Source organism: uncultured Methylibium sp. (assembly GCF_902826655.1).
Classification (GTDB): Bacteria; Pseudomonadota; Gammaproteobacteria; order Burkholderiales; family Burkholderiaceae_C; genus Methylibium.
The window spans coordinates 55,175-108,307 of sequence record NZ_CADEFR010000005.1; the positions used below are offsets into that span (position 1 = coordinate 55,175).

The 53,133-nt window shown below is 70.6% G+C and carries 61 protein-coding genes and 6 tRNA genes (1 of these 67 running past the window's edge); 35 read left to right on the top strand and 32 right to left on the bottom strand.

What is annotated here, in order from left to right; translation table 11 throughout:
* Positions 1-37: 37 nt before the first annotated feature.
* Both QZV97_RS03985 and QZV97_RS03990 read left to right on the top strand, forming a co-directional pair.
* The gene (locus QZV97_RS03985; RefSeq protein ID WP_295638788.1) at positions 38-1,087 is read left to right on the top strand and encodes an SPFH domain-containing protein; all 1,050 of its coding nucleotides are present in this window, start codon (positions 38-40) and stop codon (positions 1,085-1,087) included.
* Between the two features lie 16 nt (positions 1,088-1,103).
* Positions 1,104-2,036 carry a sugar kinase gene (locus QZV97_RS03990; protein WP_295638791.1) on the top strand — a complete coding sequence of 311 codons (933 nt, stop codon included), beginning with the start codon at positions 1,104-1,106 and terminating at the stop codon, positions 2,034-2,036.
* On the opposite strand, the gene QZV97_RS03995 is transcribed toward QZV97_RS03990, so the two are convergent.
* Genes QZV97_RS03995 through QZV97_RS04020 form a run of 6 tightly spaced genes read right to left on the bottom strand, consistent with a single transcriptional unit; the run spans position 1,975 to position 7,379 of the window.
* A complete protein-coding gene (locus tag QZV97_RS03995) occupies positions 1,975-2,943 on the bottom strand; it encodes an MxaL protein (RefSeq protein WP_295638794.1) in 969 nt (322 codons plus the stop codon). The two genes, QZV97_RS03990 and QZV97_RS03995, sit on opposite strands and share 62 nt — an antisense overlap.
* The gene (locus QZV97_RS04000; protein WP_295638797.1) at positions 2,940-3,494 is read right to left on the bottom strand and encodes an MxaK protein; all 555 of its coding nucleotides are present in this window, start codon (positions 3,492-3,494) and stop codon (positions 2,940-2,942) included. Before QZV97_RS04000 ends, QZV97_RS03995 begins: the two co-directional genes overlap by 4 nt.
* Positions 3,491-4,522: a vWA domain-containing protein gene (locus QZV97_RS04005; protein ID WP_295638801.1), complete on the bottom strand. Its 1,032-nt coding sequence runs from the start codon at positions 4,520-4,522 to the stop codon at positions 3,491-3,493. The genes QZV97_RS04000 and QZV97_RS04005 overlap by 4 nt, the downstream gene beginning before the upstream one ends.
* 3 nt (positions 4,523-4,525) lie before the next feature.
* Complete coding sequence (locus QZV97_RS04010) at positions 4,526-5,446, bottom strand: calcium incorporation protein MxaA (protein WP_295638804.1); 921 nt, start codon at positions 5,444-5,446, stop codon at positions 4,526-4,528.
* Positions 5,443-6,363 carry a VWA domain-containing protein gene (locus QZV97_RS04015; RefSeq protein WP_295638807.1) on the bottom strand — a complete coding sequence of 307 codons (921 nt, stop codon included), beginning with the start codon at positions 6,361-6,363 and terminating at the stop codon, positions 5,443-5,445. The genes QZV97_RS04010 and QZV97_RS04015 overlap by 4 nt, the downstream gene beginning before the upstream one ends.
* Positions 6,360-7,379 (bottom strand): MoxR family ATPase, encoded by a 1,020-nt coding sequence (locus QZV97_RS04020; RefSeq protein WP_295638810.1) that lies wholly within the window; start codon positions 7,377-7,379, stop codon positions 6,360-6,362. The genes QZV97_RS04015 and QZV97_RS04020 overlap by 4 nt, the downstream gene beginning before the upstream one ends.
* 132 nt (positions 7,380-7,511) lie before the next feature.
* On the opposite strand from QZV97_RS04020, the gene QZV97_RS04025 reads away from it, so the two are divergent.
* Together QZV97_RS04025 and QZV97_RS04030 are read left to right on the top strand one after the other, a co-directional pair.
* Complete coding sequence (locus QZV97_RS04025) at positions 7,512-8,486, top strand: helix-turn-helix domain-containing protein (RefSeq protein WP_295638813.1); 975 nt, start codon at positions 7,512-7,514, stop codon at positions 8,484-8,486.
* Positions 8,487-8,502: 16 nt separating this feature from the next.
* Complete coding sequence (locus QZV97_RS04030) at positions 8,503-9,402, top strand: SDR family oxidoreductase (RefSeq protein WP_295638816.1); 900 nt, start codon at positions 8,503-8,505, stop codon at positions 9,400-9,402.
* 18 nt (positions 9,403-9,420) lie between these two features.
* Here QZV97_RS04030 and QZV97_RS04035 read toward each other — a convergent pair whose 3' ends face one another.
* Complete coding sequence (locus QZV97_RS04035; protein ID WP_295638819.1) at positions 9,421-9,792, bottom strand: hypothetical protein; 372 nt, start codon at positions 9,790-9,792, stop codon at positions 9,421-9,423.
* A 492-nt stretch (positions 9,793-10,284) separates the two neighbouring features.
* On the opposite strand from QZV97_RS04035, the gene QZV97_RS04040 reads away from it, so the two are divergent.
* The 6 genes from QZV97_RS04040 to QZV97_RS04065 all read left to right on the top strand — a co-directional run bounded on the left by QZV97_RS04040 (position 10,285) and on the right by QZV97_RS04065 (position 13,345).
* Positions 10,285-10,370 (top strand) — tRNA-Thr (locus QZV97_RS04040).
* A 157-nt stretch (positions 10,371-10,527) separates the two neighbouring features.
* A tRNA-Glu gene (locus QZV97_RS04045) sits at positions 10,528-10,603 on the top strand.
* A gap of 93 nt (positions 10,604-10,696) precedes the next feature.
* Positions 10,697-10,772: transfer RNA gene (locus QZV97_RS04050), tRNA-Arg, on the top strand.
* 8 nt (positions 10,773-10,780) lie between these two features.
* Positions 10,781-10,856, top strand: a tRNA-Pro gene (locus tag QZV97_RS04055).
* A gap of 34 nt (positions 10,857-10,890) precedes the next feature.
* Positions 10,891-12,039 (top strand): PcfJ domain-containing protein, encoded by a 1,149-nt coding sequence (locus QZV97_RS04060; RefSeq protein ID WP_295638822.1) that lies wholly within the window; start codon positions 10,891-10,893, stop codon positions 12,037-12,039.
* Positions 12,040-12,127: 88 nt separating this feature from the next.
* Complete coding sequence (locus QZV97_RS04065; protein WP_295638825.1) at positions 12,128-13,345, top strand: RtcB family protein; 1,218 nt, start codon at positions 12,128-12,130, stop codon at positions 13,343-13,345.
* Between the two features lie 57 nt (positions 13,346-13,402).
* Here the strand turns inward: QZV97_RS04065 and glmS are convergent, their stop codons facing one another.
* The gene (gene glmS / locus QZV97_RS04070) at positions 13,403-15,262 is read right to left on the bottom strand and encodes a glutamine--fructose-6-phosphate transaminase (isomerizing) (RefSeq protein ID WP_295638828.1); all 1,860 of its coding nucleotides are present in this window, start codon (positions 15,260-15,262) and stop codon (positions 13,403-13,405) included.
* A 156-nt stretch (positions 15,263-15,418) separates the two neighbouring features.
* On the opposite strand from glmS, the gene QZV97_RS04075 reads away from it, so the two are divergent.
* Positions 15,419-15,907, top strand: a complete 489-nt coding sequence (locus QZV97_RS04075; protein WP_295638831.1) for an Lrp/AsnC family transcriptional regulator — start codon at positions 15,419-15,421, stop codon at positions 15,905-15,907.
* Positions 15,908-15,928: 21 nt separating this feature from the next.
* On the opposite strand, the gene QZV97_RS04080 is transcribed toward QZV97_RS04075, so the two are convergent.
* A complete protein-coding gene (locus tag QZV97_RS04080) occupies positions 15,929-16,462 on the bottom strand; it encodes a J domain-containing protein (RefSeq protein WP_295638834.1) in 534 nt (177 codons plus the stop codon).
* An 89-nt stretch (positions 16,463-16,551) separates the two neighbouring features.
* Positions 16,552-17,934, bottom strand: coding sequence for a bifunctional UDP-N-acetylglucosamine diphosphorylase/glucosamine-1-phosphate N-acetyltransferase GlmU (glmU, locus tag QZV97_RS04085; RefSeq protein ID WP_295638837.1), 1,383 nt, complete (start codon positions 17,932-17,934; stop codon positions 16,552-16,554).
* On the opposite strand from glmU, the gene QZV97_RS04090 reads away from it, so the two are divergent.
* Positions 17,933-18,808 (top strand): DUF6279 family lipoprotein, encoded by an 876-nt coding sequence (locus QZV97_RS04090; protein WP_295638840.1) that lies wholly within the window; start codon positions 17,933-17,935, stop codon positions 18,806-18,808. The two genes, glmU and QZV97_RS04090, sit on opposite strands and share 2 nt — an antisense overlap.
* 19 nt (positions 18,809-18,827) lie before the next feature.
* Here the strand turns inward: QZV97_RS04090 and QZV97_RS04095 are convergent, their stop codons facing one another.
* From QZV97_RS04095 to QZV97_RS04110, 4 genes are read right to left on the bottom strand one after another with little or no spacing between them, the layout of a single operon-like run.
* Positions 18,828-19,442 (bottom strand): DUF4136 domain-containing protein, encoded by a 615-nt coding sequence (locus QZV97_RS04095; RefSeq protein WP_295638843.1) that lies wholly within the window; start codon positions 19,440-19,442, stop codon positions 18,828-18,830.
* A gap of 20 nt (positions 19,443-19,462) precedes the next feature.
* Positions 19,463-20,386: a tRNA 2-thiocytidine(32) synthetase TtcA gene (gene ttcA, locus QZV97_RS04100; protein ID WP_295638847.1), complete on the bottom strand. Its 924-nt coding sequence runs from the start codon at positions 20,384-20,386 to the stop codon at positions 19,463-19,465.
* Positions 20,383-20,784 carry a dihydroneopterin aldolase gene (locus QZV97_RS04105; RefSeq protein WP_295638850.1) on the bottom strand — a complete coding sequence of 134 codons (402 nt, stop codon included), beginning with the start codon at positions 20,782-20,784 and terminating at the stop codon, positions 20,383-20,385. The genes ttcA and QZV97_RS04105 overlap by 4 nt, the downstream gene beginning before the upstream one ends.
* 1 nt (position 20,785) lies before the next feature.
* A complete protein-coding gene (locus tag QZV97_RS04110) occupies positions 20,786-21,565 on the bottom strand; it encodes an SDR family oxidoreductase (protein ID WP_295638852.1) in 780 nt (259 codons plus the stop codon).
* A 77-nt stretch (positions 21,566-21,642) separates the two neighbouring features.
* Here QZV97_RS04110 and QZV97_RS04115 point away from each other — a divergent pair, with 77 nt between their 5' ends.
* On the top strand, positions 21,643-22,731 hold the full coding sequence (locus QZV97_RS04115; protein ID WP_295639047.1) for an SAM-dependent methyltransferase: 1,089 nt from the start codon (positions 21,643-21,645) through the stop codon (positions 22,729-22,731).
* Between the two features lie 3 nt (positions 22,732-22,734).
* Positions 22,735-22,929 (top strand): DUF2905 domain-containing protein, encoded by a 195-nt coding sequence (locus QZV97_RS04120; RefSeq protein ID WP_295638855.1) that lies wholly within the window; start codon positions 22,735-22,737, stop codon positions 22,927-22,929.
* A gap of 9 nt (positions 22,930-22,938) precedes the next feature.
* Here QZV97_RS04120 and QZV97_RS04125 read toward each other — a convergent pair whose 3' ends face one another.
* Complete coding sequence (locus tag QZV97_RS04125) at positions 22,939-23,337, bottom strand: hypothetical protein (RefSeq protein ID WP_295638858.1); 399 nt, start codon at positions 23,335-23,337, stop codon at positions 22,939-22,941.
* A gap of 89 nt (positions 23,338-23,426) precedes the next feature.
* On the opposite strand from QZV97_RS04125, the gene QZV97_RS04130 reads away from it, so the two are divergent.
* The 3 genes from QZV97_RS04130 (at position 23,427) to QZV97_RS04140 (ending at position 24,249) form a co-directional block, all read left to right on the top strand.
* A tRNA-Met gene (locus QZV97_RS04130) sits at positions 23,427-23,503 on the top strand.
* 133 nt (positions 23,504-23,636) lie between these two features.
* Positions 23,637-23,885 (top strand): hypothetical protein, encoded by a 249-nt coding sequence (locus tag QZV97_RS04135; protein WP_295638863.1) that lies wholly within the window; start codon positions 23,637-23,639, stop codon positions 23,883-23,885.
* Positions 23,886-23,997: 112 nt separating this feature from the next.
* Entirely contained in the window at positions 23,998-24,249 is a 252-nt protein-coding gene (locus QZV97_RS04140) for a hypothetical protein (protein WP_295638866.1), read from the top strand.
* Between the two features lie 21 nt (positions 24,250-24,270).
* On the opposite strand, the gene QZV97_RS04145 is transcribed toward QZV97_RS04140, so the two are convergent.
* Positions 24,271-24,780 (bottom strand): hypothetical protein, encoded by a 510-nt coding sequence (locus tag QZV97_RS04145; RefSeq protein WP_295638869.1) that lies wholly within the window; start codon positions 24,778-24,780, stop codon positions 24,271-24,273.
* A 167-nt stretch (positions 24,781-24,947) separates the two neighbouring features.
* Here QZV97_RS04145 and QZV97_RS04150 point away from each other — a divergent pair, with 167 nt between their 5' ends.
* Genes QZV97_RS04150 through miaB form a run of 3 tightly spaced genes read left to right on the top strand, consistent with a single transcriptional unit; the run spans position 24,948 to position 27,882 of the window.
* Positions 24,948-26,087 (top strand): CaiB/BaiF CoA-transferase family protein, encoded by a 1,140-nt coding sequence (locus QZV97_RS04150; RefSeq protein WP_295638872.1) that lies wholly within the window; start codon positions 24,948-24,950, stop codon positions 26,085-26,087.
* 56 nt (positions 26,088-26,143) lie between these two features.
* Positions 26,144-26,518 (top strand): hypothetical protein, encoded by a 375-nt coding sequence (locus QZV97_RS04155; RefSeq protein ID WP_295638875.1) that lies wholly within the window; start codon positions 26,144-26,146, stop codon positions 26,516-26,518.
* Positions 26,515-27,882: a tRNA (N6-isopentenyl adenosine(37)-C2)-methylthiotransferase MiaB gene (gene miaB, locus QZV97_RS04160; protein WP_295638878.1), complete on the top strand. Its 1,368-nt coding sequence runs from the start codon at positions 26,515-26,517 to the stop codon at positions 27,880-27,882. Before QZV97_RS04155 ends, miaB begins: the two co-directional genes overlap by 4 nt.
* Here the strand turns inward: miaB and QZV97_RS04165 are convergent.
* From QZV97_RS04165 to QZV97_RS04195, 7 genes are all read right to left on the bottom strand, one after another.
* Positions 27,879-28,532 (bottom strand): hemolysin III family protein, encoded by a 654-nt coding sequence (locus QZV97_RS04165; RefSeq protein ID WP_295638881.1) that lies wholly within the window; start codon positions 28,530-28,532, stop codon positions 27,879-27,881. The two genes, miaB and QZV97_RS04165, sit on opposite strands and share 4 nt — an antisense overlap.
* A 104-nt stretch (positions 28,533-28,636) precedes the next feature.
* Entirely contained in the window at positions 28,637-29,839 is a 1,203-nt protein-coding gene (gene bioF, locus QZV97_RS04170) for an 8-amino-7-oxononanoate synthase (RefSeq protein ID WP_295638885.1), read from the bottom strand.
* A gap of 4 nt (positions 29,840-29,843) precedes the next feature.
* Entirely contained in the window at positions 29,844-30,500 is a 657-nt protein-coding gene (gene bioD / locus QZV97_RS04175; RefSeq protein WP_295638888.1) for a dethiobiotin synthase, read from the bottom strand.
* Positions 30,497-31,747, bottom strand: a complete 1,251-nt coding sequence (gene bioA / locus QZV97_RS04180) for an adenosylmethionine--8-amino-7-oxononanoate transaminase (protein WP_295639050.1) — start codon at positions 31,745-31,747, stop codon at positions 30,497-30,499. Before bioA ends, bioD begins: the two co-directional genes overlap by 4 nt.
* A gap of 62 nt (positions 31,748-31,809) precedes the next feature.
* Positions 31,810-32,178 (bottom strand): 6-carboxytetrahydropterin synthase, encoded by a 369-nt coding sequence (locus QZV97_RS04185; protein ID WP_295638893.1) that lies wholly within the window; start codon positions 32,176-32,178, stop codon positions 31,810-31,812.
* An 8-nt stretch (positions 32,179-32,186) separates the two neighbouring features.
* The gene (queE, locus tag QZV97_RS04190; protein ID WP_295638896.1) at positions 32,187-32,825 is read right to left on the bottom strand and encodes a 7-carboxy-7-deazaguanine synthase; all 639 of its coding nucleotides are present in this window, start codon (positions 32,823-32,825) and stop codon (positions 32,187-32,189) included.
* On the bottom strand, positions 32,822-33,103 hold the full coding sequence (locus QZV97_RS04195) for a hypothetical protein (RefSeq protein WP_295638900.1): 282 nt from the start codon (positions 33,101-33,103) through the stop codon (positions 32,822-32,824). The genes queE and QZV97_RS04195 overlap by 4 nt, the downstream gene beginning before the upstream one ends.
* A gap of 90 nt (positions 33,104-33,193) precedes the next feature.
* On the opposite strand from QZV97_RS04195, the gene hemA reads away from it, so the two are divergent.
* From hemA to QZV97_RS04225, 6 genes are all read left to right on the top strand, one after another.
* Positions 33,194-34,513, top strand: coding sequence for a glutamyl-tRNA reductase (gene hemA, locus QZV97_RS04200; RefSeq protein WP_295638903.1), 1,320 nt, complete (start codon positions 33,194-33,196; stop codon positions 34,511-34,513).
* 67 nt (positions 34,514-34,580) lie between these two features.
* A complete protein-coding gene (gene prfA, locus QZV97_RS04205; RefSeq protein ID WP_295638906.1) occupies positions 34,581-35,666 on the top strand; it encodes a peptide chain release factor 1 in 1,086 nt (361 codons plus the stop codon).
* Positions 35,663-36,496 (top strand): peptide chain release factor N(5)-glutamine methyltransferase, encoded by an 834-nt coding sequence (gene prmC / locus QZV97_RS04210; RefSeq protein ID WP_295638909.1) that lies wholly within the window; start codon positions 35,663-35,665, stop codon positions 36,494-36,496. The genes prfA and prmC overlap by 4 nt, the downstream gene beginning before the upstream one ends.
* A gap of 154 nt (positions 36,497-36,650) precedes the next feature.
* Positions 36,651-37,286, top strand: coding sequence for a hypothetical protein (locus QZV97_RS04215; protein ID WP_295638913.1), 636 nt, complete (start codon positions 36,651-36,653; stop codon positions 37,284-37,286).
* A gap of 88 nt (positions 37,287-37,374) precedes the next feature.
* Positions 37,375-37,698, top strand: coding sequence for a Grx4 family monothiol glutaredoxin (gene grxD / locus QZV97_RS04220; RefSeq protein WP_295638916.1), 324 nt, complete (start codon positions 37,375-37,377; stop codon positions 37,696-37,698).
* Between the two features lie 6 nt (positions 37,699-37,704).
* Positions 37,705-38,268, top strand: coding sequence for a UbiX family flavin prenyltransferase (locus QZV97_RS04225; protein ID WP_295638919.1), 564 nt, complete (start codon positions 37,705-37,707; stop codon positions 38,266-38,268).
* Positions 38,269-38,274: 6 nt separating this feature from the next.
* Here the strand turns inward: QZV97_RS04225 and QZV97_RS04230 are convergent, their stop codons facing one another.
* On the bottom strand, positions 38,275-38,898 hold the full coding sequence (locus tag QZV97_RS04230; protein ID WP_295638922.1) for a lytic transglycosylase domain-containing protein: 624 nt from the start codon (positions 38,896-38,898) through the stop codon (positions 38,275-38,277).
* Positions 38,898-40,643: a proline--tRNA ligase gene (locus QZV97_RS04235; protein WP_295638925.1), complete on the bottom strand. Its 1,746-nt coding sequence runs from the start codon at positions 40,641-40,643 to the stop codon at positions 38,898-38,900. Before QZV97_RS04235 ends, QZV97_RS04230 begins: the two co-directional genes overlap by 1 nt.
* A gap of 140 nt (positions 40,644-40,783) precedes the next feature.
* Here QZV97_RS04235 and QZV97_RS04240 point away from each other — a divergent pair, with 140 nt between their 5' ends.
* Positions 40,784-41,368 (top strand): RNA pyrophosphohydrolase, encoded by a 585-nt coding sequence (locus tag QZV97_RS04240; RefSeq protein ID WP_295638928.1) that lies wholly within the window; start codon positions 40,784-40,786, stop codon positions 41,366-41,368.
* Between the two features lie 4 nt (positions 41,369-41,372).
* Here QZV97_RS04240 and QZV97_RS04245 read toward each other — a convergent pair whose 3' ends face one another.
* The 5 genes from QZV97_RS04245 to rplU form a co-directional block, all read right to left on the bottom strand.
* A complete protein-coding gene (locus QZV97_RS04245; RefSeq protein ID WP_295638932.1) occupies positions 41,373-42,287 on the bottom strand; it encodes a DMT family transporter in 915 nt (304 codons plus the stop codon).
* Between the two features lie 12 nt (positions 42,288-42,299).
* Complete coding sequence (proB, locus tag QZV97_RS04250) at positions 42,300-43,418, bottom strand: glutamate 5-kinase (RefSeq protein WP_295638935.1); 1,119 nt, start codon at positions 43,416-43,418, stop codon at positions 42,300-42,302.
* Positions 43,419-43,426: 8 nt separating this feature from the next.
* Complete coding sequence (gene cgtA, locus QZV97_RS04255) at positions 43,427-44,527, bottom strand: Obg family GTPase CgtA (RefSeq protein WP_295638938.1); 1,101 nt, start codon at positions 44,525-44,527, stop codon at positions 43,427-43,429.
* A gap of 83 nt (positions 44,528-44,610) precedes the next feature.
* On the bottom strand, positions 44,611-44,868 hold the full coding sequence (gene rpmA, locus QZV97_RS04260; RefSeq protein WP_295638942.1) for a 50S ribosomal protein L27: 258 nt from the start codon (positions 44,866-44,868) through the stop codon (positions 44,611-44,613).
* 25 nt (positions 44,869-44,893) lie between these two features.
* Positions 44,894-45,205 (bottom strand): 50S ribosomal protein L21, encoded by a 312-nt coding sequence (gene rplU / locus QZV97_RS04265; protein ID WP_295638945.1) that lies wholly within the window; start codon positions 45,203-45,205, stop codon positions 44,894-44,896.
* A 271-nt stretch (positions 45,206-45,476) separates the two neighbouring features.
* On the opposite strand from rplU, the gene QZV97_RS04270 reads away from it, so the two are divergent.
* The 8 genes from QZV97_RS04270 to QZV97_RS04305 all read left to right on the top strand — a co-directional run bounded on the left by QZV97_RS04270 (position 45,477) and on the right by QZV97_RS04305 (position 52,179).
* A complete protein-coding gene (locus QZV97_RS04270; protein ID WP_295639053.1) occupies positions 45,477-46,406 on the top strand; it encodes a polyprenyl synthetase family protein in 930 nt (309 codons plus the stop codon).
* A gap of 38 nt (positions 46,407-46,444) precedes the next feature.
* A tRNA-Pro gene (locus tag QZV97_RS04275) sits at positions 46,445-46,521 on the top strand.
* A gap of 153 nt (positions 46,522-46,674) precedes the next feature.
* Complete coding sequence (pilB, locus tag QZV97_RS04280; protein WP_295638948.1) at positions 46,675-48,393, top strand: type IV-A pilus assembly ATPase PilB; 1,719 nt, start codon at positions 46,675-46,677, stop codon at positions 48,391-48,393.
* A 31-nt stretch (positions 48,394-48,424) separates the two neighbouring features.
* Positions 48,425-49,651 (top strand): type II secretion system F family protein, encoded by a 1,227-nt coding sequence (locus QZV97_RS04285; RefSeq protein ID WP_295638952.1) that lies wholly within the window; start codon positions 48,425-48,427, stop codon positions 49,649-49,651.
* An 18-nt stretch (positions 49,652-49,669) separates the two neighbouring features.
* The gene (locus tag QZV97_RS04290) at positions 49,670-50,521 is read left to right on the top strand and encodes an A24 family peptidase (RefSeq protein ID WP_295638955.1); all 852 of its coding nucleotides are present in this window, start codon (positions 49,670-49,672) and stop codon (positions 50,519-50,521) included.
* Positions 50,522-50,535: 14 nt separating this feature from the next.
* Positions 50,536-51,147, top strand: coding sequence for a dephospho-CoA kinase (gene coaE / locus QZV97_RS04295; protein WP_295638958.1), 612 nt, complete (start codon positions 50,536-50,538; stop codon positions 51,145-51,147).
* Between the two features lie 70 nt (positions 51,148-51,217).
* Complete coding sequence (gene zapD / locus QZV97_RS04300; RefSeq protein ID WP_295638961.1) at positions 51,218-51,973, top strand: cell division protein ZapD; 756 nt, start codon at positions 51,218-51,220, stop codon at positions 51,971-51,973.
* Positions 51,970-52,179: a DNA gyrase inhibitor YacG gene (locus tag QZV97_RS04305; protein ID WP_295638965.1), complete on the top strand. Its 210-nt coding sequence runs from the start codon at positions 51,970-51,972 to the stop codon at positions 52,177-52,179. The genes zapD and QZV97_RS04305 overlap by 4 nt, the downstream gene beginning before the upstream one ends.
* 12 nt (positions 52,180-52,191) lie before the next feature.
* Here the strand turns inward: QZV97_RS04305 and QZV97_RS04310 are convergent, their stop codons facing one another.
* Together QZV97_RS04310 and QZV97_RS04315 are read right to left on the bottom strand one after the other, a co-directional pair.
* Positions 52,192-52,632, bottom strand: coding sequence for an NUDIX domain-containing protein (locus QZV97_RS04310; protein WP_295638968.1), 441 nt, complete (start codon positions 52,630-52,632; stop codon positions 52,192-52,194).
* On the bottom strand, positions 52,622-53,133 hold the 3' portion of the coding sequence (locus QZV97_RS04315) for an ATP-binding protein (RefSeq protein ID WP_295638971.1). The gene runs 382 nt beyond the window's last position; the window shows 512 of its 894 coding nt (coding positions 383-894); the start codon falls outside the window, past its right edge; the stop codon is at positions 52,622-52,624. The genes QZV97_RS04310 and QZV97_RS04315 overlap by 11 nt, the downstream gene beginning before the upstream one ends.

Here is a 53,133-nt window from a genome sequence, read left to right on the forward strand (position 1 = left end):
TGGCCTGATCCCACTATCAACCCGAAAGGAGCTCCCCATGCTCGGCCTCCAGTACATCAAGACCCCGCCCACCACCTACCTGATGCAGTTCCGCGGCGGGCGGCTGGTGCGCGAGGGCGCAGGCCTGTCGCTCTTCGTCTACGCGCCGGCCAGCACCCTGGTCGCGGTGCCGGTGGCGAGCCGCCGCGACGACTTCATCGAGCCCTACACCACGGCCGACTTCCAGACGCTCACCGTGCAGGGCCAGGTCACCTGGCGCATCCGCGAGCCGCGCAAGACGGCGGCGATGCTCGACTACTCGCTCGCGCCCAGCGGCAAGGCCTACGTCTCCGACGGCCCCGAGAAGCTGCCCGAGCGCGTGCTGAGCCTGCTGCGCGTGCTGATCCAGCAGGGCATGAAGCGCCGCCCGCTGAAGGCCGCGCTGCAGGCCGGCGACGAACTGGGCGCCGAGGCGCTGCGCGCGCTGGCCGTGCACCCCGAGATCGCCGCGCTGGGCCTGGAGGTGCTGGGCCTGGCCGTCGAGGCGGTGCGCCCGACGCCGGAGACCGCGCGCGCCCTGGAGGCCGAGGCGCGCGAGTCGATCCTCAAGTCCGCCGACGAGGCCATCTTCCTGCGCCGCAACGCCGCGGTCGAGAACGAGCGCCAGATCCGCGAGAGCGAGCTCGAGACCGAGATCGCCGTCGAGCGCAAGAAGCGCACGATCCGCGAGACCGAGGTCGAGACCGAGGCCAGCATCCAGGACAAGCGCGCGCAGCTGGCGCAGGCCGACATGCGCTCGAACATCGCGCTGGAGGACGAGCGCAGGCAGCTGGTCACCAGCCAGGCCGCCAACACGCGCGCGCTGGCCGAGGCCGAGGCCCACCGCGTCGGTGCGCTGATGCAGGCGCTGGAGAAGGCCGACCCCAAGGTGATCCAGGCCTTCGCCTCGGTGGGCATGGAGCCGGGGCAGCTGATCGCGCAGGCCTTCGGCGGCCTGGCCGAGCGGGCCGACAAGATCGGCGAACTCAACATCTCGCCGGACCTGCTGCGCTCGCTGATGGGTGGTGGCGGCGGCGCGCCGGCCCGTGGCGCCGCCGGCAAGGCCTGACCCGGCAGAGACCCCCATGGCTGCGCTCGAACGCAAGGTGGTGCTGGTCACGCGGCGCACGCGGCTGGAAGAGCTGCTGCTGCGCTTCGTGACCCTGGAGCAGGCGCGCTTCTACGTCGAGCACCTGGGCGCGGACTTCCACGACTACGAGACCGAGCACGCCAGCTACCGCGCCGCGGTCGCGTCGGTCAAGGCGCGGCTCGAACGCCACGGCCGCTACCAGATGGTGGACCGCGGCCTGCTGCCGAACTTCCTGTTCGGCCCCGACGACCTGGTGATGGCGCTGGGCCAGGACGGCCTGGTCGCCAACACGCTGAAGTACCTGGACGGCCAGCCGCTGGTCGGCGTGAACCCCGACCCGAAGCGCTACGACGGCCTGCTGCTGCCCTTCGGCGTGGCCGACGTCGACGCGCTGCTGCCCGAGGCGCTGGCGAACCACCGGCCGCTGAAGGCCGTGACGATGGCGGTGGCCTCGCTGCAGGACGGCCAGCGCCTCTTCGCGGTCAACGACCTCTTCATCGGCCCGCGCAGCCACACCTCGGCGCGCTACGAGCTGCAGCACGAGGCGAGGCGCGCGGTGCAGTCGTCGAGCGGCATCATCGTGTCGACCGGGCTCGGCTCCACGGGCTGGATGCGCTCGGTGCTGGCCGGCGCGATGGCGATCGCCGGCGGCCTGGGCCACGCGCAAGCGGCCGCGGAGGAGCGGCCGATGCGCTGGGACAGCGATCGCCTGCTGTTCGCGGTGCGCGAGCCCTTCCCCAGCCGCACGACCCAGGTCGATCCGGCCTGGGGCTACGTCACGCACGAGCACCGGCTGACGCTGCGCTCGCTGATGGCCGAGGGCGGCGTGATCTTCAGCGACGGCATCGAGGCCGACTACCTGGCCTTCAACGCGGGAACGATGGCCGAGATCGCGGTGGCCGACCGCCAGGGACGGCTGGTCGCCTGAGGCGCGGCAGCGGCGGCGCGAAGCGCCAGGCCAGCAGCGCCAGCGCCAGCAGCGCCGGCAGCCAGCGCAGGTCGGTCGGCGTGGGCCGCGGGCGCGCCAGCGCCGGGTCGAGCATCGCATCGGCCAGCGCGTCCGCGCCGGCCAGCCGCCGGTAGCCGAAGCCGACCAGCTTCGCCAGCTCCTTCAGCCGCTCCTCGTGCAGCGCCGACAGGTGCTCCTGGCTGCGGCCCGGCGCCACATCGCTGCGCTGCACGACCTCGTCGGCCGCCCAGTAGCCGGCGGCCTCGCCGTCGCGCGTGGTCTTGGGGATGCGCTGCGGCGCATCGCCGCCCACGCCGATCAGCCAGCCGCCGACCTCGCCGGGCGTGATGTCGCCCATCGGCGGCGACTCGTTGGCGCGCAGCGGCGGCGACTCGTGGCCGTCGGTGAAGAAGACCACGCGCGTCGCGTCGTCGACGGCGCGCGCGGTGCGCACCGTCCAGGTCACGCCCTTGCCGACGTTGCTGGCATTGGCCCAGCGCATGCGGCCGTCGATGCGCTCGAGCGAAGCCAGCAGTTCGTCGTAGTGGCTGCAGACCTCGACCGGCAGCATCAGCGGCAGCGTGCGGTAGTCGGCGAAGATGGCCCAGCCCAGGCGCGACCCGCAGGGCAGGCGCGGCAGCAGCTCGCGCATCGCGGCGCGCGCCGCCGCCAGGCGCGCGACGGGCGCGCCGTTCCAGACGGCGTCCTCGACGTCCATGCTCTGCGTCAGGTCGAAGGTGACGAGGTAGCTGTAGGTCGGCCGCTGCAGCGTGACGGGCGGCAGCCACAGCGCCAGCGCGAACAGCAGCGCGGCCACGGCGATGACGCCATCGCGCCGGCCGACCGCGTGCAGCTGCAGCGGCAGCCGCCAGCGCCGCCGCGTCAAGGCAGGTCCCCGGGGTCCATGCCGCGCAGCATGACGCGGCGCCGCTCGACCGGCTCGTTGACCTCCTCGGCCACGGCCTCCTGCTCCTCGGGCGCGAGCCGCAGCGCACGCTCGAGGTTGTAGCGCGCGTCCCAGTCGCCGGGCGAGGCGCGCAGCAGGTCGCGGTAGCGCTGCTTGGCCAGCTCGACCAGCGGCAGCGCCTCGCCGCCCTGCGCCTGGCCCTGGCGCAGGTAGAGGTTGCCGAGGTTGAACAGCGCATCGCGGCCGATCGCGTCGACGTCGCCGGCGCGGATCAGGCCGACGTAGGTCTTGGCGGCCGCGTCGTGCGCACCGGCCCGCGCCAGCGCCACCGCACGGGCGAGTCGCGCTGCGGGCGGCGCGTCCGGCGACGGCAGCGTGGCCGCGGCCGGGTCGACCGGTGCCTGCGCCGCCTCGGCGATCGCCGCGTTCAGGCGCGTCGCCTGCTGCAGGCGCCAGACCTGCACCGCGACCGCCGCCGCGCAGGCCACTGCCAGCACGCCGAACACCGCGTGCACCGTGATCCGCCTCATGCCTCGCGCTCCTTCCATCGCCCGCCCCGCAGCGGCCAGGCCTGCAGCTGCACCGCGCGGCACAGCAGCAGGCCGAGGCAGCACAGCAGCGCCGCGACGAAGAAGCCGCCGCCGTGGTCCACGCGCGGCACGCGCCGAAAGTAGCTGAGCGGGAAGTTCTGCTGCTTGTCGATCTCGCTCATCGCCGCGGCCATCATCTGCGCGTCGTCGGTCTGGTACAGCCGGTAGGGCGTGGCCAGCGAGCGGAAGAAGGTGTGCAGCGCCATCTCCTCGACCGAGTCCATGCTGCCGCTGCCTTCCTGCGTGAGGTCGGGCGAATTGCCGCTGCTGCGGATGTAGATCCAGTACAGGCCGATGCGCTCGCGCGCCAGGCCGGCGCGGATGCGCTCGCGCGTCGGCTCGTCGAGCTGCGCGCCGCCGTCGGACACCACCAGCACGATGCGGCTGCCCGAGTAGCGGCGGCCACTGAACTCGTCGATCGCCGCCAGCAGCGCCTTGCCCATCAGCGTGTCAGGCAGGCCGCGGCCGATGCCGGTGGCGGCCAGCGCGGCCTGCACCAGCGTGTGGTCGTCGGTGAAGGGCACGACGCGCAGCGGGCTGGTGCTGAAGGCCATGAAGGCGAAGCGGTCGTCGGGCCGCCGGGCGACGAACTGGCTCAGCAGCCCGCGCACCACCTCGCTCTTGGTCGGCATGCTGGCGTTGAACTGGCCGCCGGCCTTGACGTCCTTGGGCACGACGTTGGCATCCATGCTGCTGCTGCGGTCCATCAGGATCAGCACCTCGGCGCCGCGCCCACTGCGCAGCACCTCGCCGCCCGAGTGGCCCGGGCCGGCCAGGCCGATCACGGCGCAGGCCATCGCCGCGACCGCGAAGGCGCGCCACAGCAAGCCGGCCAGGCGCCCGGCGCGGTCGGCCGGCAGCCAGGCGATGGCCGAGAACGCCAGGGTGTCGCTGCGCCGGCGCAGCAAGGGCAGCCCCGCCAGCGGCAGCAGCAGCAGGAACCAGGGCTGGGCGAAGTCGAGGCCCATGGCTCAGCGCGCGTGGCGCTTCTCGGTGGCGCGCAGCGCACGGCCGAGTTCGTGCAGCGGGAAGGCCGTCGCCGCCGCACTGCCGAAGAAGCGCGCGTTCGACGCCTCGAAGAAGCGCGCCAGCTCGGCCTGCAGCGGCCGCAGCTGCGGCGCGTCGTCGAGCAGCCGCGGCAGGCTGGCCGCATGCACGACCCGGCCGGCGCTCTGGTTGATCGCCTCGTGCAGCGCCAGCCAGGCAGCGGGGTCGGCCGCGTCGAGCCGGCGCAGCCGCGACCAGGCTTGCGCGAACGGCAGGCGGTGCGACTCGCGCCACTGGCGCCAGCCCCACCACGCGAGCCACAGGCCCAGCACGACGGCCAGCGCGCCGAGCGACGTGCGCAGCTGCCGCTCGATCGCGTTCGTCGGTCGCGGCTCGACGAGGCGATCGGGCTGCAGCGCCTGCAGGCCGCCCGGCCCGCTCGCGTCGGCCGGGCTCAGCGGGCCGATCGTCAGCGGCCAGGCCGGCACGGCCAGCGCGATGCCGGCGCTCGTGGCCAGCGTCAGCGCCGGCAGCGCGGTGGTGGTCAGCACGCGCGGCGCATTGATCAGCTGGTAGTCGATCGCCAGCCAGCGCCGGCCGTCGGCGTCGGTCTCGATGCGCGGCGTTCGCCGCTCGAACCACAGCCCGACGCGGTCGGCCGGCGGCAGCGCGGCCGGCGCGATGTCGAGCGCGCGGCCGTCCTGCGCCAGCAGCACGCGCTGCGTCAGCAGGTCGCCGACGACGTGGCCGTAGGCGCGCGGCTGCTCGGTCCGCGCCGCGACCGCTGGTGCGTTGGTCGATGCGTTGGTCGGTGCGTCGACTGGTGCGTCGGCAGCGACCGCGGGGCCGGCGAGACAGGCGCCGGCGAGGGCGACGAGCGCGGCGACGGTCAGCCCCCGCCTCATGCGACGCTCTCCATGAAGTGGCGCGTCAGTGCCTCGGCGTCGAAGCGGCCCGCGGCGTCGATCAGCTCGAAGGGCGGCAGGCCGCGCGCGTCGAACAGAGCATGCAGCTCGGCACGCCGCGCCGCCACCGTGCGGCGCCACTGCGTGCGCAGGCTGTCGCGCAGCCACAGCGTGCGGCGCACGCCGGTTTCGGCATCGCTGATCGCGAGCAGGGCCTCGGCCTCGGGCGGCTCGGCCTCGGCCGGGTCCCAGGCCAGCATCGGCTGCACCGTCGCCGGTGCCAGTAGGTCCAGCACCTCGGCCAGGGCTTCGGTCCGCATGCCGTGGAAGTCGGACACCAGGAAGACCAGGCCGCGCCGGCCCGCGAGCCGCGCGGCGCAGGCGCGCAGGCCGTCGAGCGCATCGTGACCGGCGCGCGGCCGCGTCGCCGGGGCCGCGTCGCTGCCGGTGCGCAGCAGATCGGCCATCACGCTGCCGATGCCGCGGCTGTGACGCGCCGGCAGGAACAGGTCCTCGCGCTCGCGCTCGTCGAAGGCCAGCAGCCCGACCGGGTCGCCGGCGCGGAAGGCGCTGTGGCCCAGCGCCTCGACGAAGTCGGCCACCAGTGCGAGCTTGGCGCGCTGCGCGCCGAAGCGCATCGAGGCCGACACGTCGACCAGCGCATGCACCGGGACCGCGACGCGCTGGCGGGCGATGCGCACCAGCCAGTCGCCGTGCACGTCGCGCAGGCTGGCGCGCAGGTCGATGCGGCGCGGGTCGGGCTGGTCGAGCAGGCGCCGGTGCGCGGCGAACTGCTGGCCGGCCCCGAGGCTCGTGCCGCGATGCGCGCCCGGCCGCTGCCCGCCGAAGCGCTGCGGCAGCTTGTAGTGGAACTCGGCCGGCTCCAGCGCGCCGGCCTCCGATCGGTCCTGGCTCACGGTGCGGCGACGCTGTCCATGATCCGCTCCACCAGCGCGCCGGCCAGCTCGGCGCGCCGCAGCTCGTAGATCGGCGTGAAGAACACGCGGTGACCCAGCACCGAGGGCAGCACGGCGCGCACGTCGTCGGGCTCGAGGTGGGTGCGGCCGGCCAGCCAGGCCACGACGCGCGCGGCGCGCAGCAGCGCGCTCATGCCGCGCGGGCTGGCGCCGGCGAGGATGAGCCGGTTCATGTCGACGCCGTCGAGGCGGATGCCCAGGCGCTGCGGCGTCTCGCTGGCCTCCCAGAGGTCGAGCACGTAGCGCTCGATGGTCTCGCTGGAGCGCACGCTGTCCTGCACCAGCGCGCCGATGGCGTTGAGCTGCTCCCAGGGCAGGATCGCCGGCGCCACGCGCTCGAGCAGCGCCTCGGTGTCGTGGAAGCCGGTCTCGAAGACCAGCGCTCGCCGGATGTCGCGGTCGGTCGGCTTGCTCATGTTCAGCTCGAACATGAAGCGGTCGCGCGCGGCCGAGGCGAGCTCGAAGGTCTCTTCCTTCTCGACCTTGTTGCGGTCGGCGAACACCGTCATGTGCGGGAAGCGGTACTCGCGGTTGAAGGCCGACACGGTGCGCTCGGCCATCGCGCGCAGCAGCAGCGACTGCACCTGCGGCCGGGCGCGGTTGATCTCGTTGAAGAAAAAGGTCACCAGGCGCTCGCCGTGGCGCAGCAGCGGGCCGGGATCGATGCGCGGCTTGCCCTCGCCGTCGACATAGGTGTGATAGATCAGGTCGCCCGGCATCAGGTCGACCGTGCCCTCGACGCGCTCGAAGTCGCCGCCGACGGCGCGCGAGAAGGCGCGCAGCACCGTGGTCTTGCCGACGCCGACGTCGCCCTCCAGCAGCACGTGGCCGCGCGCGAACAGCGCGACGTTGATCAGGCGGATCGTCTGCGGCTGGCCGATCACCGCCTTGGCGACCTCGCGTTCGACGCCGAGCGCGAGCTCGCGCCAGTCCTGCAGCTGCTTGTCGGAATTCATCGCTCGGCTTCCCCGGTGCACACCACCGCGCAGCTTGGCGGGCCGGCGCCGCGCCGTCTTGCCTCAGCGTGCGGGCCCACTTGACTGTGCGTACAGTGAGGCTCCCCCGACCGCCCCTCCAGGACCCGCACCATGGCCGCCCCCCGCAAAGGCTTCTCGACGCTGACCCTGCCGCCAGAGCGCCGCGTCGAACGCTGGGCCGAGGCGGTGTCCGACCGCTTCGTCGAGTCGGGCTTCGAGGTGCGCCACCCGGAGCGCTTCGACGCGTCGATGCTGAACCACGACGTGGCCGACCTGTCGCTGACGCACTTCAGCTCGGCCGGCCACGGCCGCAAGCGCGTGATGCGCTCGCAGCGCGCCGCGGCGCGCGCCGCGGAGGAATTCTTCCTGGTCAGCCTGCAGCTCGAAGGCAGCTGCGCGGTGCTGCAGGACGGCCGCGAGGCGCTGCTGCAACCCGGCCAGTTCGCCATCTACGACACGCGCCGGCCCTACGAGCTGGTGCTGAACGGCGACTACCAGCAGGCGGTGCTGCGCGTGCCGCGGCGCGCGCTCGCGACGCGGCTGCCGGACTGCGACGCGCTGGTGGCCACCGGCGTGTCCGCTAAGGCGCTGCCCGCGCGCGTGCTGATGCAGATGCTGCGCGAGGCCTCGACCGGCACCACCGAGCTGGCCCCGGCCGCGGCGCAGGACCTGTCGGAGGCGCTGCTGTGCGTGCTGAGCGCCGGCCTGCGTGGCCTGCGCGACGGGACGGCGCCGCAGGCCGCGAGACCCGGCGCGGCGCAGCTGGAGCGGATCAAGGCCTACGTGGCCGCGCACCTGCACGACCCCGGGCTCAACGTGCCGCGCATCGCCGCGGCACTGGGCCTGTCGCGCAGCTACCTGCACCAGCTGTTCCGCAGCGAGGGCTCGACGCTCGAGCGCTGGATCTGGGAGCAGCGCCTCGCCGCCTGCGAGCGCACGCTGTCCGACCCGCGCCATGCCGACCGCAGCATCACCGACATCGCCTACGGCCACGGCTTCAGCGACGCGGCGCACTTCAGCCGCAGCTTCCGGCGCCGCTTCGGCGTCGCGCCGCGGGTGCACCGGCAGGGCCTCGGCCTGCCATAGACGGGGAGGCGCGACGATGCGGACCGGTGAACGCCCCTTGAGCGGCCGCGTGGCCGTCGTGACCGGCGCGAGCCGCGGCGCCGGTCGCGGCATCGCCATCGAGCTGGGAGCCGCCGGCGCCACCGTGATCGTGACCGGCCGCTCGACGCGCGAGCAGCCGGCCGCGGGCTACGGGCAGATCCTCGCGCTGTCGTCGATGAGCGCCCTGCCCGGCAGCATCGACGAGACCGCCGAGGAAGTCTCGCGCCAGGGCGGACGCGGCATCGCGCTGCGCTGCGACCACGGTCGCGACGACGAGGTGCAGGCGCTGTTCGCGCGCGTGCAGGCCGACCACGGCCGCCTCGACCTGCTGGTCAACAACGCCTGGGGCGGCCACGAGAGCTTCGACGGCGTCTTCGACGCGCCGTTCTGGGAGCATCCGCTCGCGCACTGGGAGTCGATGATCGACCGCGGCGCGCGCCACCACCTGCTGGCGGCCCGCTGCGCGGCGCCGGCGATGCTGCGGCAGGGTCACGGTCTGATCGTCGCGACGACGTTCTGGGACCGCGACCGCTACCTGCGCGGCAACCTCTACTACGACCTCGCCAAGGCGACGATCAACCGCCTGGCCTTCGGCATCTCGCAGGAGCTGCGCGCGCACGGCGTCGCGTCGGTGGCGGTGTCGCCGGGCTGGATGCGCACCGAGCTGGTCCTGGCCGGCCACCAGACCGACGAGACGCGCTGGCAGGAGCGCCCGGCGCTGGCACGCACCGAGTCGCCGCGCTACCTGGGCCGCGCCATCGCGGCGCTGGCCGCCGATGCGGACGTGCTGCGCCGCACCGGCAGCGTGCTGCGCGTCGCCGACCTGGCGCGCGAGTACGGCTTCACCGACATCGACGGCCGGCAGGTGGCGGCGTTCGAGCTGGACGAGGCCTGAGCGGCCACCGCGACGGTCTCATCGCGCCTGCGCCGCGATCGTCTTCAGGTGCTCGCGCAAGGCCTTGCGTCCTGCGCTGTTGGTCGCGCGCAGCGCCGCCAGCGCGAGCTGCATGACCGCGTACTCGGCCGGCGTCGGCGCGGCCGATGTGCGCGGCTCGTCGAGCCAGCCGGCGCCCTTGCCGCACAGCGTCTCGATCTGGCGCGCCAGCTTGTCGCCGACAGGACGCGAGGCCTTGATCTGGCTCCACATGCTGGGCGAGATCTGCAGCGTCGCCGCGAACGACTGCTCGAGTCCCTTGGGCGGCGCGCCGGCAGCCAATGCCCTTTCGGCGTAGTCCTGGAACAGGGCGAGCGCGTTCTGACGTCTCGTGAGGGTGATGTTGGACACGTGTTGTCTGCGGGATGCAACGGAGTTCGGCCTCATTCTCGCAAAGGCTTGACGATGGGGTAAAGACTATTTACAGTCCGCCTCCATCGAGAAACCGGCTCTCCGGAGCCACGGCCAGAACCACAGGATTTCATCGTGACATCGCGCAACGTCATTCGAACCCACCGACCCTTGCAGGGTCTGGCCGTGTTCGTCCCGTCGTTGCCGGCGGAGGCGATGCACGCGGCCGTTCCGGCGGGCTATGGCCTTGATCGGAGCGAGGGTCCGTTGAATCCGGGAGAAGGAAGCGCCTAGCCGCGCCCCTTCCAAGCTCTGTACGCAGAGGCCCGGAATCCGAAAGGTTCCGGGCCTTTTTCTTTGTCACTTCACCCGGCCTGTGCGATGGCACAGGCCCGGCGATCGATGGATCGCCACCACCGGCAGCGGTGGATGCTCTTTAACAAGTTGCCGCGAGGCGACCTCGGTACTGGCCGAGGGTTCGTCTTGCAAGTTGCGGATGTAGCTCAGTGGGCAGAGCACGGCCACGCCATGCGTCATGGCGGGTCGGGCCACGAGTTCGAGACTCGTCATCCGCTCCACTTCGGCTGTGTCCATGCACTCCGAGGCCACGCGACATGGTGTTGGTGGTCCGGGATGTGCGCGGTCCCCGGCCAGACCGCGTGCAGCGAGACACCACATCCGACGGGATGCTCGCGTTTGGGCACAGCCGAAGTGGATCCACCAGGTCCGACGCTTGTCGTGTTCGTCTAGATGGCCAGGACGGCACCCTTTCAAGGTGAGAACGCGGGTTCGACCCCCGCACGCGACGCCAGAACAAGGAACCCTCGTCGAGCTTGCGCTTCAGGGGTGGAAATCGGCCGCAACGATAGGGCGGCGCCGGAACCCGTCACCGGATGGATTGTTCGCCTCGTTGGCTCGGCAGGACGCCAGAGCCCCGGCCTGCGAAGCCGGGGGGTGCCGTTCGAGTCGTGTACGAGGTCCCGCTCATCTCGGTGTGGCGCAGCTGGCAGCGCGCGTGTTTCGGGAACACGAGGCCGCAGGTTCGAAACCTGCCACCGAGACCAGATTCCTTCTTCCCCTCAACCTACTCAATCAACCATGAAACGCTCGATGATCCAGCGCAGGCAGGACGCCGAGCGCGAACGATTGGAACGCTGCGATGCCGCGCTTCGCCGCTCGGTGCGCGGCGCACGGCCCACGCCGGACTTCGGCAAGGCGATCGAAGAAGCCGAACGCGGCTTCTCCGGCGAGGTCGAGCGCGACCCCCGGTCCTGGCATCCGCAGATGAAGACGCGCGACACCGCGCGCCTGCGTCTCGCAGCGGCTCGGCACCTCTTTGCGCTGTATGCGGTCCCCGCGATGCTCGAGCGCATCTGGATCGACGCCACCGGGCTCGAAGAGGACGAAGTGCGGCTGCGCAAGCAGTGGTACGTCACGGTGGCGCGTGGTGGTTCGCTCCACAAGGCCGGCGCCAACGCCTGGCTGACGCGCAAGGAAGTCCATGCCTTCCTCCATCCGTCGGCGGGTCTGGGTTTCGATGAAGCCTTCTGGGAAGCCATCGCGCGCTCCTACGCTGGCGATGCGGCCGTGGCCTTGCGCATCGCACGCTCGAAGATCGCGCGCGCGCCGCGCGGCGAGATCGACTTCTGGCGCGGAGTGGTGCGGTTCTTCTGCGCCAACCCGCTCCCCGTCGAAGCGATCGACGACCTGTGCGACTACCTGGCCGAGTGCCGGCGGCGTGACCCCGACTACCGCCTCGAGGGCCGCAGCTTGCCCGCGCTCAACCGCCGCATGCACGAGTGGCACCGCGACATCGCCGCCATCGAGCGCATCGAGGCGATGCGGCGCCGGGTCTACGGGCCCGGCGCACCCACCTGGGCGGCCGACGCCGCGTGGCCGGGGTCGCCACTTGCCGACTGGGAGTGGGCACCCTCGTCCAGGGAGGCGAGGACCAAGGGCGAGCGCTTCGTGGTCAGGCAACTCAAGCAGGCCGAAGACCTGGTGATGGAAAGCCGGGCGATGCGTCATTGCGTGTCGACCTACGCAGGCAAGTGCATCGCCGGCCGCGCATCGATCTGGTCGCTGCGGCGCTGCACGAAGGACCGGATCGATCGCCTGCTGACCATCGAAGTCGACCCGCAGCACCAAGCGGTCCAGGTGCGCGGGCTCGCCAACCGGCTGGCGAGCGCGGACGAGCGCAACGTGATCGAGCGCTGGGTCAAGGCGCGCGGCATCACGTTGCGGTGAAGGCGCTGCGGGCGCTGGACCTGGATGAACCGGAGAGGCTGCATCGGCAGCCTCCCCGGCGCTGTTTCAAAGGAATGGAGAATCAATCATGGAGACGAACTACATCCACGAAGAAGTGGGCGGCGGCGTGCCGATCAAGATGTGGACGCGCGGCGTGCCGATCGAGGACGCCGCGAAGCGCCAGCTCGAGAACGCCGCGCGCCTGCCCATCGTCTTCAAGCACATCGCGGCCATGCCCGACGTGCACTTCGGCATCGGTGCGACCGTCGGTTCGGTGATCCCCACGCTCAAGGCCATCATCCCGGCGGCCGTCGGCGTGGACATCGGCTGCGGCATGATGGCCTGCAAGACCACGCTGGTGGCCGAGGACCTGCCCGACAACCTCGGCCCGCTGCGCTCGGCGATCGAACGCGCGGTGCCGCATGGGCGTGCGCCGGGTTCGCGCGACCCGGGTGCCTGGCAGAAGCCGCCGGGCAGCGTGAACACGGCCTGGGCGCAGCTGGAGCCCGAGTTCACCGAGCTGTGCCGCGACTACCCGAAGCTGGAGAAGACCAATCACATCCAGCATCTGGGCACGCTGGGCACCGGCAACCACTTCATCGAGGTCTGCCTCGACGAGGCCGGCAGCGTGTGGTTCATGCTGCACTCGGGCTCGCGCGGCGTGGGCAACTTCATCGGCACGATGTTCATCGAGCTGGCGAAGCGGGACGCGATGCGCAACAACGCGAACCTGCCCGACCGCGACCTGGCCTACTTCGAGGAAGGCAGCCGCTACTTCGGCGACTACGTGCGCGCCGTGGGCTGGGCGCAGACGTTCGCTTCCATCAACCGCGAGGTGATGATGAAGCGCGTGATCGAAGCGGCGAAGACCGTGATCCGCAAGAACTTCCAGAGCCACATCGAGGCGGTCAACTGCCACCACAACTACGTGCAGAAGGAGCGCCACTACGGCGAGGACGTCTACGTCACGCGCAAGGGCGCGGTGAGCGCGAAGGCGGGACAGCTGGGCATCATTCCCGGCAGCATGGGGGCGCGCAGCTACATCGTGCGCGGCAAGGGCAACGCCGAGTCGTTCGAGTCCTGCTCGCACGGCGCCGGCCGCGTCATGAGCCGCGGCGAGGCCAAGCGCCGCTTCACGCTGGCCGACCATCGCGCGGCGACGGAAGGTGTGGAGTGCCGCAAGGACAAGGACGTGATCGACGAAACGCCCGCGGCCTACAAGGACATCGACGCCGTGATGGCCGCGCAGCAGGACCTGGTGGACGTCGTGCACACGCTCAAGCAGGTGGTGTGCGTGAAGGGCTAGGTCGAGCCCGCCGTCGAACGAGGGCATCCACCGCGAGGTGGGTGCCCTTTTTTCGTCCTACTCGACCGTCACGCTCTTCGCGAGATTGCGCGGCTTGTCGACATCCGTCCCGCGTGCACACGCGGTGTGATACGCCAGCAGCTGCAGCGGCACCACGTGCAGCAGCGGCGACAGCGGGCCGTAGTGTTCGGGCATGCGGATCACGCGCACGCCTTCGCTGGACTCGATGCGCGTGTCGGCGTCGGCAAAGACGAAGAGCTCGCCGCCGCGGGCGCGCACTTCCTGCAGGTTGCTCTTCAGCTTCTCCAGCAGCGCGTCGTTGGGCGCGACGGTCACGACCGGCATCGCGCTGGTCACCAGCGCCAGCGGACCGTGCTTCAGCTCGCCGGCCGGATAGGCCTCGGCGTGGATGTAGCTGATCTCCTTGAGCTTGAGCGCGCCTTCCAGCGCCACCGGATAGTGCAGCCCGCGGCCCAGGAACAGCGCGTGCTCCTTGCGCGCAAAGTCCTCGGCCCAGGCGATGACCTGCGGCTCCAGCGCCAGCACCGCCTGCAGCGCCGACGGCAGGTGACGCAGCGCCTTCAGGTGCGCGGCTTCCGCCGCGTCGTCGAGCCGGCCGCGCTGCTGCGCCAGCGCCAGGGTCAGCAGAAAGAGCCCGGCCAGCTGCGTCGTGAAGGCCTTGGTCGAGGCCACGCCGATCTCGACACCAGCCCGCGTGATGTAGGCCAGCTTGCACTCGCGCACCATCGCGCTGGTGGCCACGTTGCAGACCGTCAGCGTGTGCGGCATGCCCAGCGAGCGAGCGTGCTTCAGCGCGGCCAGCGTGTCGGCGGTCTCGCCGCTCTGGGTGATGGTGACGACCAGCGTCTTCGGGTTCGGCACGCTGTCGCGGTAGCGGTACTCGCTCGCGACCTCGACCTGCGTCGGGATCTTCGCGATCGATTCCAGCCAGTACTTGGCGGTGCAGCCGGCGTAGTAGCTGGTGCCGCAGGCCAGGATCAGCACCGAGTCGATGTCCTTGAAGACACGGTGCGCACCGTCGCCGAAGAGCTCGGGCACGATGCCCTCGACGCCTTCCAGCGTGTCGGCGATGGCGCGCGGCTGCTCGAAGATCTCCTTCTGCATGTAGTGCCGGTACGGGCCCAGCTCGGCCGCACCGGTGTGCGCGTGCACGGTGCGCACCGCGCGCTGCACGCGCTGGTGGCGGCCACCGGCGGCGTCGCGCGCGACGATCCAGTGCTTGCCGAGCTGCAGGTCGACGACATCGCCCTCCTCCAGGTAGACGATCTGGTCGGTGACGCCGGCCAGCGCCATCGCGTCGGACGCGAGGAAGCTCTCGCCCTGCCCCACGCCCAGGATCAGCGGCGAGCCTTCGCGCGCACCGACCACCCGTTGCGGCTCGTCGCGGCACACGACGGCGATCGCGTAGGCGCCCCTGAGCTGCAGCGTGGCCTGCTGGACGGCCTCGAACAGGTCGCCGTCGTAGAGCGAGTCGATCAGGTGCGCGATGACCTCGGTGTCGGTCTGGCTCGCGAACAGGTAGCCGCGCGACTGCAGTTCGGCGCGCAGCTCGTCGTGGTTCTCGATGATGCCGTTGTGGACGAGGGCCACGCGGGGTGGCCGGGCCGCGTCGCCGCCGGGGCCGCCGGACACGTGCGGGTGGGCGTTGTGCACCACCGGCGCGCCGTGCGTCGCCCAGCGGGTGTGGGCGATGCCGGTGCTGCCCTGCACGGCATCGGCGGCGATCTGCGCGTCGAGCTCGGCGACGCGGGCCGTGCTGCGACTGCGGCGCAGGCCGCCGTCCTGGTACACGGCCACGCCGCAGGAGTCGTAGCCGCGGTACTCGAGACGCTTGAGGCCTTCGACGAGGATGGGGACGATGTTGCGTGCGCCTACGGCGCCGACGATGCCGCACATGGGAGGGTCCTCTCGGGAGCCGATGGATGACCGAATGCTAGGCAGATCGATGTGGACTTTGCTCTCATCTTGACGACTTTCAAGAGAAATTTGCTCAGTTATCTCATTGATAACGTATATTTCTCGAAATCTCAATCAAGGTGAAATTTTCATCTCATGCCGGACTCCTACCTGGATGCCCTGGACCTGCAGATCCTGAGCCGCCTGCAGCACGACGCCTCGCCGTCGCACCAGGCGCTGGGCGAGGCACTCCAGGTGTCGACCGCCACTGCGCACCGGCGCGTGCGGCGGCTGCAATCGCTGGGGGTGGTCGAACGGCTCGTCGCGGTGCTGTCGCCGCTGCGCCTGGCCGAGGCCGGCGTGCCGCTGCTGCAGGCCTTGCTGGAGGTCACGCTCGACGTACAGAACCACGAGCGGCTCGACGCCTTCGAGGCGCGCGCCGTGGCCGACGCCGCGGTCCAGCAGTGCTGGCGGGTGTCGCCCGGACCGGACTTCGTGCTGGTGGTGGCCGTGGCCGACATGGACGCCTACCAGGCCTTCACGGCGCGCCTGTTGACGGCCGACGCCAATGTGCGCAACGTGCGCGCCTTCTTCGCAGTCAAGCGCGCCAGGTTCGGCAGCGAGCTGCCGCTGCCGGCGCGCTGAGCGCGTCGGCGGGCACGCCCGTCAGCGTGCGTCCGTCGGCACGTAGACGGCAGGCAGGCCCTGCACGCGCGGCGACATGTACTCGGGCACCGCCTCGCGCGCCATCAGCAGCGTCGCCGCGCCGAGCACGCCGGCCACCAGCAGCGACACCGCCACCGACGCGCCGAAGGCCAGGCCCCAGCGCTGGCCGCGCGTGAGGTTCATGTCCCAGGCCTCGCCGAAGGGCAGGCCGTCCTCGCGCATGCTCAGCCACAGCAGCTTGAGCCGCAGGCCCAGGCCGAGTCCGAGGCCGTCCTCGGTCGGCTCGCGCAGGCCCAGGCGAATCTCTTCCTCGCGGATCCACTGGTCGTGGGCGGCGCGGCGACCCGGGTCGAGCAGCACGTCCTGGGCCTTGTTCAGCGCGGCCAGCACGATCTCGTGGCGCACGCTGCCCTGGTGGCGGTCGGGGTGGTACTTCTGGACCAGGGCCTTGTAGGCGGCGCGGATGACTTCCGGCGGCGCGTCCTGCGCCACCTTGAGGCGACCGTAGTAGTGGGCGATCTTGGCGCGCGGCATGGACCGCAAATGCTAGCGGCGCCCCGGCGGCGCGCGGCGTGCAGAGTTGGCGCGCCGCGCCGCTGCCATGTAAAAGTGAGCCGCGCGGCTCAGCCCTTCTGCTTCTGCGGTCGCTTCCAGCCGGCGATCGTGACCTGCCGGGCCCGGGCCACGCTCAGCTGGCCGGCCGGCGCATCCTTGCCGATGGTGCTGCCGCCGCCGATGGTGGCGCCGTCGCCCAGCGTCACCGGAGCGACCAGCACGCAGTTGCTGCCGACGTGCACGTCGTTGCCGATCACGGTGCGGTGCTTGTTGGCACCGTCGTAGTTGGCAGTGATGCTGCCGGCGCCGTAGTTGACGCGCTCGCCGACGGTCGCATCGCCGAGGTAGGCCAGGTGGTTGGCCTTGGCACCGCGCGCGAGCGTGGAGTTCTTGACCTCGACGAAGTTGCCGATGTGCACCTCGGGCCCGAGTTCGGCCCCGGGGCGCAGGCGCGCGAACGGGCCGACCAGCGCGCTCTCGCCGACGCCGGCGCCGTCGATGTGCGTGAAGGGCTGGATGACCGCGCCGGCCGCGATGCGGGCGTCGCGGATCACGCAGTTCGCGCCGACGCGCACGCCGTCACCCAGCGTCACCTGGCCCTCGAACACGCAGTTGACGTCGATGTCGACGTCGCTGCCGCAGGCCAGCCGGCCGCGCAGGTCGAAGCGCGCCGGATCGGCCAGGCGCACGCCGGCAGCCATCAGCGCCTCGGCCTGCGCGCGCTGGAAGCGGCGCTCCAGGTCGGCCAGCTGCTGCGGGCTGTTGACGCCCAGCACCTCGGTCTCGGCAGCCGGCTGCGCCGCGACCACCGGCACGCCGTCGGCGACCGCCATCGCGACGATGTCGGTCAGGTAGTACTCGCGCTGCGCGTTGTCGTTCTTCAGGGCGGCGAGCCAGCGCTTCAGCGCTGCGGTGGGCAGCGCCATCATGCCGGTGTAGACCTCGGCGATCGCGCGCTGGGCCGGCGTCGCGTCCTTGTGCTCGACGATGCCGAGCACGCGCTCGGGTTGCGCGGCGTCGCGCACGATACGGCCGTAGCCGCTCGGGTCGGCCAGGGCGATGGTCAGCAGCGCGAGGCGCTGGCCGCCGCTCGCGGCGAGCAGGGCCTGCGCGGTGGCCGTCTCGATCAGCGGCACGTCGCCGTTGAGGATCAGCGTCGTGCCGCCATCGCCGAGCAGCGGCACGGCCTGCTGGACCGCGTGCCCGGTGCCGAGCTGGGGCTCCTGGCGCACGAAGGCGAGCGGCGCCGCCGGAAAGGCCGCGCGCATCGCCGCCTCGACCTCGCCGGCCCCATGTCCCGTGACGGTGATCAGCCTTTGCGCGCCCAGCGACGCAGCCGTGCCGAGCACGTGCTGCAATAGGGCTCGCCCGGCCAGCGTGTGCAGCACCTTCGGCCGGTTCGACTTCATCCGGGTGCCCTTGCCGGCGGCCATGATCACGATATCCAGCATGCTCGAGCTCGGGTGGTTGCGCAGGTGGACGATTATCGCGGCCGGTCTGCTGATGCTGGCGCTGGCCGGCTGCAGCGTGCTGCGCCTGGCGTACAGCCAGGCCGACGAGCTGAGCTTCTGGTGGCTGGACGGCTACGTCGACTTCGACGACTCGCAGTCGCCGCGCGTGCGCGACGCGATCGGCCGCTGGTTCGCCTGGCACCGGCGCACGCAGTTGCCCGACTACGCGGCCCTGCTGGATCGCGCCGCCACCGAGGTGCTGCAGGACACCACGCCGGCCACGGCCTGCCGCTGGTTCGCCGACCTGCGCCAGCGCGCCGACGCCGCGGTCGATCAGGCCCTGCCCGAGGCGGCGGCGATCGCGGCCGGCTTCAGCACCGACCAGCTGCTGCACATCGAACGCCAGCAGGCCAGGAACAGCGCCGAGTTCCGCGAGGACTTCCTGCAGCCCGACCCCACCGAGCGCCTGGCCCGCTCGGTCGAACGTGCCACCGAGCGCGCCGAGCAGCTCTACGGCCGCCTCGGCGACCGCCAGCGGCAGCGCATCGCCGAGGGCGTGCGATCGTCGCCCTTCGATGCGGAGCGCTGGCTGGCCGAGCGCCAGCGCCGGCACCGCGATCTGCTGAACGAGCTCCGCCGCCTGCAGGGCACCGACACCAACGGCGGCGCATCGACCGCCGGCCTGCGCGGCTACTGGCAGCGCGTGCAGCGCTCGCCCGACGACGGCTATCGTCGTTATCAGGAGCGGCTCGAGGCCTACAACTGCGATCTCTCGGCCCAGCTGCACAACCTGACGACCCCGGCGCAACGCCAGGAGGCGCAGCGCCGCCTGCGCGGCTGGCAGTCGGACCTGCGGCGGCTCGCCGCGCCCTAGCGCCGCAGCCGCGGGCCGGTCAGCGCGCCGGCAGCGTGACGACCACGGTGCGCGGGTTGAGCGCCGGCATCGGGAAGTCCTTCATCGCCGCCTCGAACAACGCCGGCAGCAGCGCCTCGGAGTTCCAGCGACCCAGGTGGCTGGCCCGCGTCTCGTAGACGATCTGCTGGCTGGCGCGGTCGCGGATCAGCACGCCGGCCTCGCGCTGGTAGTCCGGGAAGTCGGACGCGTAGCTGTAGCCGAAGGGCGGGCCGTAGAAGAAGGGACGGCGCGGGCCGTAGAACCACCAGTCGTTGCGCCAGTAGAAGTTGCTGGCGAAGGGGTCGCGACGCACCACCTCGAAGACCCGCGCGCCGACCTGGATCAGCACCTCGGCCTGCTCGGCCGAAGCGGCGCGCCTGAAGCCGGCGCCTTCGATCGCCTGCAGCGCGGCCGCCTCGATGCGGTCCTGCTCGCCCGCGTTGGCCTGCTGCGAAGGCAGGCGCTCGATCGCGTACGTGCCGGGCTTGCGGCTGGCGGGCCAGCTGCCCTGGCTGGACACGTCGACCGCGACGTTGTCGATGCTGGCGCATCCGGTGATGGCCGTGGCGGCCGTGGCAGCGGCCACGGCAGCGAGAAGGCGGCGTCTTTGCATGATGGTGTCTCCGGTGAGCCTCAGTCCTGGCCGTGCCAGCGGATCGGCGCGGCGGCCGGGGGCGGGGCGCAGGCCTCGTCCTCATCGTCGAACGCCTTGTCGCCGTCCGGGTTGACGACGCCTGTGGCTTGGAGGCTCGTGAAAGGGTAGAGGTTCCGGTCCTGCAGGTGCGAGGGCACGACGTTGGCCAGCGCGCCGGCCATGGTGTCGAGCCGGCCCGGGTGCTGGCGCTCCCACTCGCGCAGCATGCGGGAGATCTGCTTGCGCTGCAGGTTCTCCTGGCTGCCGCACAGCGTGCACGGGATGATCGGGAAGCGGCGATGCGCAGCCCAGGCCTCGAGGTCGTGCTCGGGCACGTAGGCCAGCGGCCGGATCACCACGTGCCGGCCGTCGTCGCTGACCAGCTTGGGCGGCATGCCCTTGAGCTTGCCGCCGAAGAACATGTTGAGGAAGAAGGTCTGCAGCATGTCGTCGCGGTGGTGGCCCAGCGCGATCCGGGTGGCGCCCAGCTCGCTGGCCACGCGGTAGAGGATGCCGCGCCGCAGCCGCGAGCACAGGCTGCACATCGTCTTGCCCTCGGGCACGAGGCGCTTGACGATGGAGTAGGTGTCCTGGTCCTCGATGTGGAAGTCGACGCCGCGTTCCGCCAGGTAGCGCGGCAGCACGTCGGCCGGGAAGCCCGGCTGCTTCTGGTCGAGGTTGACCGCCACCAGCGAGAACGGCACCGGAGCGCGCTTCTGCAGGTTGACCAGGATGTCCAGCAGCGCGTAGCTGTCCTTGCCGCCGGACACGCAGACCATCACCTTGTCGCCCGGCTCGATCATCGCGAAGTCGCCGATGGCCTGGCCGACCAGGCGGTGCAGGCGCTTGCTGAGCTTGTTGGCCTCGAAGGCAGCCTTGACGGCAGCGCGGTCGGCCGGAACCGGATCGATCACGGCGCTCATGCCGGCTTCTCCTTCAGGTGGAAGACCTCGACGCCGACCGCAGCGCAGTCGGCATAGACGTCGGGCTTGCTCGTCGCCACGCGCACGGCGCGCACCTGTGGATGCGCCAGCATGCGCGCCGCGATGTCGTCGCACAGCGTCTCCTGCAGGCCGACATGGCCCTGGGCGACGCGTTCGGCGATGACCGTGCGGATGAAGTCGTAGTCCACGACCTCGTCGAGGCGGTCGTGCCGCGGCGTCGATGCGGCCAGTGGCACGAACAGGTCCACGTCGATCAGCAGCCGCTGCGGCGCGTGGCGCTCGAAGTCGTGGATGCCGATGCGCACCGGCAGCTCGTAGGCCTGCAGGAAGACGCGGCGGCAGCCGGCGAGCTGCGGATGCAGCAGCGGGCTCGTCACCTCAGGCCCCCTGGCGCGCCAGGAACAGCACGTCGCGCGGCTGCGCCGCGAGATGCTGGCCACCATCGACCAGCAGGCTGGTGCCGGTGATCGCCGGCGACTCGATCAGGAAGCGCACCGCGCGGGCCACGTCCTCGGGCGTCGACGCGCGCTGCAGCGGCGTCATCGCATGCGAGCGCGCGAACTCGGCGTCGGTCATCGGCCCCGAGGGCAGCGTCACGCCCGGCGCGACGCCGACGACGCGCAGCACCGGCGCGAAAGCCTGCGCCAGCAGGGTCGTGGCCGCCTCCAGCGCGGCCTTCGACAGCGTGTACGAGAGGTGATCCGGGTTGGGATTCCACAGCTTCTGGTCGAGCAGGTTGACGACGCAGCCGCGCCGGTCCGCGGCCTTCAGGTGCTCGAACAGGCCGCGCGCCAGCAGCAGCGGCGCGGCGGTGTTGACCTGCCAGTGCGCGGCCATCGAGGCCTGGCTGAAGTCGGCGACGCTGTCGTACTCGAACACCGACGCGTTGTTGACGACCGCATCGACGCGACCCATCGCCGCCGCGACCGCCGGCAGCAGCTGGCGGCACGCCGCCTCGTCGGCCAGGTCGGCGACGAAGGCCTCGGCGCGGGCGCCGAGCTCACGCAGCTCGCGGACCGTGTCGTTCACCTCGTCGCCGAGGCGATGACCGTGGACCGCCACATCGTGGCCGTGGCTCGCGAGCTCGAGCGCGATCGCCCGACCGATGCGACGGGCCGAGCCGGTGACGAGAACGACAGGACGCGAGGGGGCATTCATGCCTGCGGGACAATCGGGGCGTGGAAACGACGCTCGTCAGTGTAGCCAGCGCCCCTGCGACGACGCCGAGCGGGGACTTGGCGCGGTGCATCGCCGACGCGATCGATCGCGCCGGCGGCTGGATCGGCTTCGAGCGCTACATGGAGCTGGCGCTCTACGCGCCCGGCCTGGGCTACTACGCGCGGGGCGACCGCCAGTTCGGCGAGTTGCCGGGCTCGGGCAGTGACTTCGTCACCGCGCCCGAGCTGAGCCCGCTGTTCGGCCGCGCGCTGGCGCGCCAGCTCGAGCAGGCGCTGCTCGCCACGGGCACGCGCGAGATCTGGGAGTTCGGTGCGGGCTCGGGTGCGCTGGCGGCGCAGCTGATGCACGCGCTGGGCGAGCGCATCGACCGCTACGTGATCGTCGACCTGTCGAACGCCTTGCGCCAGCGCCAGCAGCGCACGCTTGCCGAGCGCGTGCCGGCGCACGCCGCCAAGGCCGTCTGGCTGGATGGCCTGCCGGCGCGGATCGACGGCGTGGTGGTCGGCAACGAGGTGCTGGATGCGATGCCGGTCGCGCTGCTGCACTTCGACGGCGCGCAGTGGATGGAGCGCGGCGTCGCGCTCGGGGCCGACGGCCGCTTCGTCTTCGCCGATCGGCCGACGGCGCTGCGCCCGCCGCTCGAAGCGCAGGCGGCGCCCGGCACAACGACCGAGCTGCAGCGCCAGGGCGAGGCCTTCGTGCGTACGCTGGCGACGACGCTCGGTCGCGGTGCCGCGTTCTTCATCGACTACGGCTTCCCCGAGACCGAGTTCCATCACCCGCAGCGCCTCGGCGGCACGCTGATGTGCCACCGTGCGCACCGCGCCGACCCCGATCCCCTGGTCGACCCGGGCGAAAAGGACATCACCGCGCACGTCAACTTCACCGGCATCGCGCTGGCCGGCCAGGATGCCGGCCTGGCGGTGCTGGGTTACACCAGCCAGGCGCGTTTCCTGATCAACTGCGGCCTGCCGGCGGACCTGGACACGGCCGTGACGGCCGGCGACTGGCGCACGGTCGCCGCAGCGCAGAAGCTGCTGAACGAGCACGAGATGGGCGAACTCTTCAAGGTCGTCGGCTTTGCGGCCGGCGCGCCGTTCGAGGCCCTCGGCTTCGCCGAGGGCGACCGCAGCCACCGGCTCTGAGCCATGCTGCGCTGGCTGCTCCTCGTCGTCGCGGCCCTGGTGGTCTTCAACCTGCTGCGGCCCTGGCTCGAGCGGGTCGGGCTCGGCCGACTGCCGGGCGACCTGCAGTTCCGGCTGGGCGGCCGCCTGTGGTCGCTGCCGATCGCGAGCACGCTGGTGCTGAGCCTGATCGCGATGCTGATCGGCCTGCTGATCTGAGGCGCCGCTTCAGCGCGAGATCAGCCAGCGCTGTCCGCACTGGCGGCAGCACACGCCGACGGCATCGCGCGCGGGTTGCTGGTCGGCCACCAGATCGAACCGCGCATAGGTCTGGCACTGGGGACAGACGGCCTGGTTGGCGACCACCTCGGCGTTCATCAGGCGGTAGAGATAGCGCCGCAAGGCCCACCCGCCGATCAGCGCCGACGCCAGGACGGCCAGCAAGGTGAGCAACTGGTCGAACCATGGTGCCTGGCGGTCGTAGACCTCGAAGCCGCCGAGCAGGCCCAGGGCGGACAGCACCGTCAGCACCAAATGGGCGTGGCCGGAGATGAGCTCACGCTCGTACCACTTGCGGAATCCGCGCTGGCGGATGCCTTCGCTGAGCTCGGAACGCCACGTGCCCATCACCCCCCCGCCAGCCTGCTGCAGACCGGTGCCGATACTGGCACAAGCGGCCGGCCGGCGCCGCGTGACCCGCTATACTCCGCGGCCTTGGCGCTTTAGCTCAGTCGGTTAGAGCGACGGAATCATAATCCGCAGGTCCGGGGTTCGAGTCCCTGAAGCGCCACCAGATCAGAAGCCCCGCATTCGCGGGGCTTCGTCGTTCCGGCGGTCATGCGGCATGCAGTCCATCACGCTTCGCGCCCGGCCGACCCGCAGCCGCGGGATATTTCGCACGAGCGGCGGCGCCCACACTGGCGTCCATGCGTCAGACAACCCCTTCCGCCTTCACCTGGGACCACGAGCCTTCCGAGGAACGTCCCAGCGAGTTCATGAACTCGACCTCGTACTCGCTGCTGTCCGGCTACCACGTGCTGCCCGACGACGAACGCGTCAAGCGCCGGCGCCAGCGTCGCCGCGCCCGCAGCATCGCCACCTGGAGCTGGCTCTCGCTGATCCTGGTGGTCGGCGCGGTCATCATCCTTTCGTTCGCCCGACATGTGCGCGGCTGAGACTCGTCGCATTCACCCATCCGGGCGGCTGCCTGAGGGGGATGGCAATGGCCCCGCTCATGACCGATGCTTCCCTCCAACGGCGACGCCCGTGGCTGGCAAGGAGACGTGGATGGACCTGATGGAACGCGATGTGGGCGATTTCCGCATCTACGCCGGCGCCCTGGAAGCGCCGATGGGGGGCTACACCGCCGCAGTGGAAGTGCACCGTGTGCGCGGCGTGCCGAACCCGCCTCAGGTGGTGTTCAGCAGCGACCGCATGTCGGGCGGTCACCGCTTCGAGCAATCGGCGGCGGCCCTGCGGCACGCGCTCAACATGGGCCACCAGGCGATCCGCCTGCGAGAGACCGCACTCGCCGCCTGAGGCGACACCGACGCGCGGCGCTCAGAGCGCCGCGCGCACCACCTGGGCGGCACCCGCCGCCCGACCGCGGCGATCGGAAGCCGGCCCGCGCTGAGCGGCCGCCGCGGCGATCGCCAGTTCGGTCTGCTCGACGATCTCGCGCGCCGTCGCCGCATCGTGAACGAAGAAGTTGCGCTTGGCCACGGCCCTCATCTGCGTCGTCGACTTGCTCATCGGCTCCAGCTCGATCTCGATGTCACGCTCGGCGTGGCGTGCCCGGATGAGTTCGCTGCCGTCGCGGCTGTCGATCACGGCGCCGCCAATGCCCATACGGTTCAGCGCCACCAGCGACGCCGCCTTGACCTGCGAGGCCGGCAGCGTGAAGGTACGGTAGCTGACGCTGTTGGCGGTGTGCGTGACGCCCGCCGAGGCGCCGACCCCGAGCGCCGTGATCGCCAGCGTCTCGCAGCCGCCGAGCGCGGAGACCGCCAGCCCGATGACGACCACGCGCAGCCCGGCCTGCAGAGCGGCGGGACGAGGAAGCTGAATCATGCGGACTCCGGGGTGGCTGGCACTCCCGGAGCGGCAACTTCCGCGCCATCGCGCCGCGCCGCACACTCGGCACCGTTCGTGAACGATGCGGCAACGCACTCGCTACGTTTGCAAACATGTGCGACGCTCGTGCGAGCATCGCCGCTGCAACGAGCCGAGGAGATGACATGGCCGGTCCGCTGGCGGGCTTGAAGGTGGTCGAGATGGTCGGGCTGGGCCCGGCGCCGTTCTGCGCGATGCTGCTCGCCGACATGGGTGCCGAGGTCATCCGCATCGACCGACCGGGGGCCGGTGGCGCGCTGGGCCTCGATCCACGCTTCGACCTGGCCGCGCGCGGCCGTCGCTCGCTGGCGCTGGACTTGCGCAAGCCCGGCGCCGTGGAGGCCGTGCTGCGGCTGGTCGAGCGTGCGGACGCGCTGGTCGAGGGCTATCGGCCCGGCGTGATGGAGCGCCTGGGTCTCGGGCCCGAGACCTGCCTGCAACGCAAGCCGCCACTGGTCTACGGCCGCATGACAGGCTGGGGCCAGCACGGCCCGCTGGCTGCGCGCGCCGGGCACGACATCAACTACATCGCCCTCAGCGGCGGGCTCGCCGCGATCGGGCGCGAGGGTGAGCCCCCGGTGCCACCGCTCAACTACGTCGGCGACTACGGCGGCGGCGCCATGTTGCTGGCCTTCGGCCTGATGTGCGCCCTGCACGAGGCGCGCGGCAGCGGCCAGGGGCAGGTCGTCGACGCGGCGATGACCGACGGCAGCGCTCTGCTGTCGGCGATGTTCTACGGCATGCGCGCGGCCGGCGCGTGGTCGACGCAGCGCGAGACCAACCTCATCGATGGCGGCGCACCGTTCTACGCCTGCTATGCCTGCGCCGACGGCAAGGCCATTGCGGTCGGTGCGATCGAAGCGCAGTTCTATACCGAGTTGCTGCAGCGCCTGGACCTGCCCGAGGCCGACTACCTGCCGCAGATGGACCGCGCGCGCTGGCCGGCGCGCCGCGCCGACCTCGCTGCGCGCTTCGCAACACGCACGCGCGACGCCTGGTGCGAGGTCTTCGCCGGCAGCGACGCCTGCTTCGCACCGGTGCTCGACTGGGACGAGGCACCTCGGCATCCGCATCACCAGGCCCGTGAGGCCTTCGTCGACATCGCCGGTGTCACGCAACCGGCGCCGGCGCCGCGTTTCAGCCGCACGCCACCGGCGACGCCGGGCGCGCCGGCGGTGCCGGGCGCGGATGGCGAGGCCGTGCTGCGCGACTGGGGCTTCGACGAGGCGGCGATCGTGCAGTTGCGCCGCGACGGCGCCCTCTGAGCCGCGCACCGGCCACCTACAATCCGCGCTCTTCCGACAGCCACTGGACAGACACCATGTACCGCTGTGCCCTGCTCGCGCTCGCCCTGTGCGCGCCGCTCCTCGCTGCCGCCCAGGTCCAGCGCAACTTTCCCGCGAACGCGCTGCGCGGCGAACTGACCCTGACGAATCCGCCGGACGTGCTGCTCAACGGGCAGCCGGCCCGGCTGGCGCCGGGTGGGCGACTGCGCGATCCGAACAACATGATCGTCGTGTCGGGCTCACTGCAGGGCCAGCGCTTCGTTGCGCACTACACCATCGATACGCTGGGCCTGGTCAAGGACGTGTGGGTGCTGCGCAAGGAAGAGGCCGTCGGCCTGTGGCCGCGCACGCCCGCCGAGGCGGCGGCGTGGCGCTTCGATCCGGCCGCACAGACCTGGACCCGGCCGTGAGCGCGCCGCTCCACGGCGGCGGCAAGAAGGTCTACATCAAGACCTTCGGCTGCCAGATGAACGAGTACGACTCGGACAAGATGGCCGACGTGCTGCACGCGGCCGAGGGCTACGAGACCACCACAGACCCGGAGCAGGCCGACCTGATCCTCTTCAACACCTGCTCGGTGCGCGAGAAGGCGCAGGAGAAGGTCTTCAGCGACCTCGGCCGCTACAAGCACCTCAAGGCCAAGGGCGTGAAGATCGGCGTCGGCGGCTGCGTGGCCAGCCAGGAAGGGGCGGCGATCATCGAGCGGGCGCCGTATGTCGACGTGGTGTTCGGCCCGCAGACCCTGCATCGCCTGCCCGAGATGCTGGCGCGGCGCGACGCGCAGCGGCGGCCGCAGGTCGACATCAGCTTCCCGGAGATCGAGAAGTTCGACCACCTGCCGCCGGCGCGGGTCGAGGGCGCGACCGCCTTCGTCTCGATCATGGAGGGCTGCTCCAAGTACTGCAGCTACTGCGTCGTGCCCTACACGCGCGGCGAGGAGGTCTCGCGCCCCTTCGACGACGTGCTGACCGAGGTCGCCGGCCTGGCCGACCAGGGCGTGCGCGAGGTGACGCTGCTGGGACAGGACGTCAACGGCTACCGCGGCAGGATGGGCGACGGCGCGGAGATCGCCGACTTCGCGTTGCTGCTGGAATACGTCGCCGAGATCCCCGGCATCGACCGCATCCGCTACACGACCAGTCACCCGAACGAGTTCTCGCAGCGGCTGATCGACGTCTATGCCCGCGTGCCCCAGCTGGTCGACCACCTGCACCTGCCGGTGCAGCACGGCAGCGACCGCATCCTGGCGGCCATGAAGCGCGGCTACACGGTGCTCGAGTACAAGTCGACGATCCGCAAGCTGCGCGCGATCCGGCCCGACATCAGCCTGTCGACCGACTTCATCGTCGGCTTCCCGGGCGAGACCGACGACGACCATGCCCGCACGATGAAGCTGATCGACGACGTCGGCTTCGACGCGAGCTTCAGCTTCATCTACAGCGCCCGGCCGGGCACGCCGGCGGCGGCGCTGCCGGACGACACGCCGCGCGAGGCCAAGCTCGCGCGCCTGCAGCAGCTGCAGGCGGTGATCGAGGCCAACGCGCAGCGCATCAGCGCCAGCCGCGTCGGCAGCCTGCAGCGCCTCCTGGTCGAGGGCCGTTCGCGCAAGAACCCGGCGGAACTGATGGGCCGCACGGCCTGCAACCGCATCGTCAACTTCGCCGGTCCGGCGCGGCTGGTCGGTCAGCTGATCGACGTGCGCATCACCGAGGCCTACGCGCACTCGCTGCGTGCCGAGGTGCCGGTCCGGGACGGCGTCGCGCTGGTCGGCTAGGCCATGCGGATCGCGTGGCCCCAGGCCGCGAAGAAGTGGCAGGTGCTGCCCGCCAGCACGAACAGGTGCCACACGAAGTGCGCGAAGCGCAGCCGCGAGTCGAGCAGGAAGAAGACCACGCCGATCATGTAGGCCGCGCCGCCGGCCAGCAGCCAGGCCAGACCGGTGGCCGAGATGCCCTCCAGCATCGGCCGCCCGACGATCACCGCCAGCCAGCCCAGCGCGACGTAGAGCGCGGTCGACAGCCAGGGATCGTTGAGCCGGTGCGCCAGCTTGAGCAGCACGCCGACGAAGGCCAGCGCCCAGACCAGGCACAGCAGGCTCCAGCGCCACTCCTCCGGTGCCCGGCCCAGCACGAAGGGCGTGTAGCTGCCGGCGATGAAGAGATAGATCGCGACATGGTCCAGCGTGTTGCACCAGCGCTTGGCCCGGCCTGGCGGCAGCGCGTGGTACAGCGCCGACGCGAAGTACACGAGGATCATCGTCGCCGAGAACACGCTGGCGCCGACGACGTTGACGACGCTGCCGTGCCGCGCCGCGAAGTCCACCAGCACCGGCAGCGAGGCGATCGCCAGCAGCAGCCCGAGCGCATGGCTGGCGGCATTCGCCAGTTCCTCGGTCGGACTCTGCGGGCGTTCGGTCGGCACCATGGTGGCGGGCTCCCTGCTCCGCGGCAGCTCGGATCGATGCCGCGCTTCGATTGTGCGAAGCCGCGCCGGGGCGCGGTGCACCGTGTCCCCGGAACGCAGGGAGCCTAGACGGGGGGAGTCGCGGCGAGCTTGGCGTGCACGCGAGCCAGCGCCGTGCACAAACGCACGACGTCGTCCGGCTGGTGCGCGGCGGTCAGCGAGATGCGCAGCCGCGCGCTGCCCTCGGCCACGGTCGGCGGACGGATCGCCGGCACCCACAGGCCCTGGGCTTCGAGCGCGGCCATCACCGCCATCGCCGTCGCGTTGTCGCCCAGGATCACGGGCTGGATCGCACAGGCCGACGGCGGCGCCGGCCAGGACAGGCCGGCCAGCCCCTCGGTCAACTGGACGCGCAGCGCCGCCAGGCGCTCGCGGCGCCAGCCTTCGGACTCGATCAGCTGCAGGCTCGTGCGCAGGGCCTCGGCGATCATCGGCGGCGCCCCGGTCGCGAAGAAAAAGGTCCGCGACCGCTGCATCAACCACTCGACGACCGCCGGCGCGCCGGCGATGAAGGCCCCCGCCACGCCGGCGGCCTTGCCGAGCGTGGCCATGTAGATCAGCCGCGACGCGTGCCGCGCCGGCGTCGCCAGGCCCCAGTGCGACAGGCTGCCGCGCCCGCCTTCGCCCAGCACGCCGAAGCCGTGCGCGTCGTCGACGTAGAGCCAGGCATCGTGGCGCTCGCAAAGCGCCAGCATCTCGGGCAGCGGCGCCAGGTCGCCGTCCATGCTGAACACCGCGTCGGCGACGACCAGCCGCCGCCGCGCGCCGCGCGCCGCGACCAGCGCACGCTCGAGGCCGGCCAGGTCGTTGTGCGGATAGACGGAGAGGTCGGCGCGCGCGAGCCGCGCACCGTCGATCAGGCAGGCATGGTTCAGGGCATCGGAGATCACCGCGTCGCCGCGCTCCACCAGCGCCGGGATCGCTCCGCTGTTGGCCGCGTAGCCCGCGTAGAAGTACAGCGCACGCGGCATGCCGACGAAGCGCGCGAGTTCCTCCTCGAGCGCCGCATGGGCCGGGCTGTGCCCGCAGACCACCGGCGAGGCCGTGGCGCCGACGCCGTACTGCCGGGCACCGCGATGGGCCGCTTCGACCAGCGCCGGATGCCGTGCCAGGCCCAGGTAGTCGTTGCCGGCGAAGGACAGCAGTGCCCGCCCATCGGCTTGCAGCGTCGCGCCCTCCAGCGGCGCGACCACGCGGCGATGGCGGCGCTGCTGGCGCGCGTCCAGCGATGCGACCGTCGCCTCGAAGACTTCGTCGAGACCGGCCATCGCCTCAGTCCGGCAGCCGCAACGGCAGGTCGCGCGGATCCGCCTCGGGCTGCCACGGCCAGTCGGCCAGCAGCGGTGCCGGCAGTTGCGCGCGCAGGTAGTCGAGGTTGGCCTCCTGCTCGGGCATCGCGGGGTCGAGGCGGTTGACGATCCACCCGGCCAGCATCAGGCCGCGCGCCGCGACCGCGTCGCGCGTCAGCAGCGCATGGTTCAGGCAGCCGAGGCGAAGGCCGACGACGAGGATCACCGGCAGGCCCAGCGCCGCCGCGAGGTCGGCGCCGGTGTGCCGATCGGACAGCGGGACGAGGAAGCCGCCGGCCCCCTCGACGACCACGGCATCGGCCTCGCTCGCCAGCGCCCGGTAGGCCGCGACGATCGCCGCGATCTCGATCGCCTGGCCGGCCCGTGCCGCGGCGATGTGCGGGGACACCGGGTCCGGCAGCAGCACCGGGTTGTCGAGTGACGGCGCGACCGCGATGCTGCTTGCGGCGCGCAGGGCCAGCACGTCGTCGTTGCGGCCGTCGGCGTCGGTCCCGGCTGCCACCGGCTTCATGCCGACGCAGGACGCATGGCGCGCGCGCAGCGCGTGCAGCAGGGCCGCGCTGGCCCGCGTCTTGCCGACGCCGGTGTCGGTGCCGGTGACGAACCAGCCGCGGGTCACGACAGACTCTCGAGCGCGCGCAGCGCCCCGTCGGCGAGCTGCCGGAGCGCATCGTCGTCGAGCACGTAGGGCGGCATGAAGTACAGCGTGTTGCCGATCGGTCGCAGCAGCAGACCCTGCTCGCGCGCCGCCAGGTGGTAGCGGCCGGAGAAGCCGGCGATGCCCGCGTCGTCGATGTCCCAGGCCCACAGCATGCCGAGCTGGCGATGCGCCCGGACCCGCGGGTGCGCCGTCAGCGGCGCGCACAGCGCGCTCAGTCGCTCGGCGGTGACGCGGTTGTGCGCCAGCACCGGCGCCGCCTCGAACAGGTCCAGCACCGTCAGCGCCGCGCGGCAGGCCAGCGGGTTGCCGGTGTAGGAGTGGGAGTGCAGGAAGCCCCGTGCCGCGCGATCGTCGTAGAAGGCCGCGTAGACAGCATCGGTCGTCAGCACCACCGACAGCGGCAGCGTGCCGCCGGTCAGGCCCTTGCTGAGGCACAGGAAGTCCGGGCGGATCCGTGCCTGCTCGTGCGCGAACAGCGTGCCGGTCCGGCCGAAGCCGACCGCGATCTCGTCGCAGATCAGGTGCACCTCGTAGCGGTCGCACAGCGCGCGCGCGAGCCGCAGGTACTCGGCATCGTGCATGCCGAACCCGGCAGCGCACTGCACGAGCGGCTCGACGATCAGCGCTGCGGTGCGTTCGTGATGCCGCTCCAGATGGGCCTCGAGCGCTGCGGCGCAACGCTGCGCCAGCGCGAGCGCGCTTTCTCCCGGACCGGCCTGCCGCGTGTCGGGGGACGGCAACGCGGCGCTCAGTCGCAGCAGCGGCGCGTAGGCCTCGCGGAACAGCGGGATGTCGGTGACCGACAGCGCGCCGACGGTCTCGCCGTGGTAGCCGCCAGTCAGGCCGATGAACTCGCACTTGCCGGGTCGCCCTTCGTTGCGCCAGGCATGCGCACTCATCTTCAGCGCGATCTCGGTGGCCGATGCGCCGTCGCTGGCGTAGAAGGCGTGGCCCAGACCCGTGAGCGCGGCCAGGCGCTCGGAGAGGCGCACGACCGGCTCGTGCGTCAGACCGGCCAGCATCACGTGGTCCAGCGTGGCCAGCTGGTCGGCCAGCGCGGCCTGCATCGCCGGGTGGCCGTGGCCGAACAGGTTGACCCACCAGGAGCTGACGGCGTCGAGATGGCGGCGGCCCTCGGCATCGATCAGCCACGGGCCCTGTGCGCGCGCGATCGCGAGCAGCGGCTCGCCTTCGAGCCGCTTCATCTGCGTGCAGGGGTGCCAGACCGCACGCCGGCTGCGATCGGCGAGCGAGGTGGGGGCCGAGGTCACGGTCGGTAGATGCAGCGGTCGCCGCTGCTCTTGCGCTCCACCGTCACCGAGGTCACGCCCGGCACCGCCGCAGCGACGCGGCCGTGGATGAAGCGGCACAGGTTCTCGAGCGTCGGCAACCCGAGGCCCGGCACTTCGTCGAGGAAGTGGTGGTCGAGCTGATCGCGCACCGCCGCGATCGCGGCGCGCAGCAGGGCCAGGTCGACGACCATGCCGCTCGCGGGATCGGCCTCGCCGGCCACCGTGACGCGCGCAGTGTAGGTGTGGCCGTGCACGCGGCGGCTGCCGTCGGCCTCGTTGCGCTCGGCCTGGCGCTTGAGGGTGTGGGCCGACTCGAAGTAGAAGGATTGGCTGAGTTCGAACATGGAGGACCTCAGCGGATGCCGAGCAGCTTGTGGGTTTGCAGACTGAGCTGCCATTGCGGATGCGCCAGGCACCAGTCGACGGCCCAGGCAGTGTTGCGCGCCAGCTCGGGGCCGTCCATCGGCTGCACGCGCTTGTGCGCGAAGTCCAGCGACTCCAGCGCGGCGAGGTCGATGCCGGCCTGCGGCACGACGACCTTGAGCTCGTCGCCGCGCGTCTGCAGCAGCGGTGCGCCGGCCTTGGGGCTGACGCACAGCCAGTCGATGCCGGCCGGCGCTGCCACGGTGCCGTTGGTCTCGACCGCGATCTCGAAGCCGTGCGCGTGCAGCGCGTCGATCAAGGGGCGGTCGACCTGCAGCAGCGGCTCGCCGCCGGTCAGCACGGCGAAACGCCGCCCGGCCGACCCGGCCGGCCAATGCGCGGCGACGTGCGAGGCCAGGGCTTCGGCAATCATGAACTTGCCGCCGCCCATGCCGTCGGTGCCGACGAACTCGGTGTCGCAGAAGCGGCAGGCGGCGCTCGCGCGGTCCTCCTCGCGGCCGCTCCACAGGTTGCAGCCGGCGAAGCGGCAGAACACGGCCGGGCGGCCGGCGTGGCTGCCCTCGCCTTGCAGGGTGTAGAAGACTTCCTTGACGCTGTAGGTGCTCACGACGACCGCCGCCCCCAGCCGGCCCATCCGAGTGCGGCAGCACAAGCCACGACCATCGCCCCGTAGGTCGCCATGGCCCCATCTCGACCGGTCAGGATCAGCCCCCCGACCAGGGCCAGCAGCGCCGCCCCCGAGGCCCAGCCGGCCAGCCGGAGCACCGACACGCCGCCGAGCGCCCGCAGCCACACCAGCTTGGCCAGCAAGGCGGCGATGCTGCCCAGCAGCAATGCCGGCAGCGCGAAGTTCAGCAGGTGGATCAGGGCGTCGAGCGCGGTCATCGGGTGGCGCGGCCGTCGAGGCGGGGCTTGCCGCGAGGCGCCCGCGGTGGCACAAGCCCTCGGGAGAGAACGCGATTTTATAATCAGCACATGTCCGTGTTCACCCTGGGCCTGAACCACACGACCGCGCCTGTCGATCTGCGCGGCCGTTTCGCGTTCACGCTCGAGCAACTCGCCCCGACGCTGCAGACCTTCCGCGACCGCATCGGCGCGCCGCAGCGGCCGCTGGCGCCGGAAGCCGCGATCCTGTCGACCTGCAATCGCACCGAGCTCTACTGCGCCGCCGAGCCGCAGCTGGTTCGCCCGGCGCTCGAGTGGCTGGCCGGCGTCGGCGGTGTCGGTGCCGACACGCTGCACAGCCATGCCTACGTGCTGGAGGGTGGCGAAGCCGCGCGGCACGCCTTCCGCGTCGCCAGCGGTCTCGACTCGATGGTGCTGGGCGAGGCGCAGATCCTGGGCCAGATGAAGTCGGCGGTGCGCGAGGCCGACGCCGCCGGCACGCTGGGCAGCACGCTGCACCAGTTGTTCCAGCGCAGCTTCGCGGTCGCCAAGGAAGTGCGTACCGCCACCGAGATCGGCTCGCACTCGATCAGCATGGCCGCGGCCGCGGTGCGGCTGGCCGGGCAGCTGTTCGAGGACCTGCGCGAGATCCGCGTGCTGTTCGTCGGCGCCGGCGAGATGATCGAGCTGGCCGCGACGCACTTCGCGGCGCGCGCGCCGGCGAAGATGGCCGTCGCCAACCGCACGCTCGAGCGCGGCGAGGCGCTGGCGGCGCGCTTCGGCGCCGAGACCATCCGCCTGAGCGACCTGCCGTCGCGACTGCACGAGTTCGACGCGGTCGTGTCGTGCACCGCGAGTTCGCTGCCGCTGATCGGCCTGGGGGCCGTCGAGCGGGCGCTCAAGCGGCGCAAGCACCGCCCGATGTTCATGGTCGACCTGGCGGTGCCACGCGACATCGAGCCCGAGGTGGCGCGCCTCGACGACGTCTACCTCTACACCGTCGACGACCTCTCGGCCATCGTCCAGAGCGGCGGCGAGAAGCGCCAGGCTGCCGTGGCCCAGGCCGAGGCCATCATCGAGACCGGCGTGCAAGGCTTCGTGCACTGGCTGGGCCAGCGCGGCACGGTGCCGCTGATCCAGGCCCTGAACGCCCAAACCGACGCCTGGCGCGAGACCGAGCTCGCTCGGGCCCGCAAGCTGCTGGCGCGCGGCGACAGCGTGGACGCGGTGCTGGAAGCGCTGTCGCGCGGGCTGACGCAGAAGATGCTGCACGGCGCGCTGGCCGAGTTGCACGCCTCCGATCCGGCGCAGCGCGCGCAGCTCGCGAGCGTGGTGTCGCGCTTGTTCCTGCGCGGCACCGCGTCGTCGCCAGGCCCCGCGCCGCACGGCGAGCGGGACGACGCGCTCTAGCGGCGCGGCGCCTGGCCGTCTCCTGCCGCCGCGGCCGATGGCCGCCCCTCCCCTTGCCGCCTTGCCGATGAAACCTGCCCTGCGCCAGCAGCTCGACCGCTACGTCCGCCGCCTGGCCGAGCTGGACTCGCTGCTGTCCGATCCGGCCGTGATGCGCGACGGCGGCGCCTTCCGCACGCTCAGCCGCGAGCACGTCGAAGTCGCCGGCATCGTCGAGCGCCGTCAGCGCCACGCGCGGCGCGAGCAGGACCTGGACGCCGCCCGCGAGATGGCCGCCGACCCCGAGATGGCCGGCCTCGCCGCCGAAGAGATCGCCACCGCGACGGTCGACCTCGAACGCCTGGAAGCCGAGCTGCAGCGCCTGCTGCTGCCGCGCGACCCGGACGATGTGCGTCCGGCCTTCCTGGAGATCCGCGCCGGCACCGGCGGCGACGAGTCAGCGCTGTTCGCCGGCGACCTGCTGCGCATGTACACGCGCTATGCCGAGCGCCGCGGCTGGAAGGTCGAGCTGATGTCGGCCAGCGACAGCGAGCTCGGCGGCTACAAGGAAGTCGTTGTGCGCATCGACGGCGGCGCGGTGTTCGGCCACCTGAAGTACGAGTCCGGCGGCCACCGGGTGCAACGCGTGCCGGCCACCGAAACCCAGGGCCGCATCCACACCAGCGCCTGCACCGTCGCCGTGCTGGCCGAGCCCGACGAGGCCGAGGAGATCCAGCTCAACCCGGCCGAGCTGCGCATCGACACCTTCCGCGCCAGCGGTGCCGGCGGCCAGCACGTCAACAAGACCGACTCGGCGGTGCGCGTGACGCACCTGCCGACCGGCCTGGTGGCCGAATGCCAGGACGACCGCTCGCAGCATCGCAACAAGGCCAAGGCGCTGGCCGTGCTGGCGGCGCGGCTGCGCGACAAGGACAAGCTCGAGCGTCAGGCCAAGGAAGCCGCGGCGCGCCGCAGCCTGATCGGCAGCGGCGACCGCAGCGACCGCATCCGCACCTACAACTTCCCGCAGGGCCGGCTCACCGACCACCGCATCAACCTGACGCTGTACCAGCTGGGCAGCATCATGGACGGCGAGCTCGATCCCGTCGTCGACGCGCTGGTCGCGGCGCGCGAGGCCGAGCTGCTGGCCGATCTCGAGATCGGCGACCGGTGAGCGGCGCACCGGCGGTCGACACGGTGGCCTTGGCGCTGTCCGTCGCGCGCCAACGCGGCGTGCCGCGGCTGGACGCGCTGGCCCTGCTGTCCGACGTGCTGGCCTGCCCGCGCAGCTGGCTGCTGGCGCACGACGATGCCCCGCTCGCCCTTGCGGCGCGGGCGCGCTACGGCGATCTCCTCGCGCGCCGCGCGGCCGGCGAGCCGCTGGCCTACCTGCTCGGCACGAAGGAGTTCTTCGGCCTGGCGCTCGCCGTCACGCCCGACGTGCTGGTGCCGCGGCCCGAGACCGAGACACTGGTGGAGTGGGCCCTGGAGCTGCTGCCGGTCGATCGCGTCGCGGCGGTCGTCGACCTCGGGACCGGCAGCGGCGCCATCGCCCTGGCCCTGGCGCAGCAACGCCCGCAGGCGCGAGTGATCGCTATCGATTCCAGCGCGCCGGCCCTGGCCATCGCCGCCGCCAACGGCCTTAGTCACGGCCTGGCCGTCGAGTGGCTGCCGAGCGACTGGTTCGGCGCGCTGGCCGGGCGTCGCTTCGACGTGATCGTGTCCAACCCGCCCTACATCGCGACGGGCGACGCGCACCTGCAGGCGCTGACGCACGAACCCCGGCAGGCACTGACCTCGGGGCCTGACGGGCTCGACGCGATCCGGCATCTGGTCGGCGCCGCACCGGCCCACCTGCAAGCGGCCGGCTGGCTGCTGCTGGAGCACGGCCACGACCAGGCGCCCGCCGTCCAGGCCCTGCTGGCCGACGCCGGCTTCGGCGAGGTCCGCACGCGCCGCGACCTGGCGGGACTGCCCCGCTGCACCGGCGGCCGGCTGGCCTGACGCATGAACCGCCCCGGATTCGTGCGAAAGATTGCACGGATCGCGGAGGGCTGTTGCGGCGTCACGACCCGGCACAGACAAGCCCTTCGCCGGCGCGTACGATGATTTTCCGGAGCGCCACGATGGCGCCCCCGGTCTGCCCGAGGAGCCTGCCATGCTTGAGCACCGCGCCTTGTTCCGTCCGACCCGGCTTGCCCTTGCGGCAAGCGCCCTCCTCCTCTTTGCGCCGCTGGCGCCCGCCCAGTCGGCCGATGCCGGCGCCGGCCTGCGTGGCGACGCCGGCTGGCCACGCTGGCAGGGTCGCCTGAGCCTGAGCAGCAACCTGTCCGACCCGCTGACCGGCAGCGCTGCGCGCGACAGCCTCAGCCTGCTGGGCGACTACTACTTCGTCCAGCAGGGCCTGGCACCCCGCAGTCGCTACGCGGGCGGGTTCCGCGCCACCGGCGGCCTGTTCATCGGACCGCGGGCCAGCGCGTGGTCGGCGCTGCCGGCCAGCCCGGCCGACCTGGGCAGCGGCTTCAGCGCCCAGCGCCGCAGCTTCAGCTTCTGGGGCCCGGCCGGCACCGCGGACGACACCGGCTCGAACTCGGTGCCCTACGTCGGCGTGGGCTACACCGGCCTGAACGCACTGCGCGCCACCGGCGGCGGCTGGAGTTTCAGTGCCGACCTCGGCCTGATGGCATTGCAGCCGCGCTCAGCGGTGCGATTGGGGCAGCAGAGCCTCAGCGACACGCTGCGCGAACTGCAGCTGAGCCCGTTGCTGCAGGTCGGCGTGTCCTACGCGTTCTGAGCGGCGGGGCTTTGCGCCGGGCCGGCCGTCGATGGCCGGCTTTGCCGTATAACCGCGGCTGTTCTTCATCCTGCCGCGAGCCCGAACCATGTCCGAGACCACCACCGACGTCCAGCAACGCATCGCCCAGCTGGTCAAGAATCACCGGGTCGTGCTGTTCATGAAGGGCACCGCGCAGTTTCCGATGTGCGGCTTCTCGGGCCGGGCGATCCAGATCCTCAAGGCCAACGGCGTGACCGACCTGACCACGGTCAACGTGCTCGAGGACGAAGCGGTGCGCCAGGGCATCAAGGATTACGCCAACTGGCCGACGATCCCCCAGCTCTACGTGAACGGCGAGTTCGTCGGCGGCTCGGACATCATGATGGAGATGCACCAGGCCGGAGAGCTGCAGGCGCTGCTCAACGCCTGAGCCGGCATGAAGCCGCGGCTGGTCGTCGGCATCACCGGGGCGACCGGCGCCGTCTACGCAACGCGGCTGTTGAAGCGCGCGCGTGCGCTGGGCGCCGAGACGCACGTGGTCGTCACCCCGGCCGGCGTGCTCAATGTGCATCACGAGCTGGGGCTGGACCGGCAGGCGCTCGAGGCGCTGGCCGATCACGCCCATGCGCCGGGTGACATCGGCGCCTGCATCGCCAGCGGCAGCTTCGCCGCGTCGGCCATGGTGGTGGCGCCCTGCTCGATGAAGTCGCTGGCGGCGATCGCGCATGGCCTGTCGGACAACCTGCTGACTCGCGCCGCCGACGTGACGCTGAAGGAACGCCGCCGTCTCGTGCTGCTGGTGCGGGAGACGCCCTTCAACCTCGCGCACCTGCGCAACATGACCGCGGTGACCGAGATGGGCGGGATCGTGTTCCCGCCGCTGCCGGCCTTCTACCACCGGCCGGCCAGCATCGACGAACTGGTCGACGACACGGTCGAGCGGGTGCTGGCGCTGATCGGCTTCGACGCGGCCGCGCCCAAGGCCTGGGCCGGGCTGTGACGCCGGTCAGCGCGGCGCCGCGTCCTTGAACTCCCACTTGCGCCGCGCACCGAACACCGCGTTCGGGTACTCGGGGCGGCCGCGGCTGCCGTTGTAGCGGCCCAGCGCGAGAAAGAGGTCGCCGCGCTCGCGGTCGAGGTAGTGGCGCAGGATCACGCAGCCGAAGCGGAGGTTGGTCTGCAGGTGGAAGAGCCGGGCCGGGTCGCCGTCGCCGATCAGGCGCATCCAGAAGGGCATCACCTGCATGTAGCCGCGCGCACCGGCGACCGACACGGCGAACTTGCGGAAGCCGCTCTCGACCTCGATCACGCCCAGCACCAGGCCTGCGTCGAGACCGGCGCGCTTGCTCTCGTACCAGACCGTCTCCAGGAACTCGACGCGGCGCAGGTCCTCGGTCTTGCGCTTCTTCAGCCGGTCGCTCATCGACGTGAGCCAGCGGATGTAGGCCAGCCGATCGTCGACCGTCGTGAAGCTGGGCCGCGGCGGCGCGCCCTGCGCCACGGCGGCCGACAGCGCCGTGCGCACCGCGTCGGCCAGGGGCTCCTCGGCCTGCGCGCCGGCACGGACCGGCGAGGAGCGCAAGCCGGCGGCCAGCGCCACCGTCGCGCACAGGGCCGCGCGCCGCTGCATCAGCCGCGCAGGCGCGTGAGCAGCTGCGCCGCCACGTCGGAAAGCGGCAGCTTGCCGGCCTCGGCGTCCTGCCGGCCCTGCAACTCGACCTGGCCGTCCTTCAGACCGCGATCGGAGATCACGACCCGCTGCGGCACGCCGATCAGCTCCCAGTCGGCGAACATCGCGCCGGGGCGCTCGCCGCGATCGTCGAGCAGCGCGTCGATCCCCGCGTCCAGCAACTGCGCGTGCAGGGCATCGGCCGCGGCCTTGACCTCGGCCGAGCGGTCGTAGCCGATCGGGCAGACGACCGCCTCGAAGGGCGCGATCGCCGCCGGCCACACGATGCCGCGCGCGTCGTGGCTCTGTTCGATCGCAGCGCCCAGGATGCGGGTGACGCCGATGCCGTAGCAGCCCATCTCCATCAGCTGCGGCTTGCCGTTCTCGTCGAGGTAGGTCGCGTTCATCGCAGCGCTGTACTTCGTGCCGAGGTAGAAGACATGGCCGACCTCGATGCCGCGCTGGATGGCGAGCACGCCCTTGCCGTCCGGCGAGGGGTCGCCCGCGACGGCATTGCGGATGTCGGCCACGAGATCCGGCTCGGGCAGGTCGCGGCCCCAGTTGACGCCGGTGTAGTGGAAGTCGACCTCGTTGGCGCCGCAGACGAAGTCGGCCATGTTCGCGACCGTGCGCTCGGCGATCAGCTTCACCGGCTTCTTCAGGCCGATCGGCCCCAGGTAGCCGGGCCGCGTGCCGAAGTGATCGTCGATCTCGGCCACGGTCGCGAAGCGAAAGCCCGACTTGAAGCCAGGCAGCTTGGCGGTCTTGACCTCGTTGAGGTCGTGATCGCCGCGCACCAGCAGCAGCCAGACCGTCGTGCCGACAATGTCGCCCTTGTCGTTGCGGTCGTCGGAGGCCAGCACCAGCGACTTCACGGTGCGCTCGAGCGGCAGGCCGAGCAGCGCCGCCACGTCGGCGCAGGTGCTCTTGCCGGGCGTCGGCGTCCTGGTCAGCGGCTGGGTCGCGGCGCCACGGCTCGCCAGCAGCGGCACGCACTCGGCCAGCTCGATGTTGGCGGCGTAGTCGCTGGTCGGGCAGTAGACCAGCGCGTCCTCGCCGGTTTCGGCGATCACCTGGAACTCGTGCGAGAGGTCGCCGCCGATCGCACCGGTGTCGGCAGAGACCGCACGGTACTGCAGGCCGAAGCGATCGAAGATCCGCTTGTAGGCCGCGAACATCGCTTCGTAGCTGCGCGCGGCAGCGTCCTTGTCGCGGTCGAAGGAGTAGGCGTCCTTCATCGTGAACTCGCGCCCGCGCATCAGGCCGAAGCGCGGCCGGCGCTCGTCGCGGAACTTGGTCTGGATGTGATAGAAATTTCGCGGCAGCTGACGGTAGCTGCGCAGCTCCTGCCGCGCGATGTCGGTGACGACCTCCTCGCTGGTCGGCTGGATCACGAAGTCGCGTTCGTGCCGGTCCTTCACGCGCAGCAGTTCCGGGCCCATCTTGTCGAAGCGGCCGGTCTCCTGCCACAGCTCGGCCGGCTGCACGACGGGCATCAGCAGCTCGACGGCGCCGGCGCGGTTCATCTCCTCGCGGATGATGCCCTCGACCTTGCGGATCACGCGCAAGCCCATCGGCATGTAGTTGTAGATGCCGGCGCCCAGGCGCTTGATCAGGCCGGCCCGCAGCATCAGCTTGTGGCTCGCGACCTCGGCATCGGCCGGCGCTTCCTTGAGGGTCGAAACGAAGAACTGGGAGGCTTTCATGGCGGGGCCGAAGGCGGCGCGGACTGCTGCGGAACGGGACGATTTGCTGCCGGACGACCCCCGGCCCTAGGGCAGGCGCGGGGTTGCATCGCAGGGGCCCGGTGCAATAATGAATTCAAGACTGAATTCGGGGTTTCATTATGCTCGACCGTGAAGGCTTCAGGCCCAACGTCGGCATCGTTCTGCTCAACCAGCGGAACCAGGTGTTCTGGGGCAAGCGCATTCGGACCCACTCCTGGCAGTTCCCGCAGGGCGGCATCAAGCACGGCGAGACGCCGGAGCAGGCGATGTTCCGCGAGCTGCACGAAGAAGTCGGCTTGCATCCCGAGCACGTGCGCATCATCGCGCGCACCCGGGACTGGTTGCGCTACGAGGTCCCCGACCACTACATCCGCCGCGAGGCGCGCGGCCACTACCGCGGGCAGAAACAGATCTGGTTCCTGCTGCAGCTGATGGGACGCGATTGCGACATGAACCTGCGTGCCAGCGACCATCCGGAGTTCGATGCCTGGCGCTGGAACGAGTACTGGGTGCCGCTCGAGTTCGTGATCGAGTTCAAGCGCGACGTCTACCAGATGGCCTTGACCGAACTGGCGCGCTTCCTGCCCCGCGCCAGCCACCACAACCGCTACCTGCGCGCAGGGATGCGCTCGCACCGTCGCGACGACGAGGGGCCCGATACCGCTCCGATCGACGAGCCGTCGGAGCCGAACCCGGCGCCCTGAGCGATCAGGCCGAGCGGCGGTTCAGCAGACTCAGGCCGATCGCCACGGCGACCAGGGCACTGAGCAGTTCGCCCCCGAGCTGTTCACCGAGCAGCCAGCCGGCGAACACCGTCCCGAACACCGGCGTCAGGAACACGAAGGCCTGGACGCGGGTCGCCGGGTAGCGGGTCAGGAGCCAGAACCAGATCAGGTAGCTGGCGAAGGTGACGATCACCGCCTGATAGAAGACCGAGCCGATCGCGAGCGGGCTCCACGTCGACGGCCACGGGCTGCCAGCCGCCCAGGCCGCCAGCGGCGACAACAGGCCGGCCACCAGCAGCTGGTAGGCGAGCGTTTTCTCGGCCGGTGCGTGACGCAGGGCGCTGAAGCGAATGACGACCGTGGTCAGGCCCCACAGCACCGCGGCGACGATGATGAGCGTGTCGCCGAGCCAGGGCCATGTGCCGGCCTGCGGGGCCGGCTCGGCAAAGGCATACGCCACGCCGGCGAAGGCGAGTACCAGGCCGAAGGTCTGCAACGGCCGCAGTCGCTCGGCAGGCACCAGCCAGGCCAGCATCAGTGCTACGACGAAGGGCGAGGTGTTGATGAAGACCACCGAGCGCGCGGCCGTCGTGTACTGCAGACCGACGAAGATGCAGCCGAACTCGACCGCGAACAGCAGGCCGGCCAGGAGCCCGGGGGCGAGCGTGCCGTCGCGCCAGTTCCATGCGATGCCCCGCCAGCGCATCCAGGCCAGCACCAGCCCCAGGGCGACGACGCTGCGGATCGCGAGCTGGATCAATGCCGGCACCTCGGGCAGCACGGCCTTGATGGCCACCTGGTTCAGGCCCCACAAGGCGCAGCACAGGACCAGCGCGAGGACGGCCCGCGTGTCGAGACGGTGCGCGCGGACTTCGATGGTGGGGGATGTCGCGGTCAAGACGGTCGGAGCTCAGCTCAGCACGAGGTTCGTGCGATGGATCATCTCGGGCTCGTTGCTGTAGCCGAGCAGACTCTCGATCTGGGACGAGGGCTTGCGCACGATGAGGCGTGCCTCGCCGCTGGCGTAGTTGGCCAGGCCGCGCGCGACCTCGACGCCGGTCTGGCTGCGAACGGCGATGACATCGCCGCGCACGAAGTCCCCCTGCACGTCGACCACGCCGATCGGCAGCAGGCTCTTGCCCTCGTCGCGCAGCTTGGCGACGGCGCCATCGTCGATCACCACCGCGCCACGGAGCTGCAGGTGGTCGGCCATCCACTGCTTGCGCGCCGCCAGCTTGGCGGTGCCGGCGACGAGCAAGGTGCCGATGTCCTCGCCAGCGACCAGGCGCAACAGCACATCCTGCTCGCGGCCCCAGGCAATCACCGTGGAACTGCCGCTGCTGGCGGCGCGCTTGGCCGCCAGCACCTTGGTGATCATGCCGCCGCGGCCAAGGCTGGATCCGGCGCCACCGGCCATCTGCTCGAGTTCGGGCGCCCCGGCCCGCGCCTCGCGGACGAACTGTGCCGTGGCGTCCTTGCGGGGATCGGCCGAGTAGAGCCCGGGCTGATCGGTCAGGATGACGAGCGCGTCGGCATCGACGAGGTTGGCGACCAGTGCGCCGAGCGTGTCGTTGTCGCCGAACTTGATCTCGTCGTTGACCACGGTGTCGTTCTCGTTGATCACCGGGATGACCTTCAGCGACAGCAGCGTCAGCAGGGTCGTGCGGGCGTTCAGATAGCGCTCGCGGTCGGCCAGGTCCGCGTGCGTCAGCAGGATCTGCGCGCTGCCGATGCCATGCTCGGAGAGCTTGCTCTCGTACATCTGCGCCAGGCCCATCTGCCCCACCGCCGCGGCGGCCTGGAGCTCGTGGATCTCCTTGGGGCGCGCGCGCCACCCGAGCCGCTTCATGCCTTCGACGATGGCGCCGCTCGACACCATCAGCACCTCGCGGCCCTGACCGGCCAGCGCCGCCAGCTGCCGGCACCAGTTGCCGATGGCCTCCGCATCGACGCCGCGGCCCTCGTTGGTCACGAGGCTGGAGCCGACCTTGACGACGATGCGCCTGGCACCGCGCAGTACTTCGGACATGCGCGACCTCAGCGGAAACGAGGATCGTCCGCCTGCGGGGCGAAGGCCGGCTCTTCTTCCGGCGTCTCGGCGAAGCGCACGTCGGGCTCGACGTGATGCGTCTGGTAGGTCGCCACGTGACGATAGATCGCCTGCACCAGCGCTTCGCAGCCTTCGCGCGTCAGTGCCGAGATCTCGAACACCGGCCCCTTCCACTTGAAACGCTTGACGAAGTCCTTGACCCGCGCAGCGCGCTCGTCGACGGGCACCACGTCGAGCTTGTTGAGCACGAGCCAGCGCGGCTTGTCGTGCAGTGCAGGGTCGTACTTCTTCAGCTCGGCGACGATGGCGCGGGCCTGCTCGACGGGATCGACACCGTCGAACGGCGCCAGGTCGACCAGGTGCAGCAGGAGGCGGGTGCGCTGCAGGTGCCGGAGGAACTGATGACCCAGCCCCGCCCCCTCGGCAGCACCCTCGATCAGGCCTGGTACGTCGGCCACGACGAAGCTCTGCTCGGGGCCGACCCGAACCACACCCAGATTCGGATGCAGGGTCGTGAACGGATAGTCGGCGATCTTCGGCCGAGCGTTGGAGATCGCCGTGATCAGCGTCGACTTGCCCGCGTTGGGCATGCCCAGCAGGCCAACGTCGGCAAGGATGCGGAGCTCCAGCTTGAGCTTCTTCTGTTCGCCCGGCCAGCCTGGCGTCTTCTGGCGAGGTGCGCGGTTGGTACTGGTCTTGTAGTGCAGGTTGCCGAAACCGCCATCGCCGCCCTTGGCGAGCAGGATGCGCTCACCGGGCTCCAGCAGTTCGGCCACCGGCGCACCGGTCTCGGCATCGCGAATGATGGTGCCGACCGGCATCCTCAGAACGATGTCCTCGGCTGCAGCGCCGAACTGGTCGGAACCCCGGCCATGCTCGCCGTGGCGAGCCTCGTGGCGCCGCGAGAACCGGAAGTCAACGAGCGTGTTGAGGTTGCGATCCGCCGCGACCCACACGTGGCCGCCGCGACCGCCGTCTCCGCCGTTCGGCCCGCCGAAGGGAATGAACTTCTCGCGCCGAAAGCTCACGCATCCGTTGCCGCCGTTGCCGGCGATCACGTCGATGTAGGCTTCGTCGACGAACTTCATGGTGCTTCCTGCTTGATGTTAGCGGACGCTCCGCAACGAAAAAGCCCCGGCAAGCCGGGGCTTCGTCGCGACGCGCAGGCCGGTCAGGCCGGCGTGACGCTGACAGTCCGGCGGCTCAACGACCCCTTGGTCGCGTAGCTCACCTGCCCGTCGACCAAGGCGAACAAGGTGTGGTCCTTGCCGACGCCGACGTTCACGCCCGGGTGGAACTGGGTGCCACGCTGGCGCACGATGATGGAACCGGCCGACACGACCTGGCCACCAAACACCTTGACGCCGAGCATCTTCGGCTGCGAGTCGCGGCCGTTGCGGGTCGATCCACCGCCCTTTTTCTGTGCCATGTTCTAGCTCCTTGATCGCAGCGGGTCAGCCGTTCACCGCGCTGATCTGCAGCTCGGTGAAGTTCTGGCGGTGGCCCTGGTGCTTCTGATAGTGCTTGCGGCGGCGCATCTTGAAGATACGCACCTTGTCGTGGCGGCCGTGGGCCACGACGGTGGCGACGACCTTTGCACCGGCAACCAAGGGCGTGCCGACCTTGAGGTCCGCGCCGCTACCGACGGCGAGCACCTGGTCAATCACGATCTCTTGGCCGACGTCCGCAGCAATCTGTTCTACCTTGATCTTTTCGCCGGCAGCAACCTTGTACTGCTTGCCACCGGTTTTTATGAGCGCGTACATATCAGCCTTCCTCACGGAACACGGCGCAGCTGCAAATGGCCACGCCCGAAGGACCGCCTTTTGGCGGAGCCCGAAATTGTAGCACGGCGGGAGCTGCTGAGCACCCTGGGGCAGGGCATGCCGTCCGGGGGCCGCGGCCGGACTGGACGCCGGTTCCTATAATTTGCGCGCTCGCGAACCGCCGAGCGACCAACCGACTCCGCTCAGCGTGACTGCCCTGCCGAAGGCCAACCTGCCGCCCGCCTCGCCCCTGGACCCCATCGCCGCGGACATGGCGGAGGTCGACGCGGTGATCAGGCGTCGCCTGGCTTCGGACGTCGCTCTGATCGACCAGATTGCGAACTACATCATCGGAGCCGGCGGCAAGCGCATCCGGCCGATGCTCGTGCTGCTGTTCGCGCAGGCCCTTGGATTCCGCGGGCCCGAACGCTTCGAACTGGCTGCAACGGTCGAGTTCATCCACACCGCCACCTTGCTGCACGACGACGTCGTCGACGAGTCCGCGCTACGCCGCGGCCGGGACACGGCCAACGCCCGCTTCGGCAATGCGGCCAGTGTCCTCGTCGGCGACTTCCTGTACTCGCGTGCGTTCCAGATGATGGTCTCGGTCAATCGCATGGCCATCCTGGAAGTGCTCGCAGACGCTACCAACGTGATCGCCGAGGGCGAGGTCCTGCAGCTGATGAACATGCACGACCCCGACCTCGCGGTTGACGACTATCTTCGGGTCATCCGCTTCAAGACTGCCAAGCTCTTCGAGGCCAGTGCGCGTCTGGGCGCCTTGCTTGCCGACGCGCCTGCTTCGGTCGAGATGGCCTGCGCCAACTACGGTCGCGCACTCGGAACCGCCTTCCAGCTGATCGACGACCTGCTGGACTACGAGGGCGCGACAGTTTCGATGGGCAAGAACGTCGGTGATGACTTGCGAGAGGGGAAGCCCACATTGCCGCTGCTGGTTGCGATGGCACGTGGCTCTGCCGCCGAGCGGGACCTCGTACGGCACGCCATCGTGCAAGGCGAAGTCCAGAGGCTGCCCGAGATCATCGACATCGTGCGGCGCACTGGAGCGCTCGAGGCGACACGCGAAGCGGCTAGATCGGAAGTCGACCAGGCGCGCGATGCGCTGTCGGCCCTGCCGGCGTCGCCTTACCGCGAAGCTCTGCTACACTTGTGTGCTCAATCGACAGAGCGTTCTTCATGAGCGCTGTGCCGCCAACGGCGGCACACGATCGACCAAATCGGGGTGTAGCTTAGCCTGGTAGAGCGCTACGTTCGGGACGTAGAGGCCGGAGGTTCGAATCCTCTCACCCCGACCAGATTTCAGCCCCTCCGCCTTAGCGTCAGAAAGTTGTGTGGCGTCTGCACGGCAGAGTGTGGCGAGGGGTTTCCGGGCCAGTCAGCGATCGTTTACATCGCTGTATGAATCGGCGATCATGAACTGGTCGTAGCTCGCCCTCGCCGAACGCCCCGTGGATACCCTTGCCGATGCCCCGCAGAGTTCGCTGTCCGGCGTCGCACGCGTGCTCGTGCACGCTGGGAAGCTGAGCGTCAAGGCGGCCGAGGATCTCGTCCGTAGTTCCAAGGAACAGAAGCGCAGCTTTGTCTCCGCGGTGTTGAGCGCGGGCGCCGTCAATCCGTCCGATCTGGCGCACACGTTGTCCAACGTGCTCGCCATCCCCTTGCTCGACCTCGCAGCGGTGGACCCGCAGCGCCTGCCGCGCAACGTGATCGACGGCAAGCTGGCGACGCAGTACCAGGTCCTGGTGCTCGGCAAGCGCGGGAACCGCCTGTTCATCGCGGGCGCCGACCCAACCGACCAGGAAGCCGCCGAACGCATCAAGTTCGCCACGCAGCTGACCCCCGAGTGGGTCATCGTCGAGCACGACAAGCTGATGCGGCTGGTCGATGCGGCCAGTTCGACGGCGACCGAAGCACTCGAATCCCTGGTCGCCGGCGACTTCGAGTTCGACGTCACCGAAGAAGACACCGCCGCGGCCGAGACGCAGGACGTCACCACCGACGTCGAAGACGCACCGGTCGTCCGCTTCCTGCAGAAGATGCTGATCGATGCGATCAACGCCCGCGCATCGGACCTGCACTTCGAACCATTCGAGTACAACTATCGGGTCCGCTTCCGCGTCGACGGCGAGTTGCGCGAAATCACGCAACCGCCCATCGCCATCAAGGACAAGCTCGCGTCTCGGATCAAGGTCATCTCGCGCCTGGACATCGCCGAAAAGCGCGTGCCCCAAGACGGCCGCATGAAGCTCAAGTTCGGCAACAAGGCGATCGACTTCCGTGTCAGCACGCTGCCCACCCTCTTCGGCGAGAAGATCGTCATCCGTATCCTCGATCCGTCCAGCGCCAAGCTCGGCATCGAGGCGCTTGGCTACGAGAAGGCCGAGAAGGATCGCCTGCTCGAAGCGATCAAGCGCCCGTACGGCATGGTGCTCGTCACCGGCCCGACCGGCTCCGGCAAGACAGTGTCCCTGTACACCTGCCTGAACATCCTCAATCAGCCCGGCGTCAACATCTCGACGGTCGAGGACCCGGCGGAAATCAACCTGCCCGGCGTCAACCAAGTCAACGTCAACGACAAGGCCGGCTTGAATTTCTCGGTCGCGCTCAAGGCTTTCCTGCGGCAGGATCCCGACGTGATCATGGTCGGCGAGATCCGCGACCTCGACACGGCCGACATCGCCATCAAGGCTGCCCAGACCGGGCACATGGTGATGAGCACGCTGCACACCAACGACGCGCCGACAACGCTGACCCGCTTGATGAACATGGGCGTCGCGCCCTTCAATATCGCATCGAGCGTGATACTCATCACGGCACAGCGTCTGGCGCGACGCCTGTGCGAGAACTGCAAGACACCGGCCGATTACCCTCGGGAAGCTCTGCTGAAGGCCGGGTACACCGAGATCGATCTCGATGGCAGCTGGAAGCCTTACCGCGCCGTCGGCTGCTCGAGTTGCAGCAATGGCTACAAGGGTCGCGTCGGCATCTACCAGGTGATGCCGATCACCGAGGAGATCCAGCGCATCATCCTTTCACAGGGCAATGCGGTCGACATCGCGCATCAGGCTCAGCGCGAAGGCGTTCGCGACCTGCGGCAGTCGGGTCTGATCAAGGTCAGGGCGGGGGCCACCACGCTGGAAGAAGTGATCTCGGTCACGAACGAGTAGGCAACAGTCGTCAGGGAGAGTCGGACACACCATGGCCACAGCAGCAGCGACGACGGCGCGCAACGTCAAGGAATTCGTCTTCGAGTGGGAAGGCAAGGACAAGAACGGCAAGGTCGTCCGGGGCGAGATGCGGGCGGGCGGCGAAGCGGTCGTCAGCGCCAGCCTGCGTCGACAAGGCATCCTCGTCAACAAGGTCAAGAAGCGCCGCATGAGCGGCGGCAAGTCGATCCAGCAGAAGGACATCGCGATCTTCACGCGTCAGATCGCGACCATGATGCGGGCTGGCGTGCCCTTGCTGCAGTCCTTCGACATCGTGGCCCGCGGCAGCACGAACCCGCGCGTCACCAAGCTGCTGACCGACATCCGTTCCGACATCGAGACCGGCACCAGCCTGTCGTCGGCCTTCCGCAAGCATCCGCTCTACTTCGACGCCCTCTACTGCAACCTGGTCGAGGCTGGCGAAGCGGCCGGCATCCTGGAGACGCTGCTCGAGCGCCTGGCGACCTACCAGGAGAAGACGCTCGAGATCAAGCGCAAGATCAAGTCAGCCCTGATCTATCCGGTCGCGGTGCTGGTGGTCGCCTTCGTGGTGGTCGCCGTCATCATGATCTTCGTGATCCCGGCCTTCAAGGAAGTGTTCACGTCCTTCGGCGCAGATCTGCCGGCGCCGACGCTGTTCGTGATGGCAATGTCGGAGGTCTTCGTCCAGTACTGGTGGCTGATTTTCGGCATCATCGGTGGCGGGACGTATTTCTTCTTCCAGTCGTGGAGACGGTCCGAGAAGATGCAGAAGACGATGGACCGGCTGCTGCTCAAGGTGCCGGTCTTCGGCGACCTCGTCTACAAGTCGGCCGTGGCACGCTGGACGCGCACCCTCGCCACCATGTTCGCCGCAGGCGTTCCCCTGGTCGAGGCGCTCGACTCCGTCGGTGGCGCATCGGGCAATGCGGTCTTCGCCGAGGCGACCGAGCAGATCCAGAAGGACGTGTCCACGGGCACGGCCCTGACGACGTCGATGCAGGCCACCGGCATCTTCCCGATCATGGTGCTGCAGATGGCAGCGATCGGCGAAGAGTCCGGTGCGCTCGACCACATGCTGAGCAAGGCCGCCGAGTTCTACGAAGCCGAAGTGGATGAAGCCGTGAAGGGCCTGTCGAGCCTGCTCGAGCCGATCATCATCGTCGTGCTGGGAACCATCATCGGCGGCATCGTCGTGTCGATGTACCTGCCGATCTTCAAGCTCGGCCAGGTGGTCTGAAGCCTCGCCCGGCGCGGCATGCTCTCTGACCTGCAGGGCGCCCTGCTGTCGCCCTGGGCCCTGGGGCTGCTCGGCCTGTGCATCGGCAGCTTCCTCAACGTCGTGATCCATCGTCTGCCGCAGATGATGGAGCGGGCCTGGAAGCTCGAAGGAGCCGAGTTGCTGGGAGTTCCTGCGCCGGACCTGCCCGAGCTGTCCCTCTCGCGTCCGGCCTCGCGCTGCCCGCAATGCGGACATCGCATCCGCTGGTTCGAGAACATCCCGCTGCTCAGCTGGCTGGTGCTGCGAGGCCGCTGCTCGGCCTGCAGGACGCCGATCTCGGCCCGCTATCCCATCGTCGAACTGGCGACCGGCCTGCTGTTCGCCCTGATCGCGTGGCGCTTCGGTTCGCAGATCGGCGTGCTGGCGTGGTGCCTGTTCGTCGCGCTGCTGGTCGCGCTGACCGGCATCGACTGGGACACCACCCTGCTGCCAGACAGCCTGACCCTGCCGCTGCTCTGGGCCGGACTCATCGCCGCTGCGCTCGGCTGGACCCTGCCGCTCGCGACGGCGGTCTGGGGTGCCGTCTTCGGCTATCTGGCGCTGTGGTCGGTCTACTGGCTGTTCAAGCTGACGACCGGCAAGGAAGGCATGGGAGCGGGTGACTTCAAGCTGCTCGCCGCGCTCGGCGCCTGGCTGGGCTGGCAGATGCTGCTGCCGATCGTGCTTGGCGCGTCGGTCATCGGTGCCGTGGTCGGCATCGCGATGAAGCTGAGCGGCGCCCTGCGAGAAGGCCGCTACGTGCCTTTCGGCCCCTTCCTCGCGGGCGCCGGCCTCGTCGTGCTGTTCGCCGGTCCCGAGCGCGTCCACGCCTGGTTCGGCTGGAGCTGAGCGCGGAGCCGACGATGGCCGCTGCGGTCCTGCGTGTCGGACTGACCGGGGGCATCGGCAGCGGCAAGAGCACCGTGGCCGCGATGCTGCAGGCCCTCGGGGCCCGGCTGATCGACACCGATGCCATCTCGCGGTCGCTGACCGTCGCGGGCGGTGCGGCCATCGACGCCTTGCGTGCGCACTTCGGCCCCGACAGCATCACCGCGGCCGGCGCCCTGGACCGCGACTGGATGCGTGAACGCGCCTTCGCCGATCCGCAGCTCAAGCGCCAGCTCGAGGCCATCCTCCATCCGATGATCGGTGCCGCCACGGAGCAGCAGGCCGCGGCCACCGGCGCGGCTCCCTGTGTCGTCTTCGACGTGCCGCTGCTCGTGGAATCGGGCCGCTGGCGCGCGCGCGTCGACCGCATCCTGGTCATCGATGCGCCGGCCGAGGTCCAGATCGCCCGCGTGCTGCGTCGCTCGCAATGGACGCGTGCCGCGATCGATCAGGTCATCGCGCAGCAGGCCTCTCGTGCGGCACGTCGGGCCGCGGCCGACGCCGTGATCGACAACCGCGGCGACTCGATCGAGACGCTGCGCGCCGACGTCGAGCAGCTCTGGGCCTGCTGGACCGGACCGCGCTGACGGGTCATCCGCGGGATCGCGAAGACCCTGTGGAACAATCGGCCCGGTCGCCCGCGCCCGGATCCGCCCCTTGATCCTCTACGAGTACCCCTTCAACGAGAGCATCCGCACCATGCTGCGGCTCGAGCACCTGTTCGAGCGCCTGCAGGTGCTGACCGAGCGCGATGCGCCGGTCGATCATCACTTCGCGATCGCGACGCTGTTCGAGATCATGGACGTCGCCTCGCGCGCCGACCTGAAGAGCGACCTGCTGAAGGACCTGGAGCGACACCGCGGCCAGCTGTTCCAGTACCGCGGCAACCCGTCGATCTCGGAAGCGGCGCTCGACCAGGTCATCTCGCGCATCGACGAAGCCTACGGCGCCCTGAACCAGCTGGCGGGCAAGGCCGGCCAGGCGCTGACCACGAACGAGTGGCTGATGGGCATCCGCAGCCGCATCAGCATCCCCGGCGGCACCTGCGAGTTCGACCTGCCGGCGTACTACGCCTGGCAGCACGAGAGCGTGACGCGAAGGCGCAGCGACCTGCAGCGCTGGGTCGCCACGCTGCTTCCACTGGGCGATGCATTGCGGGTGCTGCTGGCGCTGCTGCGCGAGTCGGGCAGCCCGCACATGGTTGTCGCGCCGTCCGGCCAGTACCAGCAAAGCCTGCAGGCGGGTCGCAGCTACAGCCTGTTGCGCGTGCGGCTGGGCGACACGCAGGGCCTGGTCCCGGAGATCAGCGGCCACCGCCTGATGGTGTCCATCCGCCTGATGCGCCAGGACGGCGAGGGCCGGCTGCGCCCGAGCGGCGAGGACGCCAGCTTCGAGCTGACCTTGTGCGCATGAGTCCGGGGCCGGGCACCGATCCGCGCAAGCGCAGCGTGCGCTGCCCGGGCTGCGGGCGCGACACCGAGTTCTCGCCCGCCAACCCGTGGCGGCCCTTCTGCAGCGAGCGCTGCAAGGGCGGCGACTTCGGCGCGTGGGCCAGTGAAAGCTACCGCGTCGCGGCCGCGCCGCCGGCCGGACCCGAGGACACCGACGCGCCGCAATGACGCCGACGCCGCTCAGGCGGCGTGCGTCGCACCCACGTGGCCGCGCTCCTCGGCGAGCCAGCGCAGGACCGGCAAGGTGCCCGGCAGCACCGGTCGCACCTCGACGGGCAGCGTCTGCCAGCGTGCCGCTTGCGCCTCGCGCATCTGCAGTTCGCCATCCCAGGTGCGCACCTTGCAGAAGTGCAAGCGGACCCGGGCATGCGGATAGTCGACCAGCTCGACCTTCCACGGTTCGGCCGACGCGATGAAGATGCCGAGCTCCTCGTGGAGTTCGCGCCGGAGCGCAGCCTCCACCGTCTCGCCGGCCTCGAGCTTGCCGCCCGGGAACTCCCAGTAGCCGGCGTAGACCTTGCCGTGCGGCCGCGACGTGAGCAGGAAGCGATCGTCGGCATCGAAGAGCACGCCCACCGCCACGTCCACAGGACGGCGCTCGGTCACCGGATCAGCCGCCATGCCGCCCCGCATAGTCGCGCGCGAACTGCCAGGCCACGCGGCCCGAGCGCGAGCCGCGTTCCAGTGCCCACACCAGCGCCTCGGGGCGGGCGGCGGCGATGGCCGACTCGCCGACCCCGAAGGCGCGCAGCCACTGGGCCACGATCGCCAGGTACTCCTCCTGGCTGAACGGATAGAAGCTGATCCACAGGCCGAAGCGCTCGGACAGCGAGATCTTCTCCTCGACCACCTCGCCGGGATGCACTTCGCCGTCCTCGGTGTGCCGGTAGCTGAGGTTCTCCTTCATGTACTCGGGCAGCAGGTGGCGGCGGTTCGAGGTCGCGACGATCAGGACGTTGTCGCTGGTCTGCGCCACCGAACCGTCGAGCACCGACTTCAAGGCCTTGTAGCCGGCCTCGCCCTCGTCGAAGCTGAGGTCGTCGCAGAACACCAGGAAGCGCTCGGGCCGCTCGGCCACCAGGTCGACCAAGTCGTGCAGGTCGACCAGGTCGGCCTTGTCGA

Bases quoted from the DNA above. Each gene is read 5' to 3' on its own strand.
- QZV97_RS04140 (WP_295638866.1), top strand. From the start codon at position 23,998: ATGGACCTGATGGAACGCGATGTGGGCGATTTCCGCATCTACGCCGGC.
- QZV97_RS03985 (WP_295638788.1), top strand. From the start codon at position 38: ATGCTCGGCCTCCAGTACATCAAGACCCCGCCCACCACCTACCTGATG.
- QZV97_RS04060 (WP_295638822.1), top strand. From the start codon at position 10,891: ATGAAACGCTCGATGATCCAGCGCAGGCAGGACGCCGAGCGCGAACGA.
- QZV97_RS04285 (WP_295638952.1), top strand. From the start codon at position 48,425: ATGGCCACAGCAGCAGCGACGACGGCGCGCAACGTCAAGGAATTCGTC.
- QZV97_RS04090 (WP_295638840.1), top strand. From the start codon at position 17,933: ATGCTCGAGCTCGGGTGGTTGCGCAGGTGGACGATTATCGCGGCCGGT.
- QZV97_RS04065 (WP_295638825.1), top strand. From the start codon at position 12,128: ATGGAGACGAACTACATCCACGAAGAAGTGGGCGGCGGCGTGCCGATC.
- QZV97_RS04310 (WP_295638968.1), bottom strand. From the start codon at position 52,632: ATGGCGGCTGATCCGGTGACCGAGCGCCGTCCTGTGGACGTGGCGGTG.
- QZV97_RS04120 (WP_295638855.1), top strand. From the start codon at position 22,735: ATGCTGCGCTGGCTGCTCCTCGTCGTCGCGGCCCTGGTGGTCTTCAAC.
- glmU (WP_295638837.1), bottom strand. From the start codon at position 17,934: ATGCTGGATATCGTGATCATGGCCGCCGGCAAGGGCACCCGGATGAAG.
- QZV97_RS04230 (WP_295638922.1), bottom strand. From the start codon at position 38,898: ATGCAGCGGCGCGCGGCCCTGTGCGCGACGGTGGCGCTGGCCGCCGGC.
- QZV97_RS04030 (WP_295638816.1), top strand. From the start codon at position 8,503: ATGCGGACCGGTGAACGCCCCTTGAGCGGCCGCGTGGCCGTCGTGACC.
- bioA (WP_295639050.1), bottom strand. From the start codon at position 31,747: ATGAAGCGGCTCGAAGGCGAGCCGCTGCTCGCGATCGCGCGCGCACAG.
- QZV97_RS04235 (WP_295638925.1), bottom strand. From the start codon at position 40,643: ATGAAAGCCTCCCAGTTCTTCGTTTCGACCCTCAAGGAAGCGCCGGCC.
- QZV97_RS04020 (WP_295638810.1), bottom strand. From the start codon at position 7,379: ATGAATTCCGACAAGCAGCTGCAGGACTGGCGCGAGCTCGCGCTCGGC.
- bioF (WP_295638885.1), bottom strand. From the start codon at position 29,839: ATGGCCGGTCTCGACGAAGTCTTCGAGGCGACGGTCGCATCGCTGGAC.
- QZV97_RS04135 (WP_295638863.1), top strand. From the start codon at position 23,637: ATGCGTCAGACAACCCCTTCCGCCTTCACCTGGGACCACGAGCCTTCC.
- grxD (WP_295638916.1), top strand. From the start codon at position 37,375: ATGTCCGAGACCACCACCGACGTCCAGCAACGCATCGCCCAGCTGGTC.
- QZV97_RS04195 (WP_295638900.1), bottom strand. From the start codon at position 33,103: ATGACCGCGCTCGACGCCCTGATCCACCTGCTGAACTTCGCGCTGCCG.
- QZV97_RS04305 (WP_295638965.1), top strand. From the start codon at position 51,970: ATGAGTCCGGGGCCGGGCACCGATCCGCGCAAGCGCAGCGTGCGCTGC.
- QZV97_RS04150 (WP_295638872.1), top strand. From the start codon at position 24,948: ATGGCCGGTCCGCTGGCGGGCTTGAAGGTGGTCGAGATGGTCGGGCTG.
- QZV97_RS04080 (WP_295638834.1), bottom strand. From the start codon at position 16,462: ATGCCGCGCGCCAAGATCGCCCACTACTACGGTCGCCTCAAGGTGGCG.
- glmS (WP_295638828.1), bottom strand. From the start codon at position 15,262: ATGTGCGGCATCGTCGGCGCCGTAGGCGCACGCAACATCGTCCCCATC.
- QZV97_RS04270 (WP_295639053.1), top strand. From the start codon at position 45,477: ATGGCGGAGGTCGACGCGGTGATCAGGCGTCGCCTGGCTTCGGACGTC.
- ttcA (WP_295638847.1), bottom strand. From the start codon at position 20,386: ATGAGCGCCGTGATCGATCCGGTTCCGGCCGACCGCGCTGCCGTCAAG.
- QZV97_RS03990 (WP_295638791.1), top strand. From the start codon at position 1,104: ATGGCTGCGCTCGAACGCAAGGTGGTGCTGGTCACGCGGCGCACGCGG.
- prfA (WP_295638906.1), top strand. From the start codon at position 34,581: ATGAAACCTGCCCTGCGCCAGCAGCTCGACCGCTACGTCCGCCGCCTG.
- QZV97_RS04225 (WP_295638919.1), top strand. From the start codon at position 37,705: ATGAAGCCGCGGCTGGTCGTCGGCATCACCGGGGCGACCGGCGCCGTC.
- QZV97_RS04125 (WP_295638858.1), bottom strand. From the start codon at position 23,337: ATGGGCACGTGGCGTTCCGAGCTCAGCGAAGGCATCCGCCAGCGCGGA.
- hemA (WP_295638903.1), top strand. From the start codon at position 33,194: ATGTCCGTGTTCACCCTGGGCCTGAACCACACGACCGCGCCTGTCGAT.
- QZV97_RS04000 (WP_295638797.1), bottom strand. From the start codon at position 3,494: ATGAGGCGGATCACGGTGCACGCGGTGTTCGGCGTGCTGGCAGTGGCC.
- QZV97_RS04010 (WP_295638804.1), bottom strand. From the start codon at position 5,446: ATGAGGCGGGGGCTGACCGTCGCCGCGCTCGTCGCCCTCGCCGGCGCC.
- coaE (WP_295638958.1), top strand. From the start codon at position 50,536: ATGGCCGCTGCGGTCCTGCGTGTCGGACTGACCGGGGGCATCGGCAGC.
- cgtA (WP_295638938.1), bottom strand. From the start codon at position 44,527: ATGAAGTTCGTCGACGAAGCCTACATCGACGTGATCGCCGGCAACGGC.
- QZV97_RS04165 (WP_295638881.1), bottom strand. From the start codon at position 28,532: ATGGTGCCGACCGAACGCCCGCAGAGTCCGACCGAGGAACTGGCGAAT.
- QZV97_RS04025 (WP_295638813.1), top strand. From the start codon at position 7,512: ATGGCCGCCCCCCGCAAAGGCTTCTCGACGCTGACCCTGCCGCCAGAG.
- QZV97_RS04215 (WP_295638913.1), top strand. From the start codon at position 36,651: ATGCTTGAGCACCGCGCCTTGTTCCGTCCGACCCGGCTTGCCCTTGCG.
- rpmA (WP_295638942.1), bottom strand. From the start codon at position 44,868: ATGGCACAGAAAAAGGGCGGTGGATCGACCCGCAACGGCCGCGACTCG.
- QZV97_RS04005 (WP_295638801.1), bottom strand. From the start codon at position 4,522: ATGGGCCTCGACTTCGCCCAGCCCTGGTTCCTGCTGCTGCTGCCGCTG.
- QZV97_RS04110 (WP_295638852.1), bottom strand. From the start codon at position 21,565: ATGAATGCCCCCTCGCGTCCTGTCGTTCTCGTCACCGGCTCGGCCCGT.
- QZV97_RS04095 (WP_295638843.1), bottom strand. From the start codon at position 19,442: ATGCAAAGACGCCGCCTTCTCGCTGCCGTGGCCGCTGCCACGGCCGCC.
- QZV97_RS04185 (WP_295638893.1), bottom strand. From the start codon at position 32,178: ATGTTCGAACTCAGCCAATCCTTCTACTTCGAGTCGGCCCACACCCTC.
- QZV97_RS04075 (WP_295638831.1), top strand. From the start codon at position 15,419: ATGCCGGACTCCTACCTGGATGCCCTGGACCTGCAGATCCTGAGCCGC.
- QZV97_RS04155 (WP_295638875.1), top strand. From the start codon at position 26,144: ATGTACCGCTGTGCCCTGCTCGCGCTCGCCCTGTGCGCGCCGCTCCTC.
- QZV97_RS04240 (WP_295638928.1), top strand. From the start codon at position 40,784: ATGCTCGACCGTGAAGGCTTCAGGCCCAACGTCGGCATCGTTCTGCTC.
- rplU (WP_295638945.1), bottom strand. From the start codon at position 45,205: ATGTACGCGCTCATAAAAACCGGTGGCAAGCAGTACAAGGTTGCTGCC.
- proB (WP_295638935.1), bottom strand. From the start codon at position 43,418: ATGTCCGAAGTACTGCGCGGTGCCAGGCGCATCGTCGTCAAGGTCGGC.
- QZV97_RS04290 (WP_295638955.1), top strand. From the start codon at position 49,670: ATGCTCTCTGACCTGCAGGGCGCCCTGCTGTCGCCCTGGGCCCTGGGG.
- QZV97_RS04145 (WP_295638869.1), bottom strand. From the start codon at position 24,780: ATGATTCAGCTTCCTCGTCCCGCCGCTCTGCAGGCCGGGCTGCGCGTG.